The organism is Thalassotalea sp. G20_0, from assembly GCF_017744175.1.
Taxonomy (GTDB): domain Bacteria; phylum Pseudomonadota; class Gammaproteobacteria; order Pseudomonadales; family Endozoicomonadaceae; genus Endozoicomonas.
Genome location: NZ_JAGHQV010000045.1, coordinates 1 through 43,358, shown reverse-complemented (window position 1 = coordinate 43,358; position 43,358 = coordinate 1). Strand labels below are relative to the sequence as shown.

Here is a 43,358-nt window from a genome sequence, read left to right as displayed (position 1 = left end):
GCGAAAACAAAAGGACGACAAAGCCTGGAATGAAAAGACACCGGCCAATCGGGTAGTCAGCGATGAGGAGTGGAAAGTACTTTGGCTGACCTTTTATGAAGGAAAGCCTTTACCTAAAAAAGTACCACCGTTGACGTGGTTGCTGCATACCATAGCCAAGGTGGGTGGCTGGTGCAATTCAAAGCGTACAGGGATACCGGGATGGCTGGCTATTTGGGATGGCTGGGCAAAACTGCAGGATCGTCTCCACACCTACCGAATGACAAGAGGTGTGGAGATGTGACTAAGAGATAGGGCTCTGTGTGGGAATGCATACCGGGGTCTGCAGGATGTGAAACAACCTGTTTAAGCCCGGAATCATGAGAGTTTACCGGGAGCTTTCTGTTGATTTGGATAAATTGCCACGATTTTACCGGATTTCTGCCTTGGGAATTGTCCCGAAATAATATGCACATTTCAGAGTTTCAAAACTACGTTCGTCCTGAGCCTGTCGAAGGGCGTGAACTCCGGCCTCATGTATTGTGCCAATCACCCTTCGATACTTCGACAAGCTCAGCACTCAGGATGAACGGAGATCGAGTTCAAAATATCGAAATTATTTCGGGACAATTCCTTGCTCAGTTGTGCAGCCAGAGAATCCGGGTCCACCGAAGAGCAAAACTCCCGGGCAATGGTTGTCAGCTCAGCGGATGTCAGCACCAGAGCATCACTGATATTCAGCGCCTGCTGTAAACTGGAGCGGTCAAAATGAGATAGTCTAACATATGTAGGACATGTGACGTTTGTCATGCCAATCAGTTCCTTCGCAGAGGATATTTTACGGGCACCCTGCCTTAATTGGTCATGCGCAATTCGATCATAGCCATATTTACTTTCCCTCCCTTCCCAGCAGAAGGTCAGGCTCCCACCGTTGATGTGGGTCTTGTGAAATAGATATTGAAAAAATGCTTGCTTGATAGATTCCTCACAATGCTTTTCCAAATTTTCCAGCTTCCGTTTCTCTTCTCTTGAGATTTGCAAGTGAACAAGTTCCCAGTCCCTATAGCCTCTGTGCATTATTACTTTTACTTTCAAAGGTAATTCAAGATATGACTGAATAGGCATAGAACCTATGAATATTTTCCTAAACTGTAATCCGTCTAGGGTCGCTAGTCGATCAGGTTTATCTACCATGTAAAAGATTTTACTTTTCTGAGCGCCATCAAGCTCAAATGTCGCCTCTTTCTTTCTCAGCACGGCAAACTCCGGGCTATCCCGAGATATCCGTGGCAAAATGGCGTTGACCATATCAGGAAGGTTAGTTAGCTTCCACTTTGGTTGACCTATCATAATCACTGGGCGCTGATGGTTTTTTCCAGCCCGCATCATGGGAAAGGCGGCCTTGTGTGCCAACATACGTCCAATATCCGGAATTCCTGTCGGATCATTGGTCCAGGAATCATTCAGGGATCGGCCTGCAATCCCGGACTGAAGGGAAGGCGAATTTCCACCGTGATCGTGGGTAATGAAAATGGGTTCTGCCAAGGCCTCAAGTATTTCCTGGTAATTCCGCTTGCCCGTTTTTTCATATCCAAAAAGATGTGTGTACCATTTTTTCCGGGCATCGATGGCAAGAGGCTTCAGTTCATCAAAGCCTTCCAGGTAATTTATTAATTCGCGATGTCTGCTCAGAAACTGGATAGCGCCGCTACCCCCCCAAAATATTTTATTCTTGTAGCGGTAATTGAGTGTGTCCGGGTCCAGTAAACCGGATGCCAAAGCCTCCCGGACAATATTGATAGTCGAAGGCTCAGAGAAATCAGCGTTTAACCGTATTGCATCGCTTAAAATTTCAAGCCATTTATTAATGTCAAAATTACAATGCATAAACAGTTTTTTGATATCCATAAGTTGATTTATAATTTGACCATCTGCTATTTTCTTGCTTTCGTTGCGCAAGCTGGAGAGCAAGATAGCTTTGAGAGTTGTTTCTTTTTCCTCATATAAACACCTTTCGCCGTTCCTTAAGTCCGGAAGGAGTTCTTTGTCATTACCCAGTTGCGAAATCTTCCGATCCATCTTTTCCAGTAAAGCATCACCTTGGAGCAGCCCGGTTAAACCCTGACGGCACAGGGCACGGATTTGTCCAACGATATTCAGATCGATTGTTGGCAGCGGACTAACAAAGTCAACGGTCTTGCCAGGCTTCCCTGTAACGATGAGTTCACTGCCCCGGCGTTTTTGTTGTTCTGTAGCCTGATCGAAAAGGCCAGGCGTTGTTTGGGATTGAGAACTCTGTGGTGCTGCCTTTTGCGTCGGTTGCACATCGGGTTCCAATACATCCAACCGGGCAGGGGCACCACCGAGACCCAGCCTCGACTGCCAATTGCCACCGTCATCCAGGGAGTACTCGGGAAATGTATGGATGGCATTGCCCACCAATCGGGAGGCAATGCCGTAATAGCGGCAAAGTGCTACAAATATCGCGGAGCGATGCGCGCAAGCCCCTTGCCGATTGTGCAAAAGATACGAGAAAAAGTGAGTGCCCGGGTCCGGTTTTCCCTTACCGGTAAACTGTTGACAATAATGGGCAATTGCCTCAATGCGTTGCCGGGGAGACTCTGCCTTTTGAATAGCGAGCAGATCTTTACACAGCCCTTCCGGAACTTTATGCATGTGCTCAAACAGGTCCTTAATACCTGTTTTTATTTCTGCTGAACAGCTTGTTTCCGGACGACGCGTCCAGTCTTTCACACGGTGGTCACCAGTGAACGATGGATGACTGCTATCCGGCTGTTGTTGAACCAGGTAAGTAAAGGCTATGGTTTCGTTGCGTTTGGCAGCAGGTACCACCACGCTGTGCAAGCCGCAATAGTCGTCTCTGGTCAGACGAAATGGCAGACCGGGCTGAATAACCATACCGATAATGTCTTCATGGGGACTTAGACCCGGTAACCTGAACAGGCCATTGACCGCTTTCAGACTAATGTGTGCACGGCTTTGGTTAGCAGCAGGTATTCTATTTTCCCAACCGGTCGGATGGTTGGGTAATGTGACCTCAACCGGCTCTGGGGGCAAATCATCAATAACGATGCCACCGTCAGCAGCCACGATGACATCCAGGCAACGGAATCGATACTTTGCCGGATGGCATTTGCTGTCAATAAAGTATCTGCCAACAACCTCGTCTGGCTTGTTTTGGGATTCAAAATCGGTATCTAAGCACAACTTCTTTTGTGAGGCTTGCAAAAATTCGAACAATAAATTGTCTCTGCGTTTTCTCTTGCGTTGACCGGTAAAGAGTTCCACTATGCCTGAAAATATGGACTGTTTGCTGGACCCGGCTTCACTGCTGCTGGCTGATTGGTATAGGGCTTCGACAGCATTGTCCGAGTTTGAGGCTGCGCTGGAGGTTCCGGAACCGCCAACTGGCTGTGTGTCTTCGGTGACATTTCCGGTGTTTCCAGTGGCCAAAACTGCCTGTGGCCTGACCTGATCCGATAACGGCCTGACAGGATGAGTCAGCAGTTGTTCCAGCTCTTTCCACAAAGCGGGCCACAGATGAACCGGCTGCACACCGCAACGGTCAATCAACTGGTCCGCTTGCGGCAGATATTGCTGCGCTGTTCCCGTCATGGCTTGTTGCTGAGCGGCCGTCAGTGGAAATGCGGTGTCCGGGGCCATGCCGGTGTGCCCGAAGCGGTGGTTAAACCACTGTTGTTGCCAGTACCGGTAAAAGGCCTGGGTCAGGGCATTGCCGGTAATATCCGGTTCCGGCGACAGGCCGGACGCTTGCCAGTGCGCCCGGGCCAGCAGGGTGATGATCGCCTGTCGGGCCCGGGGTTCGTCCAGATCACTGTTGACCGTAATCTCATGGCGATCTTCCCGCAGCAGGGTGCATGCACCACGGCGAATCAGCCAGGGGCGTTCCAGGTCGGTGAGGGTGGTATTGAGCCAGGTGCACAGTTGAGGCTCAATGGTACCTTTATACCCTGTTGCCACCGGCTGGTCCGACAACGCCTCCAGTGTCGTTTTTGCCGCCAGCAGATAGAGCCGGTAGTGCTGGCTGAACAGTTCCTTGATCGCCCGGTCGCTGAAGTCGCCACCGTCGGCCACGGCCCGGGCCAGTCGCTGCAGATCCAGGCTGGCAGGTTGCAACGGCAACTGATGCTGCGCCAGGTGTGACCGCAGTTGACAGTGCCACCAGGTAAGGGACGCGGCAACCGCTGTCCTGGTCTGCGGCAGCACTTTACCGGCAATCGCCTGCAGTTCCGCCGGACTGTACTGGCGAATCGGCAGGTAACGGAACCGCCCTGCCAGTGCCGGTGACAGGGCTTTGCGACCACCGTAGTGCGGCGGATTAATGGTGGCGAACAGATGGAAGCCCGGATGGGCATCACCGGCCAGAATATCATTCAGCTCCCCTTCCAGGTGTTGGCTGTCGATCCGGTTGAGTTCGGCAATGACCACGATCTCTCCGCGGATTTTTGCCTGCCTGATGGCCTTGCACAGGATGTCCCAGGTGCAATCGCAGGCGTTCAGGATGCGGACTTCCGGCAGGGTTTCCGCGCCCAGCTGCTCTCGGTAACTGTTGATCAACAGTTGCAGGGTGACATCCTTACCCCGGCCGGCCGGTCCCTCAATCAGGGTGGCCTGACGTCCACCGTGTTGCCGTTGGTGCTGGTTAGCCTGCTGGCAACGGCTCAGATCCTGCCCCAGGCAATGCACCAGGTTGCTGACGGCGGCCCCGGATGTATCAAATTCGGGTTTGAGCCTGGCCGCTGTCCTGGCAAATGTCTGGTTGATGTCCTTCAGGGTTTTATCCCTGACCAGTTCAGTCAGGGTGTTGTTCACCGGGTATTGACTGGCAAACCAGATCGCCAGGGCGGTTCGGGCATCCTGGCGTATTGCGCTGATGGCCGGGTCAAGCACATCCCGGAAACCCTGCAGGATCAACCCGTTCAGCTGGGCAAGGGTCACCGGCCCGGGGGTTTCCGGCTGGCTCTGGTCCAGATACCAGCCCACCCAGGCGCAAATATCCGTCAGGTCCCGTGGGGTAAACCCGTGGACTGGCAGCAGCTCCGGGTAATACTGCCAGAGGGCCATGACGCTGTCGGTGCCCTGCTGTGCCAGTGCCTCTGCCCGGCTTTCGGGCAGATGCCGCTGCAGCAGGGTCAGCAGGGCAGGAGCCACCACCCGGTCGCGCAGAAAAGCCCGGTTCAGGGGCGGGTAGTAAACTGCGGGCATCAGTGCTTTCAGGGTGGGGTCGAGCTGTCGTCCGGTGTAATGATCCGGGTTGCCGGTGAGAATCACCCGGTGGTTGGGGCTGACGGTGACCGGGTGACCACTGACATAGACACAGGGGGTTGGCTCCCATAATCCGTTCAGTGCTGCCAACAGTCCGGTCCTGGCCAGGTTGGCTTCGTCCAGCACCAGTGTGACATATTCCTGCTCAACTCCCGGGGTGTTGGCCCAGGCCATCAGCGCCTGCTCCTGCTGAACCATATAGCGGTCATTGCTGTCCGGTTGTTGCTGCCACTGCCAGCGTTGCATCAGGGTCTGCTCAGTGTCCGACGGCCCCAGGGAGACCACCCGGGCCGGGCCGCATGCCCTGGCCAAAGTGGCGGCGAAATAACTTTTGCCGGTGCCGGTCTCACCCTGCAGGAAAATCACCGGTGCCTCGGCCAGTCGAGCCCGTAATCGGGCCAGACGACGGCTTTCACGATCCTTCTGGTGGCTTCGGGCGTGACAGAGATCCCTGGCCAGTGCCCGTAGGGGTGCCTCTGTGGACCCCTGCCAAACCAGTGACTGCCTTAACTGTTCGCTGATACGCGCTGACGCCGCTTCGCTGGCACCTTCCCCTGCCGCCCGGGCCATGGTAAAGCAGGTGCTCGCCAGGGTGTGGATGGCATCAGAGCGCGTCTGCCCGGGCTTCAGAGGCAGAGACCAGCCGACCGTCAGGGCATCTTCCAGCCGTTTGATCTGGGCCGATGGCCGGACGGGCAAGTATCGGTAGGAGCTAAAGTCCCCGGGGTCGATCTGTAACTGCCGGGCCATCGCCGGTTGCTGTGCCTGGGGTGCCTGGGCCACCAGCATGGCGCAGAGCGAGTCCAGTTGTTGGGAGTTGGAGTCACTGAGTGGATCGTCAAAGGATAATGACCACGGCCCATCTTTTTTTACGGGAATGGGCAGCGCCGGCCCAAAGGCCCTGGCCAGCGGCCACCAGTGCTCTTTGACAAACGCCCGGTCCATTGGTCGGGCACTGGCAATGATGCCTTGCAAACGGTCCGGGTCTACCCAGTGGTTCCCGTCAGCATCGGGTAGCAACCGTCGGCAAACCACCTTGCTGAAATCCCGCACGGAGGTCGTCTGTCGGGTACGGTGGGTCAGCAGGCTGTCAATGCCCTTGCGCCAGTGCCGGGGTGCCAGCGCGGAGGCATTGTCCCGGTGTTGCGCCTGGCGGGCGGCCAGGATCAGGCTGTTCAGCAGGCCTTGTGTCAGAGTCGGCAATGGCTCACACAGTGAGCGGGGGACCGTCCTGAGCGCCTCGTAGAGCCTGGTGATGGCCTGTTCAGGCAGATCGGCGCGGTTCATGCCGTGCTGCCCGGCGCAGATGGCCCAGATATCCGGCTCGGGACACGGCGTAGCCCTGGCCAGTGCTGCGCTGAGCAGGGGTGACGGACTGTGGTCTGATGCCGACCAGAGCACAGTGATCCGGGCTCGCGGGTAGCTGTACAACTCACCGTTCACCAGCAAGGGCTGGGCGCAGAAGAGCGGCTCCAGGGCCTGCAGCAGCTCCGGGTTGCTGGCCAGTCCTCGCAGGACCACCGGAGTTCCGGCTTGCAGGGCCCTGTGCAGCGGAGTCTGACAACGACCAAACCGGGCCTGTTGCTCCGAGGTAACGTGGATATTGTCAAACAGCTGGCTCAGGGTGGTCTGTTCGTTGACCTGAATTACCAGCGGTGCTTCCTGCTGAGCGGCAAGCCAGGCAGTGGCCTGTGGGGCTTGCTGGTAAAGCACGAAGGCACAGGACCGGTTTTCGGTGAGCGCGGCCAGCAACGCCTGCCCTCTGGTGCACCCGGACTTGCCCGGTAATTCCGGCTGCCGCTGTGGGGCGGCAACCTGCAGTAAGGGTGTTATCCCCGTCGCTTCCCGGATGCCCTGCAAGGCACCGAGCAGCTGGAACCAGAGTGCGGTACTGAGGGGGGCGGTGACAATAACCGCGCCACCGGCCCGGATCTGCTGTTCCAGCAGGGTATTGGGGACGGCATACCCCTGCTGCGCAATGCGCACCGGATTCAGCCACTGGGCCATGCTGACCGGATTGATAAGGATATGGTTCTGCCCGGCAGTCCGGGCAGGGGTTGTGTCATTGTTGCTATCCAGCGAACGGAACAGCGTACCCAGTTCCTGTTCGGCGACGGGCATCCGGTAAAACTGGATGCCTTGGGCTAATTTACGAGTCTCGCCATTGCATGGGTACTCCCTGCGCCTCAGCAGCTGGCGGATGGACTGCTCAAAGGTCAAATCCTGCCAGTCGGCACCCTTCAGAATGACCTGTTGGCCGGGCCGCAGCTGCTCAAGCTGGCCGGGTATGTGCCGGATACGCCCCAGGTGATCGACACCGGGACCTCCAAACAGCAAGGGACGCCAGTGACTGTGCAGGTGGCAATCAATCGTCATGACATCGCCATCGCCGATAGCGGCGGGGGTGCCCTGGTATTCAGGCAGCAAAGCGGTGTCCCGGACATCCGGATTTTTTTTATCGGAGGATTGGGTCTCAAACTGCCAGCTGATACCCGGACGGTTGACACGGCGCCAGAAATCAGCCCCCGGAGCCTGATCGTTGCTGCCCAGCCTGGTCAGCTGCTCAGGGCTGGCCAGTACCAGTAGTGAAACCTGGTTACCCAGAGAGTGCTTCTCTTGCCTTGTCTTGTCGTAAAGACAGGGGTTCTCAGGATCCAGCAGATCATTGAACGCTGGCAGCTCCTCGCTGGTGAGAGAACGGATGTCCAGTACCAGTGTCAGCGGAGTATCGCAGGCAAAGAGTCGGCCAGACTCAAGGACGGGCTGGCTGTCAGCCGTAATGTGCAGACGCTGCACCAGGTTGTCTTCAAACAAGTCATCGGGATGAGTGATAAGCATGACATCCCCCCCGCTGTCACGGGTCCGGGCTTGCAAAAGACTGCGCAACTCATCATCAGAGGCCACAAAACGAAAACCAAATGATCGGCCAGGTTCGGGTTGAGGGGTGGGATACTGCCGAACTGCTCTGGTTTTTGCTGTTGTCTGGTGTTTTGCACCAAGGGGCGTTGTAGGAAATAATTGCCCTGGTTCAGAAGCCATCTGAATCTGAGGAGATACAACCTTTATTAATTCTGGTGTTTCGGGCTTGTTGTTTTTATCAGGACATAAATTGTCATTTGTTAAAACAGCCGGTTGAGAAGAGTTATTAATGTTCATAAAAATCATTCTAAAGCATGGTTTGTGTCGTGTTTCTCCCAGGCCTGTTGGACAAATAGACAAATAAAAAGTTCAAAGACTTCATTAAATACAGAACCTACGCATATACGCATAGTTGGAGCCTGTATATTTTGGTAGCAGGTAATCCTTACCCTTCTGGCAAGTAGACACAACGTCACAAACGCTGGCTTCAGTCCCTAAATCAGCACTTCAATTAACATTTCTCGAAAGTCGTCGTTTTTGATCTTGTTTTCAGGTTTGGCTCTTCAACTCTGGTAAATGGGTAATAGGAAGTTTCTTTGTTGTTGTCAGGAACTTTGTACCGATCAGGTGTTCAAAGAGCGCAGGTTCATGCACGAGGTCACTTTGTTATGAATATCACTTCTCAAATTCAACAGCATATTCCGGCTTCACCAGTCCAGGAGACGCCACACGACGGGGTGGAAGCCATACCAGCAAAAGAACCGTCCTGCAGTGAGATGGCTAAAGTCTTCCCGAAGTTGACAGACACAGAGACGCTGGTCGAAAAAGCCAAGGCGGTTGCCAGACAATTAAAGGATCCTGACGGTGAATTAAACGACTGGGAGTTCCCCTGCAATTTAACCCCGTTGCATATTGCCTGTCTTGCTGGTGATATGGAGCTGTTAAAACTCGCTATTCTGGATCATTTTTGCCAGGAGCACATTGATCAACAAACATCTGCTGATGTTGATGCTACTGCAAATGAAGCTACTGCCAATGCAGCAACTGCGTCACCAAAGAGCAATAACGAAGTTGGTGATCAACAGCCAATTGCTACAAACCACGACACGGCTTTGCATTTTGCCCTGCTGACCGGCTGGAACGAAGGAGCATTAGCACTTATGGAAGAGCTTGATGTTCAGGATAAACTGAAAAATACCGTTAACGACAGAGGCGAAAGCCTGCTCAGTCTGGCGGCAAGTCACAGCAGTCTTGAAGTTGTTTGTGAGCTTTGTGATTCTTTCAAGTCGAGTGAAAATTATCGAGAGTATCTGTTTCACAAATCAGAACACCAGAGAACCTTGCTTCATTGTGCAGTAGACCAGGATGGTCCGGAAGTTTTCAACTATCTGCAAGATCAGCAATTGTCCGCAACCAGAAAAATGATCAGAGATTCGGCGAATGACCAGGATAACCAGCTCCGGATGCTCCCGAGAACAACGCGTGCTGATAAAGATAGAAATGGTAATACACCCGATAACCTTGCCGCAATCAAAGTTGGTCTGCTTTTTGTCCAGCAATATTCTGACAATCCCAAACTTTTAGAGCAAATACGTTTTAGTGGCGATAAGCACCCCTGGCAAACTTACTACTTTCAAGACATTACTGGTTTAATGCAGCCTACATCCTGGATTTCGCCGTTGAGATCATGCAATCTCGTATAAATTGATCAGCACTGCCTGTTCCGAAGTAATTTCTGACCAGGCAGAATAGACTGCTATGGATTTCCGGTTTATCACAAAACACAGCAACCGTCTTCACGTTCTACTCTTCAACCCTGATAAACAAGTGATGGAAAATTTTTGGTTTTAGTCAGGAACTTTGTAGTGATCCTGTATTCAAATTACGCAGGTATACGTTCGAGGTCACTTTGTTATGGATGTCAATACTTCTCAAATTAATCCATCTTCAGCAGCCCAGGAGGCGCAATTCGAAGGCGCAAAGGTCATACCAACAAACGGGGCTTCCTGCAGTGAGGTTGCCAAGGCCTTTATGGAGTTGACAGACATTAAAATGTTGGTCGAAAAAGCTCAGGTGGTTGCTGGACTATTAAAAAGTGCTGAAGGTGGATTAAATGACTGGGATCTTCCTTGTGATTTAACCCCATTGCACATTGCCTGTCTCGCAGGTGATACGGAACTCTTACAGCTCGCTCTTCAGAATGATGTCTGCCGGAGTCGCATTGATCAACATACGGCTTCTTGTTCTACTACGACTACGACTTCTACTCCCGATTCTATTACTATCACTACTGTTATATCTGTCACTCCTGCTATCGTTGCTGATGCTGCGCGACTGGAGGACCCTAACGAGATTAGAAATATCCTGCCAATTGCCATGAACCACGACACGGCTTTGCATTTTGCCCTGATGACCGGCTGGAATGAAGGGGCACTAACCCTTATGGAAGCACTCAGCAGCTCGGGTAAACTGGAAAATACCACGAACGACAAACGCAATAGCCTGTTTAGTCTGGCGGCAAGTCACAGTAGTCTTAAAGTAGTGAGTGAGCTTTGCAGTCATTTCAGCAGGAGTGAAAATTATCGAGCGCATTTATTTCACAAATCAGAAGATCAGAAAACTTTGCTTCATTGTGCTGTGGAGCAGGATGATCATGAAGTTTTCAGATATCTGCAACGAGAGCAAATGGAAACAACCGACAATATAAACAGGGATTTGGCAAGAAAACATGGCTACCGTCACTTGGATTTCCCGGGGAGCTTACCGATCTCAACACGTGACGATAAAGATAGAAATGGCAACACACCCAAAGAACTTATTGAGTTGAAAATTGGATTGGATAACATCCAGAAATTGAGAGACAATCCCAGGCTCTTAGAGCAAAAACGTTATAATGGCTGTGATAGTCTCTGGGAAAAATATTACTTGCAAGACATCGCCTTTCTAATTGATCCAGTATCCTGGATTCCGCCGTGGAAAAAGCCACCACTTAGCTACTTCTTCGGATGAAGTGATTGCCTGTTCCGAATCATTTTCTGAACAGGCAGAATCGATCGCCATGGATTTCCGGTTTATCACAGAACATGGCAACCATCAGAAAATTTCGGCTTTGCACTGGGACAAGGTGCAGCCAATTATTAGATATTTAGCTCAGGACAAAATATCAACAACTGCTTCTAATTCCGATATTGCCTGCGCTATTTCAGTACGATAATCAAACGTTTGTCGCTTGACCGCATGACGCTTTAGCTGCGAGCGGGCTCCATCAATGGTAAAGCGCTGATCGTATAAAAGACTGCGGATCTGTCGAACCAGCTGTACGTCTTCATGGCGGTAATAGCGCCGATTACCTCGACGAACCGGTGACAGTTGGGGAAATTCCTGCTCCCAATAGCGCAGCACATGAGACTTAACCAAACAGAGCTCACTGACTTCGCCAATGGTAAAGTAGCGTTTGCCAGGGATGGCTGGCAGATCACTCGTCCTGAGTTCCATGTCCTGCATAGGTTTCCACTCTCGCCTTGAGTTTCTGACCGGGTTTGAAGGTCACCACACGACGTGGGGTGATCGGGATTTCCTCTCCCGTTTTCGGGTTCCGGCCTGGTCTTTGACGTTTATCCCGCAAATCAAAGTTACCAAAGCCGGACAGTTTCACCGATTGATTTTTTTCGAGAGACTGGCGAATTTCCTCAAAAAACAGCTCGACCATCTCTTTGGCTTCGCGTTTGTTAAGACCAAGCTCTTCATTCAGTCGCTCGGCCATATCGGCTTTCGTCAGGGCTCCCATGAACCAATCCCCTTTTTTGTTTTTCCCATGGTAATAGCTGTATCGGGTTTCCTGAAAGAAAGATAACAGGCTATTACCATGATCTTATTATTCACTCTGAGGCCATTGACTGGCGTTTACTGACGCAGGCTGGCATCGAAGTCCTGTTTCAAGCGGGCAACAACACGGTCAACCAGCTCATTAACCTCGTCATCCTTTAGAGTGCGGGAAGGATGCTGTAAGGTCAAGCCCATGGCCAGGCTCTTGAACCCTGCTTCAATACCCTGACCGGCATAAACATCAAAAGTATTGACCCGGCGCAACAGTTCACCGGCCTCACTGGCAATTACCCGTTCAATGTCGCCAGCAGCAGTGGCGGCGTTAACCACCAGTGCCAGGTCACGGCGAACTTCAGGATACTTCGACAGGGCGGCAAAACGGGTAACCTTACCTTCAGTCACCGCTTTCAGGCTAAGCTCAACCAGGTAGACCGCAGCGGGCATATCCATCGTCTTTGCCAGCGATGGGTGAAGGGCCCCAATATGACCAATCACTTTGCCATCACGAACAATTTCGGCACACTGGCCAGGATGCATGGCAGCATGCTCGCCCTTGCGGAACACAAACTCATTACCGACCTGACCAAGGGCAAAGACCGCTTCGAAATCGCCTTTCAGGTCAAAGAAGTCAACGGCTTCAGCCTTACCCTGCCAGCTTTCCGGATGACGGCTGCCAGTAATCAGTGCTGCCAGCATTGGCTCCTGTTTAAGTTCATCGCCGTCTTTGCCCTTTTCCCTGATAAAGGTCAGACCTGTTTCAAACAGACGAACCCGGCTTTGCTGACGATTCAGGTTGTAGCCAGCGGTTTTAACCAATCCTGGCAGCAACGTTGTACGCATCACGGACAGATCGCTGGCAATCGGGTTGGACAGGGCAACAGGCTCACGCTGAGGGTCAAACAGCCGGTGCAGTTCCGGAGCGATAAAGCTGAAGCACACCGCCTCCTGATAACCACGGGCCGTCAGTACACGACGAATGTCTGATTCCTGAACCCGGGACTCGTCCACCTGTTTCATTTTTAGCAGCGCTGTCGGCGTGCTCTCAGGCAGATTGTTGTAGCCGTAAATTCGGCCAAGCTCTTCCACCAGATCTTCTTCGATGGCAATATCAAAGCGCCAGCTGGGGACAGACACCGTCCAGCATGCCTGGCCACCGGTCTCTTCAACAAGCGTCAAGCCCAGACCCAGGCGCGACAGCAAAGCTTCAATATGACGATTTTCAATGGCCATACCCAGCAGTGACGTCACTTTTTCAGAACGCAGTGTCACTTCACGCAGAGCAGGCAGGTGGGCTTCGCTGGCCACTTCCGTTACCGGACCCGGTTCACCGCCACAAATCTCAACGATCAGGGCCGTGGCACGTTCAACCGCCTTTTTCTGCAGCTGGAAATCCACACCACGTTCAAAGCGGTGGGAAGAGTCGGTGTGCAAGCCATAGGAACGGGCCTTACCGGCAATGGTAATCGGATCAAAGAATGCGCTTTCCAGAAAGACATGACGGGTCTGGTCACTGACGCCGGAACCTTCTCCCCCCATCACCCCGGCAATCGCCAGAGCCTTCTGCTCATCAGTAATGACCAGTGTGTTGTCGTTCAGTGTGACTTCCTGGCCATCCAGCAGAGTCAGCTTCTCGCCAGACTCCGCCATGCGCACATGAATGCTGTCAGAGAGCGTATCCAGGTCAAAGCCGTGCATAGGCTGACCCAGTTCCAGCATAACGTAGTTGGTGACATCCACCACCGGGTCAATGGAGCGGATACCGGAGCGACGCAGATGCTCGGTCAGCCACAATGGCGCAGAACGGGAAACGTCCACGTTACGAATAACCCGGCCAACATAGCGCGGGCAGCCCTGTGGAGCATCGATATGAACCGGGAAGGTATCATCAATGGCGGGTGCCACTTCCGCTATCTGCTCTTCCGTCACATCCGCCAGAAAGTTTGCACTGACTTCACGAGCCAGACCAGCGATGCTCAGACAGTCACCGCGATTAGGCGTCAGATCCACATCAATGATCTTGTCGTCCAGCGACAGGTATTCACGAATATTCTGGCCAACCGGGGCATCCGCAGGCAGCTCCATCAAACCATCGGAAGACTCTGCCATGCCGAGCTCTTCTTCGGCACAGAGCATGCCGAAGGATTCAACACCGCGCAATTTGGCTTTTTTAATTTTGAAGTTGCCGGGCAATACGGCACCCACAGTGGCAAAGGGAACCTTGATACCCACCCGGGCATTGGGGGCACCACACACCACCTGGAAAGACTCACTGCCGGTACTGACCTGAGTCACCCGCAGCTTATCGGCGTCCGGGTGCTGCTCACAGGCAACAATTTCACCAATAACGACACCGGTAAACTCACCGGCAACCGCTTCAACCTCGTCAACTTCCAGACCAGCCATGGTGATTTTGTCCACCAGCGCCTGGGTATCGACCTCAATATTGACCCACTGCCGCAACCACTTTTCACTGAATTTCATGCTATTTACTCAATCCTGCTAAAACCGTCCGTTCTTAAACGTTTGAAAATGACGCTGTCCCAACCGCTCTTAACGGAACTGATCCAGGAAGCGCAAGTCGTTCTCAAAGAACTGGCGCAGGTCATTGACGCCATAACGCAGCATGGCAAAACGCTCAACCCCCATACCAAAGGCAAAACCAGTGTACTTCTCAGGATCAATCCCGGAGTAGCGAAACACGTCCGGATGCACCATGCCGCAGCCCAGCACTTCCAGCCATTTGATCGAGCCATCGTCGTTACGGCCCCACTCAATATCCACCTCGGCAGAAGGCTCAGTGAACGGGAAGTAGGATGGACGGAAACGAACCTGCAGGTCATCCCGCTCAAAAAAGACTCTCAGGAAGTCAATCAGAACACTTTTCAGGTCCGCAAAGCTGACTTTCTCGGCAACGTACAGACCTTCCACCTGGTGGAACATCGGGCTGTGGGTCTGGTCAGAATCACAGCGATACACCTTACCCGGGCAGACAATGGCAATGGGCGGGTTTTCATTATTTTTGACGAAGCGCTCCATGGTGCGAACCTGAACCGGTGAGGTGTGGGTTCTCAGTACGGTAGTGTCGTCAAAATAGAACGTATCGTGCATGGCACGGGCCGGATGGTGACCGGGAATATTCAGGGCTTCGAAGTTGTGATAATCATCTTCGATTTCCGGCCCTTGCTCCACAGTAAAGCCGATGCGACCGAAATAGTCGGTAATCCGTTCCATGGTACGGGTAATCGGGTGAACAGTACCCGCCACCTGACCACGCCCGGCCAGGGATACATCAATGGCCTCGCTGGCCAGTCGGGCATCCAGGGCCTGTTGATCCAGCAACGCTTTCTTATGGTTGATCGCGTCCTGAACCTGCTGCTTACCCCTGTTAATCAGCCCACCCGCTTTTGGTCGCTCCTCAGGGGAGAGCTGGCCAAGGGCCTTGAGCAAAGAGGTCAGCTCGCCTTTCTTACCAAGGAACTGAACGCGGATCTCGTCCAGACCTGAGGCGTCAGCAACGGCTTCAACGGCACTGAGTGCGCTGGCCACCAGCGTATCAAGCGTGTTATCCAGATTCTCCATGGGGTTTCCAAAACAGATGAGCTACAGAAAATAAACGGTCAATTCTAACGGCTGAACCCTGCCTTGGATAGAGTTGTCACCGCCAATAATGAAGAGTATTTGTCTTTCCGCCGCAACGCGGCTGCGCAGATCATTTGTCAAACACCACCCGGATTCTTTAGAATCTTGCCAACTTAAAAGGACTGGCACCAAATTGACCATGCAGATCACGGTAAACAATCAGCCGATGGCAGTGGAGCCCCCTATCAGCGTTGAGGCCCTGTTACAGCAACTGAACCACCTTGAAAAAGGAATAGCCCTTGCGGTCAATAGTAAAATCATCAGCCGCTCCCGGTGGGAATCTTATCTGCTGAGTGACGGGGATCACATTACGCTGATAAAAGCAACGGCAGGTGGCTAAGGAATTACCATGAATAACTTCCTCTTTTTTGCCACGGAGGCACGGAGTCACAGAGGAAAAGATTTTTTCTTTTCTCCGTGACTCCTTGCCTCCGTGGCAAGGTTTTTCTTTAACTGGTTACGATATGGAAGTTATTTCAGGACAGTTCCTAAACCTCTATTGTTTTAGTGTAAATTTGAACAGACATAAACCGAAGCTCATTAAATAACGTAAGGCTGGCATGCTGGAAATTGCGGATAAAACCTTTTCTTCACGACTGTTTACCGGAACCGGAAAGTTCAGTAACAGCCAATTGATGACCGATGCCATCATTGCCTCCGGCAGTGAACTGGTCACCATGGCGCTTAAGCGGGTTGACCTGAATGAGCAACAGGATAATATCCTCGGGCCTCTTCTGGACCGGCAGCTTGAGCACAACCTGAACCTGCTGCCAAACACCTCAGGGGCCCGCACTGCGGATGAAGCCGTTTACGCAGCCCAGCTGGCCAGAGAAGCCCTCGGCACCCATTTCGTCAAAGTCGAAATTCATCCAGACCCCAAATACCTTCTGCCAGACCCTATTGAAACCCTGAAAGCCTGCGAAACATTAAGTGCCATGGGTTTTGCCGTCATGCCTTATATCCATGCAGATCCGGTTCTCTGTAAACGCCTTGAGGAAGTGGGTGTTGCTGCCGTTATGCCCCTGGGTTCTCCCATTGGCAGTAACCTGGGGCTGAAGACCAAAGAGTTTATCCAGATTATTATTGAACAAAGCTCGGTGCCGGTGGTGATTGATGCGGGCATAGGAAGCCCTTCCGACGCGGCCCTGGCCATGGAGATGGGGGCTGATGCCGTGCTGGTCAATTCCGCCATCGCCGTGGCCCGTGATCCGGTACAAATGGCCATCGCCTTTAAAGACGCCGTTATCGCCGGGCGCAGGGCTTACCGGGCCGGTCTTGGTGGGCGTTCTTTGCAGGCTCAGGCCAGCAGCCCGTTAACGGCTTTTCTGGATGACCTTTAGGAGAGGACCTGATGACCTTTCTTGACCACTTTAATCAGATTCAGTGGGATGAACTGAAAATGACCATCCACAGCCAGACCGCTGCGGATGTAGAGAATGCCCTGCACAGCACCAGACTGAATCATCAGCAGTTTCTGGCGCTGATATCCCCGGCAGCAGAGCCCTACCTGGAAGCCATGGCGCAAAAAAGCAGGCAGCTGACCCGACAACGGTTCGGCAATACTTTGCAGCTCTTTATTCCGCTCTATCTTTCCAACAAGTGCACCAATATCTGCACTTACTGCGGTTTCAGTCTCGGTAACAAAATTCGCCGGAAAACCCTGAAGATGGACGAGCTGGACCAGGAGGTGGCAGCCATCAAAAAGATGGGATTCGATCACATCCTGCTGGTGACTGGCGAAGCCCCGGGAACGGTGGGTGTCAGCTACATCAAATCGGTGATTGAGCGGCTGCGGCCACACTTCTCCCATATCAGTATTGAGATCCAGCCTCTGGACCAGGAAGATTATCAATCCCTGATGGCCGCTGGCCTTGATGCAGTGCTGGTTTACCAGGAAACCTATCACCGGTCTGCCTATGAGCAATACCATCTCCGGGGCAGCAAAATGAATTTCAACTACCGCCTGGAAACCGCTGACCGACTGGGACGGGCAGGCATTGATAAAATCGGTGTTGGTGCCTTGATTGGCCTGGAAGACTGGCGAACCGACTCGGCCATGGTGGCGGCTCACCTGGATTACCTGGAAAAGACCTACTGGCGCACCCGCTACTCCATTTCCTTCCCCCGGCTGCGCCCCTGTGAAGGTGATTTTCAGCCGGTATCGGTGATCTCTGACCGACAACTGGTTCAGCTGATCTGCGCTTACCGCCTGTTCAAACCCGAAGCCGAGCTCTCCTTATCCACCCGTGAATCGGCAACGTTCCGGGATAATGTCCTGCCCCTTGGTATCACCACCATGAGCGCCTATTCCAGCACCCACCCCGGAGGCTATGCCGATGACAATATCCTGGGCAATGAAGATCTGGAACAGTTCACCATTGACGACAATCGACGTCCAGAAGCAGTGGCGGATGCCATTCGGGCCAAAGGGCTCGAACCGGTCTGGAAAGACTGGTCCCACTGTTTCAGCCATTAACAGTTTCACTTGGTCAGTTATCCGGCTATGAGCAACTCAACAAACAATTCATCAGGCAACTCTTCTGCCAACTCTTCTGGCAACTCTGCCAAGAACGATGACATCTCTGCTTTCCTGAAAGAGATGAAAGGCGTAAACCCATTAAAGAAAAAAGCAACCGCTGATATCCAGAAAGTTCAGCGGGTCACACCGGGCCAGGAGATTCGCAAGGCCGCTGCGGAAGACACCTTTACCGACCCGAATTTTCTTTCACTGCTCAACCCGAAGATGGTCAAACCCCATGACTTTCTGGTCTGGAAGCGGGATGGCGTACAGGAAGGCGTGTTCAAAAAACTCCGCCTGGGCAAATATGATATTGAGGCACGCCTCGACCTCCATCACAAAACCGCCCGGGAAGCACGGGAGCAGGTTTTCCAGTTTATCAATGATTGCCGGGAACACGAGCTGCGTACTGTCTTGATAGCCCATGGGCGCGGTGAGAAAAGCACCCCGCCTGCCCTGCTGAAAAGTTACCTGTACAACTGGCTACCCCAGATGGAAGCAGTGCTGGCCTTTCACAGCGCACTGAAAGTCCATGGCGGCTCCGGAGCGCTTTATGTGATGATCAGAAAAAGTGAGCGGGAAAAACTGGAAAACCGCGAGCGCCATGCAAAACGGACAAAATAAACCACCTGAAGCTAGGAGGCTGTCCGAGAATAGACTGCCCTACTGCGGTGGCAGCAAATTGGTCTAAAAAGTCGGAAATTTTTAGTAAATAGAACCACTATTCACTAAAAATTTCCGACTTTTTATCCTCAATTTTCTGCCATCCTCGCTACGGGGTCGCCTAGACGGGCGCTATTCTCGGACAGCCTCCTAGCAAATGTTAGAACTATAACACCAAATCCGAGTCTAATCTGAACTCAGAATAGCTCGGAAAGGTGACAGAGATGGATGCTAATCAGTCGGCTTCAACAACTCAAGGTTCTTCAATTGGCTCACAAATTGAGACTCCCACCACTCAATCAGGACCTCGTTCACGGTATAAGCATCGAACGCTTAATCGACCAAAAAAAGCTTCCGGGAGTACTTCTGCCCGCTGCCTCTCAGAAAGACAGAAAGTTGCAAAAGCTCTATATGACAGGGGGGCTTCCTCTATGCAACATATTCCAGACCGGGTTCTTAAAGATCAGTGGCAATCAGAAGTTGCTCACCTTCCCAGAGAACATCAACGACAGCATATTGCTGAGATGCAAGGATTAAAACAAATACAAAAACTGGTTCAAGAGGGACGAAAAGATGAACTGGATAAAATTATTGGGACCACAGTATCCTATACAGACATTACAGATGGTATTCAAACAGTTATAAAAAAAAGTGAACAGCATCCAGGAAAACCCGGTATAAACCAGCAACTTCAACAGATAAAAGAACAAACGCCTGTTAATCAATTAAAAGTTCTTAAATCAATAGCACTTGATTTATCAGGTACATTACAAAGAAAAAGCAAGGAGTTCCTGACAAAAACAGACAAGGAAAACTTTCATAACTGGTTTCAGGCAACCATGCGCTGCATGCTGAAAACAGATGCTATTGAGCAGCCTTCTGACAGTAAACAGGATATAATCGCCGAAGCAGCACTTCACTTGTTTCAGATCATGATCGACAGACAATTAACCGATCCTGATCTCGTGCCTTATGTTCTTCTGGCAAAAACATTGGATAAACTTTACAAGCTGTCCATTAATCAATCTGTTCCGGGAGAAACAAGAGCCAGACTAACGACGGTAATAGCATCACTATGTGATAGCTTTGAAAACTCTGAAATTGCCCGAACCCCGGCATTTATTGGCTTGAGAGAACAATCGCTGACCATTCACCTGAAATCACTAAATCCTGCAGGAGTTACTATTCCTTCCAGCAAAAGTATGGAGCTTCTTACTGATCTTATTGAAATAGCTCCAACCACAGAAAACATATTTTTATTTATAAAAATCCTTGTAAACTTTTATGGTCTGGTTGATTTTGGAGATGAAGAGCAAATAAGACAACAGATAAAAAAAATCACTGCACCAGATGTTTCCGATGCCCTGATTGCTTACCTTGACGGCAACATAGCAGAAGTTGTCGCTTTAGATAGTCAAAACCCCATGGTTATTTGGCTGAAGGCTATGATTGCCCTTAATCATCAGTTTGACTCAGAGGTGTCTGAACGTTTATTAGTTGAAGCTGCGAGCAGAGATGACAGGATGCATTTTGAGCTGGCCCGCTTTTACCTTGAGCACTGCCAATCACCTGATCTTGAAAAACTTGCAACCATCAAATCTTTATTAGAGAAATCAGAATCCAAACTCCATGAAGCAGAACGGACTTTATGGTTGCAATGCCATGCAAAGGTTAATCAACTTATATTCCTGGAGGAAGAAAGCCAAATAACACCCTCAAGTAATAACGCATTGCAGGACGACCCTCCTGAGAAAAACGACAGAATTGAGTTAATCGAAGCCAAACCTTCAGCAACACCGGCCGTAGAGACGAGACAAGCGCCATTAACCGATCTATCTTCAGTGATGTCACTGGCTAAAGCTCTCATTAAAAAATATCAATATCACCACGGTACCACTTCTGATCATAGCGATGCGATTAAAGAATTTTCAGTTATTGGCTGGAAGGGAAAAAAACTCAACCCTTTTGAGGCAATGAAGCCTGAAAACCGGAATCCTGTCATCAACAAGCTGCTTCGCCATATTCATACCTGTAGAATTTTCAACAATCTTGAAGAGGAAGTCAGATGTTATGACATTCTGAAAAACCAGAAATTCATGTTCATGTTACAGTTCGAACGCCTGCTCGAAGAAGCAACATGGACGCTTCTTCATTGCACTGAAGATCCTCATAGCGGTGGTTTAAGATCAAGTCAACAAGAGCGGCTGGATGCTCTGAATTTAGCAAAGCAGATGATGATCCTATGCCTGCAACACACGGTTAAACAAACTGAGATAGTAGACGGTGAACAGCGGGTTAACGACCGTATTGCATCGCTAACTGACTGGCTTGATAACATCAATAACTTCGGCGGCGATAAAGAATTGCAACAGTATATGAGACACAATATCCGCTGTCGCGCAGGAAGTGGTCTTGGTCATATCTTCCGATTTATTCAGGAGGAAACAGGAAGAAGCGAAATGGCAAAAATGGCCTCCCTGTGCTTCGGGGCCAAGACGACATTTGACCCCTGTTATAAACCTGAATGCAAAGCCCCTACGGAAAATAGAGAGCAATACTACCGTCGGGTGACTCTTTACCGATAACCTGAATGTTAAACCACACTCAGCGCTGGAAGCGCTGAGTGTGGCATACCCGTCCTCATTGCCAATCACAAGCATAGATACGAAAACTGATCAAAATTGATACAGATCATCCCTTTTCTCTATTTTTGATACCTTTTTATTCAGTTAGGTAGTACCACTTATTGCTGATAATTATGGAGAGGCACAGACTAAACCGAGCCAGCCTGCTTTTACCAAGCAAACAGGCTTTCCGATGCAGGCTAATGATTTTCCTCCAGTGCGCAACTATGGCGCTATCCCAGGCCAAGAAATGACAGACCTTACCCAATACCGAATTGAACACGATCTGCTCGGAGAAGCTCCGGTTCCGGAAAATGTTTACTATGGCATCCAGACTCAGCGTGCCGTGGAAAACTTCCAGATCAGTGGTGTTCAGCTTAACCACTACGCCAACCTGCCACGGGCCCTGGCCATGGTTAAGAAAGCCTGTGCATTGGCGAACCGTGATCTGGGCATGCTGGACCAGCAGAAAGCGGAAGCCATTGCTGATGCCTGTGATGAGATCATCGAAGGCCGTCTGCACGATCAGTTTGTTGTTGACATGATTCAGGGCGGTGCGGGTACTTCCACCAACATGAACGCCAACGAAGTCATCTGTAACCGTGCCCTGGAGCTGATGGGACATCGTCGTGGTGAATACCAGTACCTGCACCCGAACACCCACGTCAACATGGCACAATCTACCAACGACGTATACCCGACAGCGATGCGTCTGGCCATGGTGCTCAAGCACAAGTCACTGCTGGTAGCCATCAAGAGCCTGAAAAATGCCTTGGACGTCAAAGCCAACGAGTTCAACGACATTCTGAAGATGGGCCGCACCCAGTTGCAGGACGCGGTTCCTATGACCCTGGGTCAGGAATTCCGTGCCTTCAGCACCACCATCGGTGAAGACGTTCAGCGTATCGGTGAAATGGCCGCGCTGCTGCGTGAAGTGAACCTGGGTGGTACAGCGATCGGTACCGGCATCACTGCTGACAGCCGTTATGCGCCGCTGGCCATCAAATACCTGAGTGAAATCTCTGACCAGGAAATGATTCTGGCTGGCGACCTGGTAGAAGCCACGTCCGATATGGGCGCATTCGTTATTTTCTCCAGCGCCCTGAAACGTCTGGCGGTTAAGCTGTCCAAAATCAGCAACGACCTGCGCCTGCTCTCCAGTGGCCCGCTGTGTGGCTTTAACGAGATCAACCTGCCCGAAATGCAGCCTGGTTCGTCGATCATGCCTGGTAAAGTAAACCCGGTTATCCCGGAAGCCATGAACCAGATCGCGTTCCACGTTATTGGTAACGACATGGTCGTAACCCTGGCTTCTGAGGCCGCGCAGCTGCAGCTGAACTACGCTGAGCCAGTATTGGTTTACAAGATTCTTGAGTCTATCCAGCAGCTGTCTGCCGGCATGAACATGCTGACCGAGAAGTGCATCAAGGGCATTACCGCCAACCGTGACGTGTGCCAGAGCTACGTAGACAACAGTGTTGGTCTGGTTACCGCACTGAACCCATACCTGGGCTACGAAAACTCCAGCCGCATCGCCAAGACTGCACTGAAGAGCGGCCGTCGTGTAGTTGAACTGGTGCTGGAAGAAGGCCTGCTGACCGAAGAGCAGCTAAAAGAGATCCTGAAACCGGAAAACATGATTGCGCCGCTGAATCTGAGCCAGTCAGCTCACTGATGATTTAACACTGACATCAGATGGAAGGCCTGTAGAAGTACAGGCCTTTTGCCTTTTCAATACACCCATCACAAACACCCCGCCTACGCACAAAACCACAACCCAAGCAGTATTATCCCTGATAACAATACAGGAAATATCATCTAATATACTGCGCCTTACTCAGATTGATGTTTGTTTGCGTTACATAACCTGTAAATTTACGCAGTCAACGGAAATACTGGTACGGAACCAGAAAAAATTGATGCCTGCGGGAAGTATTACTCTGCACAAACTGCGAAAATAACTACTGACCTTCAAAAAGAGCTCCAGTGTAAGCCTGCGTTGTTTTTATTTGCCCGGATAAAGCAACAGCATCACACTCTGCTAAACTCTTTGCCGAGAGACGCTAAAACACAGAGCGAATTCCACAACCTTTAAGCAATCTTTTTCAACCTGTGTGACCTCCGGCCAACCTTCCGGTTAACACAGTTGATGCTCAAAGAGTGTTAATTATGGCTTTCCCGCATCACTTCTTTCCAGCCTGATGGCAAAAACACCGAATTATACGGCAAACTTCTCACAGTGGAGTCATTATGCAGCAACAGGACATGAAGCAAGAACCAACCGTATTTATCATCGATGATGACGAGGCTGTGCGTGACTCGCTGAAAATGTTGATGAGGTCAGTAGGTCAGACTGTCGAAGCCTTCTCTTCACCTGCTGAGTTCCTTGAAGTTTACGATGAAAACCGGCCTGGCTGTATTGTGCTGGACATCCGTATGCCCGGCATGAGCGGACTTGAGCTGCAGAGCAAGCTCAACGAGATGCACTGCATTCTGCCCATCATCTTCATCACGGGTCATGGTGATGTGCCTATGGCGGTCCAGGCCATCAAAGATGGCGCAATGAACTTTATCCAGAAACCTTTCCGCGACCAGGAACTGCTGGACCTGATCAACGATGCCCTGAAACTGGATACGCAGCAGAGAAGAGAACTGCTGGAACACAAGGAAATTCTCCGCAGGCTGTCAACCCTGACTGATCGTGAGCGTGAAGTACTGCACCATGTAGTTGAGGGTAAAGCCAACAAGGTCATCGCTGCGGATATCAACCTGAGCCAGCGCACGGTGGAAATCCATCGCTCCCGCGTTATGGAAAAGATGGGTACTAAATCCCTTGCTCACCTGGTGCGTCAGGTCATGCAGGTAAAAGAACATCTGGACGGCGAATTTAACTTCAAAATCTAAGCTGCACCGGCCTGCTCCGCATAGCTCACTCTACGAGATTGCGGAGCCACTCTCGCCTAAGCTGCATCCGCTTTCCTGGATTGGTTAAACAGCCAGCTTGAAGCACTTGTATAAAGTTTCGATACCTTAGCTAATAGAATGAAAAGCAAGTCGTTTACTTCTAAAATGGAATTACCCCAAAGCCATTAAGGGATAGACCAAATAACGACCCATTATAATTTCCGTTTAATTCTAAAAAAAATGGTCTAAACGAATAATATAATAATTGACCGAACGAACAGTCATACACTTAGGTACTCGCCGAATCACGTCAAGTACATCCCTCCATTCAGGATTAAGCCAGCTAAACCTAAACTGAAGTCGTACCATTAGACAATGGCAAGAAGAGACGGTGAAATACCTTCTAAACAATTTCGGTTTAATTTGAATCAGACGGTATTTCATATTTTAAAGGTTGCTTCTTGAGCTGCTGTTAACGGCGGAACAACCTGTATGCGACTTGCATGCCAATTCTGCCCGCACGTTATCGATAAGCAGCAGCTTTTTTGCTTACAGCTGTTTCATTGCAACACGCATTGCAAACGACAGGTTACTTATTACCGCCAGGCTGCCTTTATGAACCTCGCAACCCACTGCTCAGTCTACTTATTGGAACAGGATTCCGGCACTGCCGAGGCTATTCGCAGCCTGTGCCATGAAAAATCCATGGAGCTTATCTGCTTCAGCTCGCATTTTGAACTGTTAAATGCGCTTAAGGCCGATCAGCCATCCTGTATCATTGCAGCCAATGACCAGCCTGATGGCCAGGCCCTGAACCTGATGCAGGACCTGGCCAGTAGTAACCACCAGGTTCCGGTTATCATCCTTGGTCATCATAATGATGTATCCAGCGCTGTTGCCGCCATTAAAGCGGGCGCTGTCGATTATATTGAAAAACCCACCATCTACGGCCGACTGGCAGAACAGCTGAACCTGGTCGTCAAACATTCATTCCAATAAGCTTAAGCACATAAAACCCTATGTGCTTACAGGCTGCTTTATTGGGATGGCCACGCTTTCAATCAACAGGCTTAAAACAGTTACACACTTGATAGCGGGTTAATAAAAGTCCTGATTGGCCAGAGTGTTCTCACGCCCCTGCACATAATCAGACAATTGTGCCAGTATACGCTGTTTTTCCAAATCTTCCCCAGCCACCGCCTGTGCCTCTCTCAATTCGTTCCAGAAATGATCCAGCGTTAATAGTTGATTATTTTCCGGATGTAGCTCCCCCGACAATCGATCCCGGCAATATTGCTTCCAGAGCCCCCGGTCTTCTTTATCCATGGTTTCAAAGTAGTGTCGGCCGCGATAACGAAACAGCATCTCTTCCAGCCGCTTATCGGAAAACGAGAGACCAAGTTCAGGCAACTGTGCAGGGTTGGATGAAACAATCCGGCTCATTTCATTTTTGTCTGCCGGAGAGAAGAAACCACCCGAATAAATCATCTGATCAGGATCCGTGTGCTTTATCGCTGGAGACTCTGAAAACACCGCTCTGAGTTTTGCGGCCAGCCCGTTGTCCGCCAGCAACTGGCTCCGGTGTGTTTCACACCTGGCAAGGTCCAATTCAAGACGATCCTGGTCTTCGGTCCTGAGAACATTCAGGGGAGCAACCGCCGGGCATTTATTAATATGAATGGTCTTTAACGGAATTCGTGCTTCCCCATCGCCTAATTGATCAACGGGTGTAAACAGCCTTCGTCGTATTTCATCCACCGATAAATACAACAAGGGTGCCGGATCCACCGACAGATCATAAACGACAATACCATTACGGTTTACCGGATGATCAATCAGCGGCATCACCACAGCCAGGTTATTGCGCCGTGCTCCAAACATGCCCGAGACATGCACCACCATCTGCTGGCTGACAAGATTTAACAACCCGGCCACTTCACGTTTACCACGATGGGACAGATAGAACTGGAACACCCTGGGTTGCCGTTGGCGAATCAACCTTGCCAGCGCAATAGTGGCACGAACATCCGACAAGGCATCATGAGCTGCACCGTGATCCAGACCGTTCGCCGCAGTAATCTCCTCCAGCCTGAAGCTTTTGCACCCATCCTCACGCAACGGCCATTCAATACCCTCAGGTCTCAAAGCCGCAGTCAATCGGACCAGATCGATCAAATCCCAGCGACTGTTGCCATTCTGCCACTCCCGAGCATAAGGGTCATAAAAATTCCGGTAGAGGATGTTCCGGGTTACCTCATCATCAAAGCGAATAGTGTTATAGCCCAGAGCACAAGTGCCCGGCACCATAAACTCGGTATGAATGCGGCGAATAAATTCCGGCTCCACTGTCCCCTGCTCGTTCACCTTTTGTGGTGTCAAGCCGGTTACCAGACAGGCCATAGGGTTCGGCAGATGGTCTTCCGGCAACTTACAGAAAATATTCAGCGGTTCTCCCACCTCATTCAATTCTGCGTCCGTCCGGATACCCGCAAACTGGGCTGGCCAGTCAAGGGCAGGATCGATACCGAAAGTTTCGTAGTCATGGAAATAAAATGACTGCATGTTAGCCCCTTTCATCATTATTCATAAAATCAGACACAACCGATCCCAACAGAGTTCAGGCTCTCTTTAAACTTCTTCTCTTTACTTTTGGGAATCACGATCTGCTGCTTACCCAACCGCTGACACCACTTGGACAGCACTTTATCGTTGATAATAAACTCGACAATGTCCTGAGTTTTGCAGTTCACGATCAGCGCTTCTTCTTTTATCTCCACGCCCCCGACATTGGCCGCCGCCTGTTTGAGGATACTCTCACAGTCTTCCGGTAAAAAGGGCTGATCATCCCGGGCCTGAAGGAAGGCCTTTAATTCATCGACACTACCGCCAATTTGCAGCGTTTCCATCATCCTTTTACGGGATAACTTCCAGGTATGATCCTTATGATGGTCAGCGTACAGTGACAGGAACCGCTGCTCCCAGGGCGTCGGCTCACGGTCAAAGGCAATGCGCCCTTGTCGTTGAATGGTCAGTGGTGTTTCAGTTGACTCCGTATGATCTGCCTTATAATGGTCAGTCAGACCCAGTGCATACTGGCCCAATGGGGTCAGGCGGAAATATCGCAGACCGTCGTAGCGGCTGAGGCACTCCATATCGCCGTATTGATCATAAAAGCTCTCATCGTCATTAGGGGGAGCCATTACCACATCCACCAGCCCGAGAGTTGCTGCATACTCCAGCAGGAAGCAGCGCAAATAACGGACTTCAAGATAGTCCCAACTCCTGCCATCGATACATCCATCATCCGGGTTGTAGATATAGAGATGGTGCAGTGCTGTTGTCACCTCCAGGTCAGCACCGGTAATGAACATAAAATTGGCAAAGTCGGCAAAGGCAATCCAGGCATTAACTTCACACTCCTTCAGGTAAGCAGTAATGACCTCTCTTCTTTTCAGTACATCGGTAAAATAACGCTTCCCTTTGCCGGTTTGTCCCTTGATGCGATCAATACGACGAAATTCGTCTTCTTTCTTGTTATTCAACCATTGAGCCCACATTTCCCTGATGGTGTCAGCCGGGTTGCGATCTGTTTTTTTGGCCGGAATCAGTGTCGTGCCTGACTGTTTGGTAAATTTGCTGTTGCCCAGTAGTCTCAGCCAGCCGTAAGCCAGCATCGACTCGCAACCTTTCGCATCATCACACTCATCGCCGCTATAGTATTCATGCACGACGGAAGACACTTTTTTCAGAGTCGCCCCTGAGGCAATCCCCGTTTTCTCACTGACCTTGATTTGCTTATCCTGCAATAACAACTGTATTGAATGCAGCTCACTCAGGGCCAGCCGTTCCCGTTCAAACAGAATATGATGGTTGGGCAGAGGCTCTGGCAAGGCGACGGTTGTCAGCGTGTCCGGTTCAGGTTTTGCAACCAGCTGCTTTAGGGAAGCCATGACCGGCTCCGGCATTTTTCGAATGTTGTACCAGTCAGAACCCACAGTGAAGAAAAAGACCATGACAGCGTCTGATGGTTCCTGTCGGTAGTACCAACTGTTGCTTTGTGGTTTATTCGGAAAGTCACCGTATTTCAGTTTGAAGCGGCCCCGATCAATCAATCCGCCATAATTGAACAGCGACTCCTGCAATAAGGCCATCTCAAGTGCTGACAGTTTCCCCAGGTATGTTTTCAGGATCGCCTGGTCTGTCAGACCTTCTGCGATTGAGTTAACCAGCTCGGCTTTGAGGTTTTTTTTCGATTTAACGCCAAAATAGGTCAGATACTTGCTTTTCAGGCTGTCGACCGTGTCGTTGCTGATAGCTCGTTTAAGTTCAGACATAAAATTCGATACACGTTTAAGAAAGGTTGGGTAACCGTAAGGCGGAATATTACAGCAGATACTCAGTGTAGCAAGATCAGGTAAAGTGTACTGGTGCCTACCAATACAAAAACACTCTCGCTCAGCAATAACGTGGCCGATATCAAGTTTGAGAAGGGAAGAGGAGAAAAGACAATGAAAAAGGGAGATATGCGCCACGGCACTTTTGCCCCGGTTTTCAAGGGAAATTACCCGCTGTGCCTGCAGGCGATTGCAGGACTGCGCATCCAGTGGCAATACATGGGAGAAAGCACCATGCCTCCGCTTGGCACCGGACTGTTTATGGCCATAAACGACAACAAACTTCTACAGGATCAGAAGCACTGGGTCCTGGAAAATGCCATTGAGTTTGATAACCATCATTAGCGGGGACTTAAACTCTAAAGAGAGCCCAACAATCAAACAGCCTGAGTGGCAAGTTAAGCTTTGATCCAATGTTGTTCAGGCCTCAGGCTGGATTCCAAAAAGGAACGAAACCATGTTCAATCCGAAGAGTGTTCCGGTCGTAAGAGAATGGACAGCAGGCTCTTGCTGAGCTGGAGAATAATCTGAAAGTGGATCGGGATGGGCGTAGCCTCACAGCTACACTCCTGCCACGACACCCAACTTGCGGCCCCATATTGGGTGTGGTCAGTTATAGAAGTTCAGAGCTGATCCGACAGTCAACGGATCTGCTCCAGTAATGCCGGCTGGCCCCAGCCTGCAAGCTGGGCATTACTCCCCTTAAAGTATTGCTCCCAGAAAGCCCTGATAGGTCTCATTTTATTCTCACTACGATAGGCTTTAGCATATTTTGCTGGCATAAGACCGGCACCTATAATAAAAACCTCCGCATCACCCCAATTGCTCAACAGACCTTCTTTTCTGAATTTAGAGATTTCTGCGTCTGCATCAATTTTCTTTAAAGAACCCGACTGATAAAAGCTGCTGATATCTGAGTTTTCAAGCATATCAGAAAACAGCAGCACCACTTTGCGGGGTGCATTTGAGCGGGAAACGACCGAATCGCCTAAACCACTCAGGTTGCCGACCAGTTCCGTTTTCGGAATATCCATATCTTCGCGGCCAAACGTGACAGCCAGCTTTTGATCAATAGTTTTCCTGACATGAACCTGCTGTTTTTTCATGCAGGCATCAAAACGTTTGAGCAATTTTTTGGAAATATCATAACGGGCTTCAGTACTTAATGGCCTGTCAAGCTGTCCCTTCAGCACGACGTCCGTATAGTTATTGGCAATAAATGCAGAGAATTTGATCAATGTGATTCGATCGCCCGGTTGCAGGAAAGAATGTACCTGACGGTGAACCGAGCGTTTGATCTCTTTATCAGGATTCAGAGTCTGATCAACGATCACAAACAGTTCCCTGGCAGGGGAATCGGGCTGCACCGGACTGGATGCCCCCAATGAGGCATAACAGCTTGGGAAATCATCTCTGACGGTGGCACCAGCCGGGAACGATAACAGGGTTGATGCAGCTAAAGTTAAAGCCGCGACTGCTTTTGACAACGACATCAGATCATTCCCTTTTCCGTCATGTACTGGGCAAGCTCTTCATCAGACATGGCAGCCATTTTCTGCTCTTCTGTCATCGTTTGGGCCTCCTTCTCACGCCTGATGCGTGCCATCCGGGCTTCCAGTGATTCTCCTGTATCAGGGAGCCCAGTGGATTCAACAGAGATAGACTGTACCGGTTGTCCTGATTCACCCTCACTGACAGAGGCGGATGCTGCCACCTGATGCTGGACGTAATTTTGCTCCCTGGTGTAGTGTGTCTTTCGGTGAACATTGTCTTTAGCCGCTTCCATATCCACATAATTAAGGAAGCTGCGATCGGAGTGGTTTGCTATGTGCTGAATTAATGTTCCATTGGCACTGCTGGTCTGGGCGCGTTTCGCCATTTTTTGCTGCAGGCTGGCAAGATGCTTCTGAGCAATTTGCGCAATTACACTGCGCTTGCGGTCATAATACCTTGCAAATTCATCGCGAGTTTTGAACTTGCCAATATAAGCCCTGGCGCTTTTAGACTCTTTACCGGCAAACCCTTTAAAGAAACCAATCAAAACACCCATAATCTGCAGGAAAACAAAAATCACAGCAAGAACAATGAAGGTAACTAATGCTCCTTCCTTCGTATCATCCAGGATTTCCTGCTGCGCCTGTTGATTGGCTTCATTGACAGTTGGTGCCAGGTCTGCCAGAACCGGGTCAGCATATGGGTCTACATATACATCGCCGCCACCTGATTCATTCATCAATACTGCATCTTCTGTCAGTTCAACATTCATCACCGAGTTACGAACATAAGTCGCCCCTACAGCAACCAGCAGCACAAAAACAATGGTACTGATCGTAATCTTATGGGAAGCCGTCACATTGGGATTGGTATCCACCCGATTCAGCAATTGCTGATAGATGGCAGAATCCTCATCTATTTCATTATTTTCAAGCGTCACACCTTTTTGAGGAATCAAACGGCCATCACCATGATCATGCCAGGCACGAATTTTACCAACCAGTCTGTTTTTATGCAGTTCTGCTCCGGTTTCGTGGGTCAGAAATACCAGCAGACAGGAAATAAGAAATGCTATACCAAGAGCTCCATATTGCTGCATAGCCTCACTGGCACCGGGAATAGTGTAACCTGCCAGTACGAACGAAAAACCCATCGCCTCCACAAAGACCATTGCGGCTATAAGTATCCACCCTAGAAAGTGCAGATTGTCCCGCCCGGTTTCCTGAGCCTTATTCAGATAACTAGTGCACTTGTCGTAAAATGCAGCGTCTTTATTAACAGACTGATAATGGGGAAGGAAATTGGCGCAGAGCGTCTTTTCGCTGTGCATCCACTGGTTATTATCAATATTGTCAATATCCTTCGACAGACTTGCAATTTTACCAACCACCGGCATGGCACTCCAGACCCTTAACCAGTAAAAGCGCACTTCCTCCCACCAGACTTTCAAAAAAATGGCCAATAAAGCCATGGAAACTATGATCAATGTCAGAGCCTGATACTTTTGAAGAATGTCTGCAAAATCCATAAAACGTCGTTCCTTTGGTTCCCTTTACTTTTTATTCTCGCCACAAAAGGCAGCGCAGAAAGCACTCTGCGCTACCGATTTTTTGTATACGAGCGTTTACAACTTGACAGGTTGAAACTCTGCTACATAGGTTCCATCAGCCTGGTAAAACAATGCTCCCGCAGTTGCCTTACCGCCACCATCTTTTGGATAAACCAGGTCAATACAGCCGACGGGAGCCGCCTTGTTCACGGTAAAAATACGATACAGGAAAGAGTCCTTACCTTCATAGGTATTGACTACCGTTTGATATTTTTCCAAACCATCAGGGGTTTTCAGGCTTATATTCGGATTTGATGTAGCCTCATAACTGTTTTTCAGGACTGCCACAGGAGACAAGCCGACAGTATGGTTATTGATCTTGGCATAGAGTGCACTTTTGGCAAGACCGGGTACATAATCTCTGATTTTGTATTGATCAGAGTTGAGTTGCTCACCATTAGCGGTTTTTATTCCTCCCGATACCCTTGGCGCATCAACATAACAGGCTATTGGGGTAATATAATCCTCGTTTGCATAGGTCTTGCTGAAAATACTTGGCACAGAGCGTTCAGGAGCACCAATAGCAGTATAAAAATCCATATTCGCTGAAGCGACCGGCTTGCCACCAAAATCCATGATTGGGGCTTTTGCCCTGGCTGCAGCCGTCTTGTCTACCGGTGTTGATTTTACCGATTTACTGCCATCTGCAAAGCGCAGGTTATCCTTGCTGATAGTTCTGGCAATATTATAAGCGACCAGCGACGCCTCGCTGTCTGCCTCAACAATTTCAACCCTTCTGTTTTTCTGACGTCCATTGCTTGAATCATTGGCTACAGCAGGACGACTTTCCCCTACTCCCTGATAATAGATATCCTGTTCAGGAATTCCCGCCTCTATAAATAATTGCGCTACCGATCTGGCACGTTTTTCTGAAAGGCGCTGATTCAGCTCTGCAGAACCAGAGCTATCAGTATGACCGATTATCTGAATTTTCTTATTCTCGGAGATGTAGCCCTGGGCCACAGCCAGCAATTTATCTTTGGATTTCGGGTTAAGTTTACTGGACCCGGTAGCAAACATGCCGTTGTCCTGAACGGTCACACTCATTGCGTTATCTTCTTTTTGTGTCGTCTGACTTTCAGATACAACGTAACGCTGGTTATTGGTGTTCAGGGTTTTGACTTCAATATTAATATCGTGCTTTTCTGCCGCTGCTGCCAGTACTTGCTGTCGGTAGTCCCACACTTTGCCCAGCGCGGCACCAGCCAAAGCACCGCCAGCCGCACAAAGCAAAACATTGTCCGATCCATTTAGCTTACAAGCTGCGGCTCCTGCAATTGCCCCGACTGCAGCACCGGTAACCACAGGGGCATGATCTTTTACAAACTGACTGGTGGAATCAACGGCACTCTGCATGGTTGCACATCCTGATAAAGCAACCGTGCATGCAAAAACGATAGGCTTCATGCCCCAGAAAACATTTTGAGATGTCATTATTAGAATAATCCGTATATTATTTTTAACGGGCAATCACTGCTCGACTTATCCCAAAAATATTACCTATATTTTTCAAATGCTTCAAAGAAAAGTTACACTTACTTGATTAATCACTGAGATTAATTTGGTCAGTTGACTTAGAAATGCAGTAGCCGTGAGATTTCTCTGGACTATTGCATTTATAAGCTGTCGTCTTTCCAGGAAATACTAACCTGACCTCGTGTAAGTTCTAAAAGCTGAGAAGACAGTTGCAAAGCATGATCTCCAGCCACTGCAACGGTTATCATTACTTGTTCACCATAATGACACTCAATAAGCTTTGCACTGAACCGCTCCAGGTAATGTCGAACTGACTGCTCTTGGGAATAGTCGCAACGAATAATGCCCTCTTGCAAAGCAATCCGCTTTTGTAGCGTTAGCTGCTCACAGGCAGTCTGCACCGCAGAGCTGTAGGCCCTTACCAAACCGCCAGTGCCCAAGCGTATGCCACCGAAGTAACGAACTACAACCGTAACAACCTCACCAATGCCTTTATGCATTAATACATTAAGCATGGGTTTTCCGGCAGTCCCCGATGGCTCTCCGTCGTCATCATAGGCAATAGCGGCTCCCCCCTGCGGAGAACCGGCAACAAAAGCGGTGCAGTGATGAGTGGCATCCGGATACTTTTGTCGAATAGATTGAATAAAAGCAATAGCATCTGCACGGGTCAGTGCAGGGGCAATCCAGGTAATGAATCGACTTTTCTTGACCTCTGTTTCAACAGTAATGGTTTGTGCAGGGACAAAATAATCAGCAGGTATAAAGGGCAAGTTTCACTAAAAGATTAACCGGTTGTCAGAGATAGATGACCACCAGAAAGGAGCAATATTATCCCATTCCGGGGATGAAAACGATGTGTTTGATTGACTAGACCTCCCGATATTTTTGAGCCATGAAGGCAATCACTCAGTCAATGGGTAGGAAAAGTTTTTCTGGTTACCAGAGTAACGCACCACCACACCCACAACATCTCCAATACGCTTATGCTGAAGTACATTCAACATCGGGCGGCCTGCAGTACCAGAAGGCTCGCCATCGTCGTCAAACCCAACCACAGCGCCGCCATCCGGTGCTCCTGCAACGAAGGCTGAACAGTGATGCGTGGCATCCGGGTATTCGATACGCTTTTCTTCAACAAACGCCAAGGCTTCCTGCCAGGAGTGGGCCGGAGAAATGCAGGTAATAAATCGGCTTTTTTTGACTTAGGTTTCAACCGTTATAACTTGGGCAGGGACAACGTAATCAGCAGACATGACGACCTGAGACAGCAATCGATCGGTAACGTAAGATTCTACCTGTAAACGTCAGTCTGTGACTTCGTCAAAGGTAAAGTAACTTTTCAATGTTTCAACCAGATCGATAATATCATGACCCGCATTGACAATACTGTAGCCAGAGTCAAAATATTCCGGCCCAACATCAGGCTTGCACCAGTGGCACCGTGAATCAAAATCAAGATACCGCTCCCCCATCTCATCATCGGGAAGAATAATACGCATATTATAAACAGCGCCAATCAACACAGGGACAGAGCTGATCAGCATTAAGCCATTACAACTGATGTTCCCGATACTCCCCATAACTCGCATGGTGTTGCGGTTATAAATTTTCAGATAATCCTGCAACTGATGACGCTTAATCGAGCGGCGTTCCTTGCCACTGGGTGTTAACGACATATATCACGCCTTGTTTGTTTAAATATGAAAACCAGACACCATCATCTGAATACTTGTAATACCGAAATCAAATAGCGCAACTCGAATCTAATCAAACGTTCCCTTAAAGAAATAGATTTCGTCATTATCAAATGTTCATTGCAACTTGATTGTTTTTCTTCTATCGATTGCATCCTGGGTACGCCCAGCATCTTTTATCAGTGTTTTTCTATATTTTTTATTAGCGGCCAACAGCTCGCCCTGAATCCGTCCCAGACAATTCGTCAATTGAACACCTCCCCCTATGCTTAATTCTGCCCTGGCCATTTGTTTGGCATTATCTTCTTTTCTCATATCTTCAAGAGCAACAAGCTGGTTCTTTGATCGATCATCTAATTTTGGAACAGGGGCTTGCCAGTTCCATTTTCCGGTTGGTAATCCGGATTTTTGTGTCAACATGATTTCTGTAGGATGTAGACCATTTTTCGCTGGATAGAGATATTTTTTTCTTTCGCCTACGCTTCTGAATTTTTCCTTAAGCCCCGGCATTCTTTCTCCCAGGAATCCACACAACTTTCCGAAATTATTATTATTATTCTTATCCGAAGCAAATGTAACTGCAGATAATGCTTTGGCCAGTTCATGATAAAATACCTCTACGACACTGCCCTGCTCCCGGCAAAACTCTGTGAGTGTGGCTAAATCTCCACGCTCTTGCACTGCCCGGAGCTTATCATCCAGCTCTTGTTTGGCTGCGGTGACTCTACCCCATCCTGAAGTGGCCACAAGTCCGATATCTTTATTCCCTTTATTTCCAATGGGCTTACCATTATTGCAAAGACTATTGATTTCTGAATATAAATGATCAGCCTCTGCCCACAATTGGCCGCAATGTTCTTTGAGTTCCTGTGGAATGTTATGTATCATTGCCTGAGAATCTGACCTGATTCCCCTTGCCTGTAATTTAGCAATACATTCTTTAATTGCATCATCCATATACTCGCTTTTGGCAACGGCCTCAAGGGATTCGTCTTTATTAAAGCTATCAAAGCTCTCCCTTTCTATTTTCTGTAACTCTTTATGAACTTCACTTCTCAACTGACCTTCAAATTCCTTAACATACACTTGATGGTTATATTCACCCGCACTTCCCACCGGAGTGATGACCTGGCCAAGCTCAACCTTATCAAGCACCTTTTTAGCCCTGTCACCGCGCCAGGTATGAGCATTGGATAAAATCTCATCAACATCTGCGCGCTTACTCCCTCGCTCAAAGCTTGTCTCACAGGCTTTTACAAACGATGAATCTTCACGAAGTGCCATCATGGTAGCTATGGTTTCCTGAGACTGATTCTCCCCATACCACTGGGCTCTTTTGAAATCCGCCAGAGCGGTTTTCACCGAATGGGGAAAGACATTGCACTCCCAGGATTTGATAAAGGTTCCCAGATCACGTTCAAGGTTAGTGTCATATTGGCCTTCCTCATCCGGAGGCGAAACATGCAGTTTGGCATGGATCACTCGTAACTGCTCAGGACTCACCTTATTGTCTAACCCGGCCAGCAGTTTTGCCATCGCTTCCTGAGCGCGCTCATCGGCTCGATCACAGGCACTGGTCAGTTCTTTCTGCTTCTCACGGTACTCGTGGCTCACGCTGCCATTGGGTGGCAAGAATTTCGTATTAAGCACCATAAAGAATTCCTGCCCCCCTTTTAAATTTAAAGGGCTCGACATGCGCGAGAAACGACCAAACTCCTGAGTCATTACATTGCCGCGCCTGTTGTCATCTTCAAGCATACCAAGGTGGATACCGACACTTGTGGAACTTTGAGGACAATCCGTTCCGGTACCCTGCGTCTTGTCAAGGCGAACGTCGTAATCCTCAGGGTTCTTTCGAATCAACGCCTCCAATTCCGGTGAAACCACGGCGTCCGATTGCTGGAATTTTTCCTGTTTCGGATGGTACAAACAGAGCTGTTTCTGTTCGTTGTAGTACAAAAGCCCCCGAACCTTGCCTCCTCGTGCTTCTTTCAGAAATTCATAATCCTTCTTAACGTGCATGAACCGGTCTTCACCATTATGGTTACCATCAAACAGAATGATCTGTTTATCCTTACCGGAACGCTCCATCACCTGCCTGAGAACGTTAATTCTATTCTCCGGGTCGGATGTATCACCGGACAAGACAGGCGTGGTTTTCGATAGCCAGTTGAAGAGTCTGGCTTGGGTTGTCATGGCGTTCGATTCACATTTTTTCGCTGCCTCTTGAACGGTGGCCGATTTCGTCAACCCAGCCATGGTAAAACCGGTTCCCATGGTGGCTGACAGACAGACTTTATTCTTACTGCCGCTCAAAAAGGCTGCCAGCAATTCGGCCACTTCGCGTTCATTTATCGGTTCCGTCCCGAGCACGCTTTGCGCGCGGCTCGTATCTGCGGCCTGCTCCTTAAACTCATCACTACTGCTGGGTGTGGATAACCGGTCATACTCATCAACAACCTTCAGCCCGTCGTATTGCAATGCATCCAAAATGTCGTCTAATAAGCGAATCTCTTTTTGCAACGTAGCCGGGGTTTCTTTACAGTGAGCCTGGTAGTCTGCCGCATCAATGGTTTTCAGTCGGTCCCTGAGCGTCATTAATAGCAGGACATCCTTTGTGGAGATACCCAGCGGCGCTTTCGCACTCACCTGTGCTTTAATATCCTCCAACACCGCCGGTGACCACCATTTCTCGGGAGCGCCGGACTTGGGCACAAAATCTTTAAAAAGATCCAGTCTGCGGTAGGTTACGCCGGAATCAGCAAAATAACCTGTCAGGGAGTGGTCCAGTTCAGCCTGGTTATTGGCTGGCGCAATGATCCGAACAGGGTGATCTTTCCTGCAGGCCTGATCGGCAACCAGGGGAATAATTGTTTTACTTTTACCGTAACCGGTACCCAGCTGGAACACCAATGTATTACCTTTTGACGTCCTGCCTTTCCCCATGTTCTGCACAAATTTAAATGCTTTTTCAGCCATCTTTGGCTGATCGCCACGCAGGACCAGCCCGCCTTGCTCAAATGAAATCATGGCCCGGCTTTGTTCATCCAGACCACGACGGTAGTGAGACTCAATTCGCTCACTGGCTTCTTTCTGCGCACCAGCCAGTAGCGCCATATCCAGATTCAATGCCTGACAGGCACCTTTAAACTCATCATCAGGCATCTGCTGACTGCCAAAGCGCTCACTCCTGACCACCGCCAGTTTGTCTTTCAGAGCGTCCATACGCCGCCCCATGCTGCGACAGAAATCGCGCTCATTCTTCACCAGCATCAGTTGTACCAGGTCATCACAGAATGTGCCACGATTTACCCCGACCGACTCAGGCAGATGCCCGTTCTTAAACTGATTAATCGCAAAATCGACCAGTTCATCATCCCGGTAAAAATCGAGCTCTTTATCTTTATCTTTATTTTTATCTCTAATAGCAGTACCCAGCTTTCTGGTTAGATAGTCCACGCCCTCGCTCAATCGCAGCTGCCGGTCCCGATTCACTTTGACCACCTTGTCAAAGTTCGATGCAACCTCATGGATTGAGCCCTTTGACCATTCCGGTGCATCCGGTTTAATTTCACAACCGGCAAATACCGACATGTTATGAAAAGCCCCCGCTTTGAACACCTTGAGGTTTTTCTCACCGAGTTCAATCAGCTCATTACTGCCAAATTTCTTCCGGCACTGCTCATAATAGCCTTTGCCAACCTGATCAAAACTGGTATCTGGTGAGAGGTTTTGATAGCGCTGATCCGCTGATTTCAAGCTGGCATTTTCCAGATGAGTCCCTACCTTCTTTTTATTTTCTTTTTTATTCTGAAGATCGGTGTATTGACTCTTCCTTACCTTCCGACCCGCCAGAAGATCACTTTGATCCTCGGTGCCAATCAATTCCCGCAGAGCCCCATCACTGGATCGTTTTTCCACGTCAATGCGGGTTTGGTGATATAGCGAAGCCAGCTTTTTCTGTGCATTCTTTGTTTGATTCCACTTGTCGCGGACCGACTGTACGCCACCTCTGAGCGCTCTGGCTTTGGCCTTGGCGACCTCATCTGGCTTTATATTGAAGGAGGCCTGACCAGGGCCTTTTGCTGCCCGCAGCAAAAACTCGGCATCGACCAATTCATCGTCACTGGTAGCATCTATTGACCTGGGCTTTAACTCTCCTTTGCCATCCGGCTCATACAAGAAATACCGGGGCTCCTGTGCCGTAGTCTGCAGAACCAGAATACCTGGCTTGCCATCATCTGCTCTCACTGGCAACCAGTTGTCGGCAAAGGGAATATTGCTTTTCGGGTACTCGTAGAGAAAGCGGGGATGTAATGTATAATGTTTGTTGCCCAGCATACCATGCCAGTCGCCAGCCCGGTTTTTTTCAAAGACAATGCCTTCCGGTTTGCCGCCATCGATCGCTATACTTTCTGCCCCTTCATCCGCTTTTCGATAGTTGGCATTGGGAACACCAGCAAAAAACTCACTCAGAGGGCCTTTACCTCTGCCAAGCCTGGTGACTGTAAAAGATCCTTCCGTGGTCGCTGCACCATCTTTTAAGGCTTCATAATCGAAAATGCTTTTCTGGTGAAATGCCTCCATAAACTCCAGTTTCTGGCCAGTTGTTTCCGGAAAATCCCTGGCATTGTCCAGCTTTTCCCGTAAACCATCACAACGTTCTTTCAGTTTCTTATATCTGGGCTGACCATTTTTTGCAGTTAATTGGCCTTTGTGCTGATTAACTGACTCAGCAGCCAGTTTGGAATTGGGCTTTTTCAGGTCACTCTGGCAGGCTTCCAGAACAGCGAACTTACCCGGCATAGGATGCAGGTTGAATTGATCGCGAATATCCAACAACCCTTTTGTCAATGCAGCATCCAAGTCCTCTGCCTTTTCCACGGCGGTATTTGTAATGCCTTCCTGCTTTGCCTTCAGGCTGTTCAACAGCGCCAGCAACCTCGGCCTGATGCGGGCATCCTCTATCAGCCTGGCGGCCTGTTTTTCACTGGCTGACGTACTTGTATCTGAAACCTCAGCGTCGGTTTGCGGGTCACCAAATACCTTACCCAGTTCTGCCTCCTGTTGCCGGATAGCTTCCTGGGCAAATTGCTCACCTCTGATACTCAATTTTCCCTGATGAACACGGGCGGGAATTCTCTGTGGGTCGAGCTGCTGTAACCTCTGGGCATACTGCATATAAAGCTTCTGAAGCTCCAAATGACGCCCTTCACCACCGGGAACTTTAGCAACCTCTGCGTTACATCTTCTGACCAACTCCCTGGATACCCGATCAATGGTTTGACCCGCCAGGTAACTGCACGCTTCTCCATTATTAGATGCAAATACACTGGCCAGGTCTGGTAACACCTTTTCCATATAGTCATTAGTGTTGGGATAGTTAGTGCTGGTCTTATCAAGATCTGCAAGCCACTTTTGGACTGCTGGTCCCATTATTGCCCGGTTAGATTCATCAATACTGTCTTTTTGCTGCTGCAGACTTTCTTTGATTCTGCTCGCTCTATCTTCAAGTGCTTTACACTCTTTAGGGCGATTGCCATATTTATGATTAAAATCCTTAACGGTCTGATCTATATCTTTCCCCAAGGTTTGAATTTGCCCGGCAATCGCATTTCGCAAACGGGTATTGCTTGGCTCAAGCTTTCTATCCTCTCCCTCCAGCCAGGTAATCTCTTTCTTTGCTATCTCTGCGTCCTTCCAGTTATTAAACTGCTCCACTTTAGCAGCCATACTGTTTACCGCTTTTTGCAGGGCAACTGTGTTCTGATGAACCCCGGAAAGTTGAACCGCTTCCTGGTTAACGGGAACATTGTTTAAATACTGCTCCAATTCCCCGAGTTCCTGATCCGGTGCAGTTGGCGAAGTCACCTCTGGAAGTTCTGCTGGTGTTCGACTGCTGCTTTCTTCAGTCACCTCAGAAGTGTTACTGGTTGGGTCTACAGTAACCTGTGAGGCCTGATTACTTCTGTCAGTAACCTCCGATGATACGGGTGCTGGTGTGTTGTCACCGTTCGCTCCTGAGGCCACTGTCATTAGACTGCTTTTGTCGTCAATAATCTCAGGAATCGGACTGGTTCCACGACTGGCGCTCTCGGTTTTCGCAGTGGTTGAGGCATCAGCAAACTGTCGAGGTGGACTGTTTTCGTCGTCTTCTCCTTTCGCTACGGGTATTGGGCCGGTTCCAGTTTCTGTGTCCACTGGAGAGGAAGGAGGAGTAACAGGGTGCGCCCCATCCACTGATTCCTCAGCTTCACCCCCAACCGGACTTTGCCTGACTCCCATCTCATCAGGCATCTTACTGATTGAGTCATCAGTAGCCGGTGAGGTCTGACTACCGGTAGCGGTCATCTCTGAAGCTGAAAGCTTCGGACTGGTTTCAACCCCTTTGTCAACCGCAGATGGAGGAGGAGTATCACCTGACTTCTCAGCTTCATTCTTGACTATAGCTTTGTTGTCTTCAGCACCCTCAGGAGTCGGTCTGGTTGGGATATCAACTTCCTCAGAAATCGGACTGGTTCCCCGACTGGAGGTTTCGGGTATCGCACTGGTTGAGGCATCAGTAAACTGTTGAGGTGGACTGTTTTTGTCGTCTTCCCCTTTCGCTACGGGTATTGGGCCGGTTCCAGTTTCTGTGTCCACTGGAGAGGAAGGAGGAGTGACAGGGCGCGCCCCACCAACCGATTCCTCAGCTTCACCCCCAACCGGACTTTGCCTGACTCCCATCTCTTCAGGCATCTTACTGATTGAGTCATCAGTAGCCGGTGAGGTCTGACTACCTGTACTGGACGCCCCGAGTGCTTCTGGACTGGTTTCAGTTCCTTGATCAACTAAAGATGCTGGAGAAGCAATGTCAGAACCCTCACCTGATTCCTCAGCTTCATACCCAATCGGACTGTTTCCAGCCTCTTTAGGCATTGACCCGGGTAAGCCATCAGGAACCGGTAAGCTCTGAGTACCTGTAGTAGATGCACGCCGCGCTAAGGATGTTGAGCTGGTTCCAGTTCCCTGGTCCACTGAAGATGAAAGAGAAGCAACGTCAGAACTCTCACCTGACTCCTTGGCTTCATCCCCAACCGGACTTGTTCCAGTCCCTTTAGGCATGGGCTTGAGCGACTCAGGAACCAATGTGGTCTGACTGCCTGTAATGAATGCCCCCGGTGCTTCAGACGTTGGACTGGTTTTAGTTCCCTGGTCAACGGGAGATAAGAAAGATGTAACGTCAGAACCATCACCTGATTTTCCAGCTTCATCCCCAACCGGACTTGTTCCAATCTCTTCAGGCATCGGCCCAGGTGAATCAGTAACCGAAGAGGTCTGACTGCCTGTACTGGACGCCCCAAGTGTTTCTGGACTGGTTTCAGTTCCTTGATCAACTAAAGATGCTGGAGAAGTAGCATCAGTATCATCACCTGGTCCTTTAGCTTCACCCAAAACCAGACTGTTTTCAGTCCCTTCAGGCATTGACCCGGGTGAGCCATCAGGAACCGGTAAGGTCTGAGTGCCTGTAGTGGACGCACGCCGCGCTAAGGATGTTGAACCGGTTTCAGTCCCCTGGTCCACTGAAGATGAAAGAGAAGCAACGTCAGAACTCTCACCTGATTCCTTGGCTTCATCCCCAACCGGACTTGTTCCAGTCCCTTTAGGCATCGGCTTGAGGAACTCAGGAACCGATGTAGTCTGACTACCTGTAATGAACGCCCCCGTTGCTTCGGACGTTGGACTGGTTTTAGTTCCCAGGTCAACGGGAGATAAGAGAGAGGCAACGTCAGAACCATCACCTGATTTTCCAGCTTCATTTCCCACCGGACTTGTTCCAATCTCTTCAGGCATCGGCCCGGGTGAATCAGTAACCGATAAGGTCTGACTGCCTGTACTGGACGCCCCGAGTGTTTCTGGACTGGTTTCAGTTCCTTGATCAACTAAAGATGCTGAAGAAGCAATGTCAGAACCCTCACCTGATTCCTCAGCTTCATACCCAACCGGACTGATTCCAGTCTCTTCAGGCATTGACCCGGGTGAGCCATCAGGAACCGGTAAGGTCTGAGTACCAGAAGTGGACGCACTCCGCGCTATGGATGTTGAGCTGGTTCCAGTTCCCTGGTCAACTGAGGATGAAAGAGAGGCAACGTCAGAACTCTCACCTGATTCCTTGGCTTCATCCCCAACCGGACTTGTTCCAGTCCCTTTAAGCATCGGCTTGAGGGACTCAGGAACCGATGTGGTCTGACTACCTGTAATGAACGCCCCGAGTGTTTCTGGACTGGTTTCAGTTCCTTGATCAACTAAAGATGAGGGATAAGTAGCGTCAGAACCATCACCTGATTCTTTAGCTTCATCTACAACCGTACTGTTTCCAGTCTCTTCAGG

25 protein-coding genes and 1 pseudogene are annotated in these 43,358 nt (G+C 49.8%); 12 read left to right on the top strand and 14 right to left on the bottom strand.

All coding sequences use genetic code 11. The features are described from left to right. Positions 1-283: IS4 family transposase (locus J7438_RS20450; protein ID WP_286196782.1), on the top strand; the 283-nt coding region annotated here is incomplete at its 5' end. Between the two features lie 269 nt (positions 284-552). On the opposite strand, the gene J7438_RS20445 is transcribed toward J7438_RS20450, so the two are convergent. Then, positions 553-8,442 carry an AAA family ATPase gene (locus J7438_RS20445; RefSeq protein WP_209278005.1) on the bottom strand — a complete coding sequence of 2,630 codons (7,890 nt, stop codon included), beginning with the start codon at positions 8,440-8,442 and terminating at the stop codon, positions 553-555. Positions 8,443-9,050: 608 nt separating this feature from the next. Here J7438_RS20445 and J7438_RS20440 point away from each other — a divergent pair. Then, positions 9,051-9,848 (top strand): ankyrin repeat domain-containing protein, encoded by a 798-nt coding sequence (locus tag J7438_RS20440; protein ID WP_209278004.1) that lies wholly within the window; start codon positions 9,051-9,053, stop codon positions 9,846-9,848. 211 nt (positions 9,849-10,059) lie between these two features. After that, the gene (locus tag J7438_RS20435) at positions 10,060-11,154 is read left to right on the top strand and encodes an ankyrin repeat domain-containing protein (protein WP_209278003.1); all 1,095 of its coding nucleotides are present in this window, start codon (positions 10,060-10,062) and stop codon (positions 11,152-11,154) included. Between the two features lie 141 nt (positions 11,155-11,295). Here the strand turns inward: J7438_RS20435 and J7438_RS20430 are convergent, their stop codons facing one another. The 4 genes from J7438_RS20430 to pheS form a co-directional block, all read right to left on the bottom strand. Next, positions 11,296-11,640 (bottom strand): MerR family transcriptional regulator, encoded by a 345-nt coding sequence (locus tag J7438_RS20430; RefSeq protein WP_209278002.1) that lies wholly within the window; start codon positions 11,638-11,640, stop codon positions 11,296-11,298. Continuing rightward, entirely contained in the window at positions 11,621-11,932 is a 312-nt protein-coding gene (gene ihfA / locus J7438_RS20425; protein WP_101747798.1) for an integration host factor subunit alpha, read from the bottom strand. Before ihfA ends, J7438_RS20430 begins: the two co-directional genes overlap by 20 nt. A 116-nt stretch (positions 11,933-12,048) precedes the next feature. Further along, positions 12,049-14,451 carry a phenylalanine--tRNA ligase subunit beta gene (gene pheT, locus J7438_RS20420; protein ID WP_209278001.1) on the bottom strand — a complete coding sequence of 801 codons (2,403 nt, stop codon included), beginning with the start codon at positions 14,449-14,451 and terminating at the stop codon, positions 12,049-12,051. Positions 14,452-14,520: 69 nt separating this feature from the next. Further along, positions 14,521-15,549 (bottom strand): phenylalanine--tRNA ligase subunit alpha, encoded by a 1,029-nt coding sequence (gene pheS / locus J7438_RS20415; protein WP_209278000.1) that lies wholly within the window; start codon positions 15,547-15,549, stop codon positions 14,521-14,523. 199 nt (positions 15,550-15,748) lie between these two features. On the opposite strand from pheS, the gene thiS reads away from it, so the two are divergent. From thiS to J7438_RS20375, 8 genes are all read left to right on the top strand, one after another. Next, on the top strand, positions 15,749-15,949 hold the full coding sequence (gene thiS / locus J7438_RS20410; RefSeq protein ID WP_209203010.1) for a sulfur carrier protein ThiS: 201 nt from the start codon (positions 15,749-15,751) through the stop codon (positions 15,947-15,949). 220 nt (positions 15,950-16,169) lie between these two features. Beyond that, a complete protein-coding gene (locus J7438_RS20405) occupies positions 16,170-16,949 on the top strand; it encodes a thiazole synthase (RefSeq protein ID WP_209277999.1) in 780 nt (259 codons plus the stop codon). An 11-nt stretch (positions 16,950-16,960) separates the two neighbouring features. Then, positions 16,961-18,085: a 2-iminoacetate synthase ThiH gene (gene thiH, locus J7438_RS20400; protein WP_209277998.1), complete on the top strand. Its 1,125-nt coding sequence runs from the start codon at positions 16,961-16,963 to the stop codon at positions 18,083-18,085. 27 nt (positions 18,086-18,112) lie between these two features. Continuing rightward, a complete protein-coding gene (smrA, locus tag J7438_RS20395) occupies positions 18,113-18,751 on the top strand; it encodes a DNA endonuclease SmrA (RefSeq protein ID WP_209277997.1) in 639 nt (212 codons plus the stop codon). Between the two features lie 263 nt (positions 18,752-19,014). Next, positions 19,015-21,375, top strand: a complete 2,361-nt coding sequence (locus tag J7438_RS20390; protein ID WP_209277996.1) for a hypothetical protein — start codon at positions 19,015-19,017, stop codon at positions 21,373-21,375. A gap of 289 nt (positions 21,376-21,664) precedes the next feature. Beyond that, positions 21,665-23,089: an aspartate ammonia-lyase gene (gene aspA, locus J7438_RS20385; RefSeq protein ID WP_209203015.1), complete on the top strand. Its 1,425-nt coding sequence runs from the start codon at positions 21,665-21,667 to the stop codon at positions 23,087-23,089. A 590-nt stretch (positions 23,090-23,679) separates the two neighbouring features. Further along, positions 23,680-24,318 (top strand): response regulator transcription factor, encoded by a 639-nt coding sequence (locus J7438_RS20380; RefSeq protein ID WP_209277995.1) that lies wholly within the window; start codon positions 23,680-23,682, stop codon positions 24,316-24,318. Positions 24,319-24,933: 615 nt separating this feature from the next. After that, complete coding sequence (locus J7438_RS20375) at positions 24,934-25,317, top strand: response regulator (protein ID WP_209203016.1); 384 nt, start codon at positions 24,934-24,936, stop codon at positions 25,315-25,317. Between the two features lie 99 nt (positions 25,318-25,416). Here the strand turns inward: J7438_RS20375 and sbcB are convergent, their stop codons facing one another. Both sbcB and J7438_RS20365 read right to left on the bottom strand, forming a co-directional pair. Continuing rightward, positions 25,417-26,880 carry an exodeoxyribonuclease I gene (gene sbcB / locus J7438_RS20370; RefSeq protein ID WP_209277994.1) on the bottom strand — a complete coding sequence of 488 codons (1,464 nt, stop codon included), beginning with the start codon at positions 26,878-26,880 and terminating at the stop codon, positions 25,417-25,419. A 29-nt stretch (positions 26,881-26,909) separates the two neighbouring features. Beyond that, on the bottom strand, positions 26,910-28,652 hold the full coding sequence (locus J7438_RS20365; RefSeq protein WP_209277993.1) for a hypothetical protein: 1,743 nt from the start codon (positions 28,650-28,652) through the stop codon (positions 26,910-26,912). A gap of 93 nt (positions 28,653-28,745) precedes the next feature. Here J7438_RS20365 and J7438_RS20360 point away from each other — a divergent pair, with 93 nt between their 5' ends. Next, positions 28,746-29,057, top strand: a complete 312-nt coding sequence (locus J7438_RS20360) for a hypothetical protein (protein WP_209277992.1) — start codon at positions 28,746-28,748, stop codon at positions 29,055-29,057. Between the two features lie 296 nt (positions 29,058-29,353). Here J7438_RS20360 and J7438_RS20355 read toward each other — a convergent pair whose 3' ends face one another. The 7 genes and pseudogenes from J7438_RS20355 to J7438_RS20325 form a co-directional block, all read right to left on the bottom strand. Next, positions 29,354-30,205 (bottom strand): hypothetical protein, encoded by an 852-nt coding sequence (locus J7438_RS20355; protein WP_209277991.1) that lies wholly within the window; start codon positions 30,203-30,205, stop codon positions 29,354-29,356. Beyond that, entirely contained in the window at positions 30,205-31,734 is a 1,530-nt protein-coding gene (locus J7438_RS20350) for a hypothetical protein (RefSeq protein ID WP_209277990.1), read from the bottom strand. Before J7438_RS20350 ends, J7438_RS20355 begins: the two co-directional genes overlap by 1 nt. A gap of 96 nt (positions 31,735-31,830) precedes the next feature. Continuing rightward, positions 31,831-33,171, bottom strand: coding sequence for an OmpA family protein (locus tag J7438_RS20345; RefSeq protein WP_209277989.1), 1,341 nt, complete (start codon positions 33,169-33,171; stop codon positions 31,831-31,833). Between the two features lie 260 nt (positions 33,172-33,431). Further along, a complete protein-coding gene (locus tag J7438_RS20340; RefSeq protein WP_209277988.1) occupies positions 33,432-34,064 on the bottom strand; it encodes a YigZ family protein in 633 nt (210 codons plus the stop codon). Positions 34,065-34,196: 132 nt separating this feature from the next. Beyond that, a pseudogene (locus J7438_RS20335) lies at positions 34,197-34,481 on the bottom strand (YigZ family protein); the annotation flags it as partial. A gap of 117 nt (positions 34,482-34,598) precedes the next feature. Next, positions 34,599-34,970, bottom strand: a complete 372-nt coding sequence (locus J7438_RS20330) for a PilZ domain-containing protein (RefSeq protein ID WP_101747812.1) — start codon at positions 34,968-34,970, stop codon at positions 34,599-34,601. A gap of 135 nt (positions 34,971-35,105) precedes the next feature. After that, entirely contained in the window at positions 35,106-43,184 is an 8,079-nt protein-coding gene (locus J7438_RS20325; RefSeq protein ID WP_209277987.1) for a hypothetical protein, read from the bottom strand. Between the last annotated feature and the right edge of the window lie 174 nt (positions 43,185-43,358).

What these genes read in the sequence shown, in the direction of transcription:
- thiH (WP_209277998.1), top strand. Translation starts at nt 16,961, where the DNA reads ATGACCTTTCTTGACCACTTTAATCAGATTCAGTGGGATGAACTGAAA.
- pheS (WP_209278000.1), bottom strand. Translation starts at nt 15,549, where the DNA reads ATGGAGAATCTGGATAACACGCTTGATACGCTGGTGGCCAGCGCACTC.
- sbcB (WP_209277994.1), bottom strand. Translation starts at nt 26,880, where the DNA reads ATGCAGTCATTTTATTTCCATGACTACGAAACTTTCGGTATCGATCCT.
- J7438_RS20330 (WP_101747812.1), bottom strand. Translation starts at nt 34,970, where the DNA reads ATGTCGTTAACACCCAGTGGCAAGGAACGCCGCTCGATTAAGCGTCAT.
- J7438_RS20325 (WP_209277987.1), bottom strand. Translation starts at nt 43,184, where the DNA reads ATGCTTAAAGGGACTGGAACAAGTCCGGTTGGGGATGAAGCCAAGGAA.
- J7438_RS20375 (WP_209203016.1), top strand. Translation starts at nt 24,934, where the DNA reads ATGAACCTCGCAACCCACTGCTCAGTCTACTTATTGGAACAGGATTCC.
- J7438_RS20405 (WP_209277999.1), top strand. Translation starts at nt 16,170, where the DNA reads ATGCTGGAAATTGCGGATAAAACCTTTTCTTCACGACTGTTTACCGGA.
- J7438_RS20365 (WP_209277993.1), bottom strand. Translation starts at nt 28,652, where the DNA reads ATGTCTGAACTTAAACGAGCTATCAGCAACGACACGGTCGACAGCCTG.
- J7438_RS20435 (WP_209278003.1), top strand. Translation starts at nt 10,060, where the DNA reads ATGGATGTCAATACTTCTCAAATTAATCCATCTTCAGCAGCCCAGGAG.
- J7438_RS20390 (WP_209277996.1), top strand. Translation starts at nt 19,015, where the DNA reads ATGGATGCTAATCAGTCGGCTTCAACAACTCAAGGTTCTTCAATTGGC.
- pheT (WP_209278001.1), bottom strand. Translation starts at nt 14,451, where the DNA reads ATGAAATTCAGTGAAAAGTGGTTGCGGCAGTGGGTCAATATTGAGGTC.
- J7438_RS20380 (WP_209277995.1), top strand. Translation starts at nt 23,680, where the DNA reads ATGAAGCAAGAACCAACCGTATTTATCATCGATGATGACGAGGCTGTG.
- J7438_RS20430 (WP_209278002.1), bottom strand. Translation starts at nt 11,640, where the DNA reads ATGGAACTCAGGACGAGTGATCTGCCAGCCATCCCTGGCAAACGCTAC.
- J7438_RS20445 (WP_209278005.1), bottom strand. Translation starts at nt 8,442, where the DNA reads ATGAACATTAATAACTCTTCTCAACCGGCTGTTTTAACAAATGACAAT.
- aspA (WP_209203015.1), top strand. Translation starts at nt 21,665, where the DNA reads ATGACAGACCTTACCCAATACCGAATTGAACACGATCTGCTCGGAGAA.
- smrA (WP_209277997.1), top strand. Translation starts at nt 18,113, where the DNA reads ATGAGCAACTCAACAAACAATTCATCAGGCAACTCTTCTGCCAACTCT.
- J7438_RS20345 (WP_209277989.1), bottom strand. Translation starts at nt 33,171, where the DNA reads ATGCAGAGTGCCGTTGATTCCACCAGTCAGTTTGTAAAAGATCATGCC.
- ihfA (WP_101747798.1), bottom strand. Translation starts at nt 11,932, where the DNA reads ATGGGAGCCCTGACGAAAGCCGATATGGCCGAGCGACTGAATGAAGAG.
- J7438_RS20355 (WP_209277991.1), bottom strand. Translation starts at nt 30,205, where the DNA reads ATGTCGTTGTCAAAAGCAGTCGCGGCTTTAACTTTAGCTGCATCAACC.
- J7438_RS20350 (WP_209277990.1), bottom strand. Translation starts at nt 31,734, where the DNA reads ATGGATTTTGCAGACATTCTTCAAAAGTATCAGGCTCTGACATTGATC.
- thiS (WP_209203010.1), top strand. Translation starts at nt 15,749, where the DNA reads ATGCAGATCACGGTAAACAATCAGCCGATGGCAGTGGAGCCCCCTATC.